General features: G+C 40.0%; 47 protein-coding genes (1 of these 47 only partly in view). 31 read left to right on the forward strand and 16 right to left on the reverse strand.

Going from position 1 to position 57,671, the window contains the following annotated elements; all coding sequences use genetic code 11:
- Positions 1-18: 18 nt before the first annotated feature.
- The 3 genes from H5089_RS07250 (at position 19) to H5089_RS20285 (ending at position 1,290) form a co-directional block, all read left to right on the forward strand.
- Entirely contained in the window at positions 19-438 is a 420-nt protein-coding gene (locus tag H5089_RS07250; RefSeq protein ID WP_182711858.1) for a VOC family protein, read from the forward strand.
- Positions 439-875: 437 nt separating this feature from the next.
- On the forward strand, positions 876-1,073 hold the full coding sequence (locus H5089_RS20280) for a hypothetical protein (protein WP_240915878.1): 198 nt from the start codon (positions 876-878) through the stop codon (positions 1,071-1,073).
- 58 nt (positions 1,074-1,131) lie between these two features.
- Positions 1,132-1,290 carry a hypothetical protein gene (locus tag H5089_RS20285; protein WP_240915877.1) on the forward strand — a complete coding sequence of 53 codons (159 nt, stop codon included), beginning with the start codon at positions 1,132-1,134 and terminating at the stop codon, positions 1,288-1,290.
- 2 nt (positions 1,291-1,292) lie between these two features.
- On the opposite strand, the gene H5089_RS07260 is transcribed toward H5089_RS20285, so the two are convergent.
- Positions 1,293-2,897 (reverse strand): diguanylate cyclase, encoded by a 1,605-nt coding sequence (locus H5089_RS07260; RefSeq protein WP_182711859.1) that lies wholly within the window; start codon positions 2,895-2,897, stop codon positions 1,293-1,295.
- A gap of 75 nt (positions 2,898-2,972) precedes the next feature.
- Positions 2,973-3,869 (reverse strand): AraC family transcriptional regulator, encoded by an 897-nt coding sequence (locus H5089_RS07265; RefSeq protein WP_182711860.1) that lies wholly within the window; start codon positions 3,867-3,869, stop codon positions 2,973-2,975.
- Between the two features lie 185 nt (positions 3,870-4,054).
- Here H5089_RS07265 and H5089_RS07270 point away from each other — a divergent pair, with 185 nt between their 5' ends.
- Positions 4,055-5,200, forward strand: coding sequence for an iron-containing alcohol dehydrogenase (locus H5089_RS07270; protein WP_002962851.1), 1,146 nt, complete (start codon positions 4,055-4,057; stop codon positions 5,198-5,200).
- A gap of 483 nt (positions 5,201-5,683) precedes the next feature.
- On the forward strand, positions 5,684-6,130 hold the full coding sequence (locus H5089_RS07275) for a DoxX family protein (RefSeq protein ID WP_039490309.1): 447 nt from the start codon (positions 5,684-5,686) through the stop codon (positions 6,128-6,130).
- Positions 6,131-6,182: 52 nt separating this feature from the next.
- Here H5089_RS07275 and H5089_RS07280 read toward each other — a convergent pair whose 3' ends face one another.
- Complete coding sequence (locus H5089_RS07280; protein ID WP_182711861.1) at positions 6,183-9,269, reverse strand: beta-galactosidase; 3,087 nt, start codon at positions 9,267-9,269, stop codon at positions 6,183-6,185.
- A gap of 112 nt (positions 9,270-9,381) precedes the next feature.
- Here H5089_RS07280 and H5089_RS07285 point away from each other — a divergent pair, with 112 nt between their 5' ends.
- From H5089_RS07285 to H5089_RS07305, 5 genes are all read left to right on the forward strand, one after another.
- Entirely contained in the window at positions 9,382-10,200 is an 819-nt protein-coding gene (locus H5089_RS07285; RefSeq protein ID WP_024595140.1) for an AraC family transcriptional regulator, read from the forward strand.
- An 81-nt stretch (positions 10,201-10,281) separates the two neighbouring features.
- Positions 10,282-10,590: a DUF2946 family protein gene (locus H5089_RS07290; protein ID WP_182711862.1), complete on the forward strand. Its 309-nt coding sequence runs from the start codon at positions 10,282-10,284 to the stop codon at positions 10,588-10,590.
- Positions 10,591-10,740: 150 nt separating this feature from the next.
- Positions 10,741-12,003, forward strand: coding sequence for a TolC family protein (locus H5089_RS07295; protein ID WP_182711863.1), 1,263 nt, complete (start codon positions 10,741-10,743; stop codon positions 12,001-12,003).
- Positions 12,000-13,247, forward strand: a complete 1,248-nt coding sequence (locus tag H5089_RS07300; protein WP_182711864.1) for an efflux RND transporter periplasmic adaptor subunit — start codon at positions 12,000-12,002, stop codon at positions 13,245-13,247. The genes H5089_RS07295 and H5089_RS07300 overlap by 4 nt, the downstream gene beginning before the upstream one ends.
- A gap of 8 nt (positions 13,248-13,255) precedes the next feature.
- On the forward strand, positions 13,256-16,393 hold the full coding sequence (locus tag H5089_RS07305; protein ID WP_182711865.1) for an efflux RND transporter permease subunit: 3,138 nt from the start codon (positions 13,256-13,258) through the stop codon (positions 16,391-16,393).
- 77 nt (positions 16,394-16,470) lie between these two features.
- Here the strand turns inward: H5089_RS07305 and H5089_RS07310 are convergent, their stop codons facing one another.
- Positions 16,471-17,706, reverse strand: a complete 1,236-nt coding sequence (locus H5089_RS07310) for a TMEM143 family protein (RefSeq protein ID WP_182711866.1) — start codon at positions 17,704-17,706, stop codon at positions 16,471-16,473.
- 552 nt (positions 17,707-18,258) lie between these two features.
- On the opposite strand from H5089_RS07310, the gene H5089_RS07315 reads away from it, so the two are divergent.
- The 4 genes from H5089_RS07315 (at position 18,259) to H5089_RS07330 (ending at position 24,144) form a co-directional block, all read left to right on the forward strand.
- Positions 18,259-18,843, forward strand: a complete 585-nt coding sequence (locus H5089_RS07315) for a YqaA family protein (RefSeq protein WP_182711867.1) — start codon at positions 18,259-18,261, stop codon at positions 18,841-18,843.
- Between the two features lie 98 nt (positions 18,844-18,941).
- The gene (locus H5089_RS07320; RefSeq protein ID WP_182711868.1) at positions 18,942-19,847 is read left to right on the forward strand and encodes a GGDEF domain-containing protein; all 906 of its coding nucleotides are present in this window, start codon (positions 18,942-18,944) and stop codon (positions 19,845-19,847) included.
- Positions 19,848-20,010: 163 nt separating this feature from the next.
- Positions 20,011-21,372, forward strand: a complete 1,362-nt coding sequence (locus H5089_RS07325) for a hypothetical protein (RefSeq protein WP_182711869.1) — start codon at positions 20,011-20,013, stop codon at positions 21,370-21,372.
- Positions 21,373-21,498: 126 nt separating this feature from the next.
- Positions 21,499-24,144, forward strand: coding sequence for a DUF2339 domain-containing protein (locus H5089_RS07330; RefSeq protein WP_182696467.1), 2,646 nt, complete (start codon positions 21,499-21,501; stop codon positions 24,142-24,144).
- A 102-nt stretch (positions 24,145-24,246) separates the two neighbouring features.
- On the opposite strand, the gene H5089_RS07335 is transcribed toward H5089_RS07330, so the two are convergent.
- On the reverse strand, positions 24,247-27,687 hold the full coding sequence (locus tag H5089_RS07335; protein WP_182696468.1) for a PAS-domain containing protein: 3,441 nt from the start codon (positions 27,685-27,687) through the stop codon (positions 24,247-24,249).
- Between the two features lie 413 nt (positions 27,688-28,100).
- Between H5089_RS07335 and H5089_RS07340 the strand changes: the two genes are divergently transcribed.
- The 12 genes from H5089_RS07340 (at position 28,101) to H5089_RS07395 (ending at position 42,203) form a co-directional block, all read left to right on the forward strand.
- On the forward strand, positions 28,101-28,364 hold the full coding sequence (locus tag H5089_RS07340; protein WP_002961535.1) for a DUF4212 domain-containing protein: 264 nt from the start codon (positions 28,101-28,103) through the stop codon (positions 28,362-28,364).
- Between the two features lie 10 nt (positions 28,365-28,374).
- The gene (locus H5089_RS07345; RefSeq protein ID WP_002961534.1) at positions 28,375-30,099 is read left to right on the forward strand and encodes a sodium:solute symporter family protein; all 1,725 of its coding nucleotides are present in this window, start codon (positions 28,375-28,377) and stop codon (positions 30,097-30,099) included.
- Between the two features lie 123 nt (positions 30,100-30,222).
- Positions 30,223-32,061, forward strand: coding sequence for a DUF294 nucleotidyltransferase-like domain-containing protein (locus H5089_RS07350; protein ID WP_039490378.1), 1,839 nt, complete (start codon positions 30,223-30,225; stop codon positions 32,059-32,061).
- Between the two features lie 15 nt (positions 32,062-32,076).
- Complete coding sequence (locus H5089_RS07355) at positions 32,077-32,700, forward strand: 3'-5' exonuclease (RefSeq protein ID WP_182711870.1); 624 nt, start codon at positions 32,077-32,079, stop codon at positions 32,698-32,700.
- A gap of 138 nt (positions 32,701-32,838) precedes the next feature.
- Positions 32,839-33,573 carry an SIMPL domain-containing protein gene (locus tag H5089_RS07360; RefSeq protein ID WP_182711871.1) on the forward strand — a complete coding sequence of 245 codons (735 nt, stop codon included), beginning with the start codon at positions 32,839-32,841 and terminating at the stop codon, positions 33,571-33,573.
- A gap of 79 nt (positions 33,574-33,652) precedes the next feature.
- Entirely contained in the window at positions 33,653-34,315 is a 663-nt protein-coding gene (locus tag H5089_RS07365) for a peroxiredoxin-like family protein (protein ID WP_182711872.1), read from the forward strand.
- 178 nt (positions 34,316-34,493) lie between these two features.
- Positions 34,494-35,510: an erythrose-4-phosphate dehydrogenase gene (gene epd, locus H5089_RS07370; RefSeq protein WP_002961528.1), complete on the forward strand. Its 1,017-nt coding sequence runs from the start codon at positions 34,494-34,496 to the stop codon at positions 35,508-35,510.
- A 64-nt stretch (positions 35,511-35,574) separates the two neighbouring features.
- Complete coding sequence (locus tag H5089_RS07375) at positions 35,575-36,750, forward strand: phosphoglycerate kinase (RefSeq protein ID WP_182711873.1); 1,176 nt, start codon at positions 35,575-35,577, stop codon at positions 36,748-36,750.
- 201 nt (positions 36,751-36,951) lie between these two features.
- Positions 36,952-38,016, forward strand: a complete 1,065-nt coding sequence (fba, locus tag H5089_RS07380) for a class II fructose-bisphosphate aldolase (protein WP_002961523.1) — start codon at positions 36,952-36,954, stop codon at positions 38,014-38,016.
- Positions 38,017-39,056: 1,040 nt separating this feature from the next.
- Entirely contained in the window at positions 39,057-39,746 is a 690-nt protein-coding gene (gene phoB, locus H5089_RS07385; RefSeq protein WP_006791869.1) for a phosphate regulon transcriptional regulator PhoB, read from the forward strand.
- Between the two features lie 65 nt (positions 39,747-39,811).
- On the forward strand, positions 39,812-41,119 hold the full coding sequence (phoR, locus tag H5089_RS07390; RefSeq protein ID WP_182694011.1) for a phosphate regulon sensor histidine kinase PhoR: 1,308 nt from the start codon (positions 39,812-39,814) through the stop codon (positions 41,117-41,119).
- 115 nt (positions 41,120-41,234) lie between these two features.
- Positions 41,235-42,203, forward strand: a complete 969-nt coding sequence (locus H5089_RS07395; RefSeq protein ID WP_002962686.1) for a PstS family phosphate ABC transporter substrate-binding protein — start codon at positions 41,235-41,237, stop codon at positions 42,201-42,203.
- 70 nt (positions 42,204-42,273) lie between these two features.
- On the opposite strand, the gene H5089_RS07400 is transcribed toward H5089_RS07395, so the two are convergent.
- From H5089_RS07400 to sfsA, 8 genes are all read right to left on the reverse strand, one after another.
- Positions 42,274-42,510, reverse strand: a complete 237-nt coding sequence (locus H5089_RS07400) for a hypothetical protein (RefSeq protein ID WP_182711874.1) — start codon at positions 42,508-42,510, stop codon at positions 42,274-42,276.
- A 33-nt stretch (positions 42,511-42,543) separates the two neighbouring features.
- Positions 42,544-43,392, reverse strand: coding sequence for a pantoate--beta-alanine ligase (gene panC, locus H5089_RS07405; RefSeq protein ID WP_024597167.1), 849 nt, complete (start codon positions 43,390-43,392; stop codon positions 42,544-42,546).
- On the reverse strand, positions 43,392-44,186 hold the full coding sequence (gene panB / locus H5089_RS07410) for a 3-methyl-2-oxobutanoate hydroxymethyltransferase (RefSeq protein WP_002962679.1): 795 nt from the start codon (positions 44,184-44,186) through the stop codon (positions 43,392-43,394). Before panB ends, panC begins: the two co-directional genes overlap by 1 nt.
- Before the next feature lie 30 nt (positions 44,187-44,216).
- On the reverse strand, positions 44,217-44,702 hold the full coding sequence (gene folK, locus H5089_RS07415) for a 2-amino-4-hydroxy-6-hydroxymethyldihydropteridine diphosphokinase (RefSeq protein WP_002962677.1): 486 nt from the start codon (positions 44,700-44,702) through the stop codon (positions 44,217-44,219).
- Between the two features lie 4 nt (positions 44,703-44,706).
- Positions 44,707-46,188, reverse strand: a complete 1,482-nt coding sequence (gene pcnB, locus H5089_RS07420; protein ID WP_002962675.1) for a polynucleotide adenylyltransferase PcnB — start codon at positions 46,186-46,188, stop codon at positions 44,707-44,709.
- A 78-nt stretch (positions 46,189-46,266) separates the two neighbouring features.
- Positions 46,267-47,211, reverse strand: a complete 945-nt coding sequence (gene gluQRS, locus H5089_RS07425) for a tRNA glutamyl-Q(34) synthetase GluQRS (RefSeq protein WP_182711875.1) — start codon at positions 47,209-47,211, stop codon at positions 46,267-46,269.
- 20 nt (positions 47,212-47,231) lie between these two features.
- A complete protein-coding gene (gene dksA / locus H5089_RS07430) occupies positions 47,232-47,675 on the reverse strand; it encodes an RNA polymerase-binding protein DksA (protein ID WP_002962671.1) in 444 nt (147 codons plus the stop codon).
- 308 nt (positions 47,676-47,983) lie between these two features.
- The gene (gene sfsA, locus H5089_RS07435) at positions 47,984-48,703 is read right to left on the reverse strand and encodes a DNA/RNA nuclease SfsA (protein ID WP_182696315.1); all 720 of its coding nucleotides are present in this window, start codon (positions 48,701-48,703) and stop codon (positions 47,984-47,986) included.
- A gap of 123 nt (positions 48,704-48,826) precedes the next feature.
- Here sfsA and pepB point away from each other — a divergent pair, with 123 nt between their 5' ends.
- Together pepB and H5089_RS07445 are read left to right on the forward strand one after the other, a co-directional pair.
- Entirely contained in the window at positions 48,827-50,122 is a 1,296-nt protein-coding gene (gene pepB, locus H5089_RS07440; RefSeq protein WP_182711876.1) for an aminopeptidase PepB, read from the forward strand.
- Between the two features lie 183 nt (positions 50,123-50,305).
- A complete protein-coding gene (locus tag H5089_RS07445; protein WP_002962666.1) occupies positions 50,306-50,872 on the forward strand; it encodes a phosphoribosyltransferase in 567 nt (188 codons plus the stop codon).
- A gap of 65 nt (positions 50,873-50,937) precedes the next feature.
- On the opposite strand, the gene H5089_RS07450 is transcribed toward H5089_RS07445, so the two are convergent.
- Positions 50,938-51,594 (reverse strand): Crp/Fnr family transcriptional regulator, encoded by a 657-nt coding sequence (locus tag H5089_RS07450; protein ID WP_002962665.1) that lies wholly within the window; start codon positions 51,592-51,594, stop codon positions 50,938-50,940.
- 287 nt (positions 51,595-51,881) lie between these two features.
- On the opposite strand from H5089_RS07450, the gene H5089_RS07455 reads away from it, so the two are divergent.
- On the forward strand, positions 51,882-52,118 hold the full coding sequence (locus H5089_RS07455) for a YgjV family protein (protein WP_002962663.1): 237 nt from the start codon (positions 51,882-51,884) through the stop codon (positions 52,116-52,118).
- Between the two features lie 356 nt (positions 52,119-52,474).
- On the opposite strand, the gene rdgC is transcribed toward H5089_RS07455, so the two are convergent.
- Both rdgC and H5089_RS07465 read right to left on the reverse strand, forming a co-directional pair.
- On the reverse strand, positions 52,475-53,392 hold the full coding sequence (gene rdgC, locus H5089_RS07460; RefSeq protein WP_002962662.1) for a recombination-associated protein RdgC: 918 nt from the start codon (positions 53,390-53,392) through the stop codon (positions 52,475-52,477).
- Positions 53,393-53,853: 461 nt separating this feature from the next.
- The gene (locus H5089_RS07465; protein ID WP_182711877.1) at positions 53,854-55,623 is read right to left on the reverse strand and encodes a sensor histidine kinase; all 1,770 of its coding nucleotides are present in this window, start codon (positions 55,621-55,623) and stop codon (positions 53,854-53,856) included.
- Positions 55,624-55,978: 355 nt separating this feature from the next.
- On the opposite strand from H5089_RS07465, the gene H5089_RS07470 reads away from it, so the two are divergent.
- Positions 55,979-56,347 (forward strand): response regulator, encoded by a 369-nt coding sequence (locus tag H5089_RS07470; protein WP_024596295.1) that lies wholly within the window; start codon positions 55,979-55,981, stop codon positions 56,345-56,347.
- Positions 56,348-56,575: 228 nt separating this feature from the next.
- Positions 56,576-57,671, forward strand: the beginning of a protein-coding gene (gene thrA / locus H5089_RS07475; protein WP_182711878.1) for a bifunctional aspartate kinase/homoserine dehydrogenase I. Its footprint extends 1,322 nt past the window's final position; the window shows 1,096 of its 2,418 coding nt (coding positions 1-1,096); it begins with the start codon at positions 56,576-56,578; the stop codon falls past the right edge of the window.

The raw sequence follows: 57,671 nt of genomic DNA on the forward strand, positions 1-57,671 counted from the left end.
GTTAACCAAGGGTTATTTATGTCTAACTGTTTGCATCTGGCTATTCCGGCTGGCGATTTAAAAGTGGCTAAAGCGTTTTATTGTGACGTACTAGGCTGTAAAACGGGTAATAGTGAAGAAGGTCGCTGGGTAGATATAGATTTTTGGGGCAATGAACTTACCTTACACCAAAGCGTTGAGCGCCTACCAACAGTTCGCCATGATGTTGATATGGGAGCTGTGGCAGTACCTCACTTTGGGATTCACCTACCTGAAGATGAATTTAACGGGTTAAAAACACGTATTGAAGATGCGGGTATTGAATACCTAGATAAACCATACCGCCGTTTTATTGGTGATGAGTTTGAGCAAGAAACGTTTTTTATTGAAGATCCAAATGGCAATGTGCTTGAAATGAAAACCATGGTAAACCCAGAGGTTTTATTTAAAAAAGTATAAATGCTGTTGCTTAAGTTAAGCTAAAAAACCACTTCAATAAGTGGTTTTTTTATAACTATTAATCAGTGTTTTGATAAATTAGTTAATATTTACAGGTAAAAAAATTACGCTACATACATGATTTTTATTCACTCTACAATATAAGTATAGACACCTAGACTTAATTTCAGCTCTCATATTTTATTGTTATTTATGCTGCTTAAACTCATAATTGCACCTTTGCTTATTTTACTAATAACATTCGCCCAAAAACGCTTTGGTAGTTTTGTTAGCGGCATAATTCCTGGTTTGCCTATTACCTCTGGCCTATTTCTTATTTTATAGCATTAGAACAAGGTAAATTATTTGCAGCTAACTCAGCGGTGGCCTCTCTTTATGGTATGAGCGGTATAGGCTTATTTTGTTTTAGTTACTTGGTTGTTTCACAAAGATTTGGAATGCTTAAATCGCTTTTTACAGCGTTGAGTATTTGGTGTGTATTTAGCGTTATTACTTTATTTTTACCAGTGAATATTATTGTGGCGAGGGTGATTTCGCTTTGTATTTTACTCGGTTTAGCTATTATCTCTACAAGGCTAAATATATCAGTTGATGCAAAACCATTAAATGCCCGCTGGGAGCTTTTGGTAAAATGATATTAGTGACGGGCTTTATCGTACTTGTTACGTTTATATCACAGCATATAGGGTCTGCGTGGAGCGGTTAATCTCTACCTTTCCGGTTATTTTAGCGGTAATGGGTAGTGTTGCCCACTTTATTGGCAAACAAGCCTCAACGTTATTTACTATTATTTTTAGCCACTATATAAACCGTAAGCAGTTTGCTAAGCCAGCTACGGTTTTAAATACTTAAAGCTAGCTATCAACTAAAGTGAGCGGCTTTACTTTACGCTGTAGTTTTTCATGATACATAGCGGTGTCGCCGGCTTTTAAAATTTCGTCAATATTTTTAGGAGGCTCACTAAATACGCTGCTACCAATGCTTGCCTTTATAGCAATAGGCTGGTCGTTATGCGTGATGGCGAGTTTATCTAACTCTATTTTTAGATGGTGTGTTTTTGGGCTTACTTGCGCTTTGCTGTAAAAGTGGGCAAGTACTACAAATTCATCGCCGCCTAAGCGGCCGACTGCATCGCTGGTGCGTACAATACTTTTTAAACTGGCGGCTACTTTACATAAAGCTTCATCGCCTACGGCATGCCCATAATTGTCGTTTATCTGTTTAAAGTCATCTAAATCTATATACATTAAACATAAAACTCCGCCTTTTTTTGCATGCAGCTCAATCAGCTCTGATGATTTTTTACCCCAGCCACGGCGGTTTAAAATGCCACAAAGGTGATCGTAATCGGCTTCGGTTTCGGCGCGTTTTTGTGCGATTCGCATACGGCTAATACGCCTAGAAACAGCTACTGCTAGTAAAAATGACTCCACAGCGAAAGCCATAATAAATCCGTAACGTTGCATAAATGGGCTTTGATTAATAAGTAATACTCTAAATATCATGCTTACGAGCACCAAGCTCAATGCTACAAAAACAAGCGTTGCTTCGCGTATTCCTTTGCGAGCCTGTTGTGCCGCTAAAACAAAAATAACAGTCACAATAATTAATGAGCCGTAAGCCATGATGTTGCCAGCTATTTGCCAAATCAAAGTGTTACTGAACAATATTTTTATTAAAGAAAAGCACATAACAATACCGGCCATAATTTTTAAAATCTTACTTGTTTTTGGCCATCTATTGTTTAATTCAAGTAATGCGCACATAAACCATGTAGCACTGAGTACTGTTAAACCTATGCTGAGTAAGTATAAATCAAATAGGAGTGATGAAACGTGGTCAGTTATAAATAAATAGAGTTGGCCTTCTTGAAGCAAAATAAAGCTGCCAATACAAAAAATATAAGCGCTGTATAGCTTAAATATCTTGTCGTGAAGCCTGTAGCCCATTATAAATACGTAAAAAATGAGTGTGATACACAGCCCATAAAAAGCACCCATAATGAGATTATGTTGCTGTGTTTCTTTAAAAAAAACTTGTGTATTTTGCCACTTAAAGCGTGGTGTATAGTTAAGTTTTGACTCAACTGTAATAATGGCTGTAAAGTTTCCTGAGTCCATTAAAAATGCCACTTGTGCCGATTTTAATGGCTGCTTTATTACACCGTTTTGCTGCCATGTAAAATCATCAAGACCTGGGCGCAAAAACGAAAGTACGCCGCCACGCTGTAACAAGCAGTTAAGCTGAAATTGGTTTGTACCGCGTTTTGCCTGAAGTTCAGAAGTTGTATTAGGTTGTAAAAATGATGGAGGGGACTGACTATTTAAGGGGGTAATATCGCAAAAATCGCCTGCATTGCTATTAAATGCTATTAAGTAAATAAAAAAAAGAAATACGTATTTAGCACCTCCGTGTAAAATATTAGGAACTGTATTTTTATGATATTTTTTGTCAGCCATAAGCACTTCCAAGCTCAACTACATTTTTTTATACTAGCAGAGCCCACCTATTTAGCTATTAGTTAATTAGTTAAATTAACTGTGTAATTGAGTTAATACTTCGCTAGGTGTTTTATTAAAGTGGCGTTTAAATTCGCGGCTAAATTGCGATGGGCTGGTATAGCCAACCTTTAATGCAGCTTCGTTGGCTTTACTTCCACTAGTGGTTATAAGCTCTTTAGCCTTAGCTAAGCGTACTTTTTTTAAATACTGTAGCGGGGATTCAAACGTAACTTGCCTAAAAGCACGATGAAACGACGATACGCTCATGTTTACATCTTCAGCTAACCCTTCAACCGTAATTTGATTGGCATAACTACTATGCATAGTTGAGAGCGTGCGGGCGATACGTGCATAATGCCCATCATGCATAGCAAGCCCTATTAAAGTATGTCCTTGTGGACCACAAAGTACGCGATATACCAATTCTTTTACTATATCCTCGCCAAAAATGTCAGCCTCAATGGGGTTATTTAAAACAGTTAATAACCTATGAGTAACGAGCTCCATTGCTGTATCTAAAGTTGCCGACTGTACTGCGCCAATTTGTGCAGACGACGATGACGCTGAAAGAGGCTTATGCTGCATTATTTGATTAACGAGTTTGTGTAGCATTGCAGGGTTTATATCTATGGCAATGCCCATAACGGGTAAGTCGTTATCAGTAAATGCTTCACACTCTAATGGCACCGGTACGCCAAGGACTAAGTAGTCGCCTGCGCCGTATTTTATTTGATGTTCAGGAAAGTGAATTATTTTATGACCTTGCCCAACAATAATAATACCTGAGTTATATATAAGCGGCTGGCGCGGCGAGCTTTTAGTTGCTCGATGAAAATACACGCCTGGAATAACAGTTTCCATGGTGCCTTCAAAGCTGAGTAATTGGTTATGCTCGGCGTATTGTTGCAACATATTGGCTATGGTGGGCATAAAAGGCATCTTTAATTGAGTGTATTTTGCGTAAAATAACAATGTTGGTAGTTTTAGGCAAGCTTTTGCGAGTTATTGGGCTTTTTTTATGTTTTTTTTGCTACTAATATGCACTCATTGGAATTTAGCTTAGCTAGTAACTAAGCATTCTATTTAGTATTTAACCGTCACCTAGGAGCAAAATAATGAAATTTAGCTACGTAAATCCAACTCTTATCCAATTCGGTCAGCAACAAATTGCGGCACTATCTGATTTGATCGCAAAAGATCAAAAAGTACTTGTAGTGTACGGCGGCGGTTCAATTAAAAAGAACGGCGTGTACGACCAAGTTGCAGCAGCACTTGAAGGCTTTGACTGGGTTGAGTTTTCGGGCGTTGGCGCTAACCCAACAATTGAAGTGCTAGACCAAGCAGTAAAAATTTGTAAAGAACAAGATATTGACTTCGTATTAGGCGTAGGCGGCGGTTCAGTGATCGACGGCGTTAAATACATTGCCGCATCAGCCGTTTATGATGGCGAAGGTTGGGATATTCCTACTGGTAAGCATACTATTACTAGTGCATTACCAATCGGTGCAATATTAACATTGCCTGCAACGGGTTCTGAATCTAACCAAAACTCAGTTGTGAGCAAAGAAGCAACGAAGCAAAAACTACCGTTTGCATCACCAGAAGTACTTCCTAAATTTGCGATTATGGACCCTGATGTAATGAAAACATTACCGCAGCGCCAACTTGTGAATGGCTTAGTAGATGCATGGGTTCACACCTGTGAGCAGTACCTAACATTCCCTGAAACAGCATTAGTTCAAGAAGGTTACGCTGAAGCACTTTTAAGAACGCTTAAAACTTTAGGTGATAACTTTGAAAACCAAGATGACGCATGGCGTGCAAACCTTATGTGGGCTGCTAACCAAGCACTCAATGGTTTAATTGGTTCTGGTGTATCGCAAGATTGGGCAACACACATGATTGGTCACGAGCTTACAGCGGCTTACGGTGTTGATCATGCACGTTCACTTGCTATTGTTCAGCCTTCTTTATTACGTAACCAATTTGCAGTTAAAAAAGCAAAGCTTGAGCAAATGGGTAAAAACGTATTTGGTCTTGAGCAATCTGAAGACTTAGCAGAGAAAACAATTGCAGCAATTGAAGCGTTTTACCACAGCCTCGACGTAGCGACCCAGCTTACTGAACATGGCGATGATAAAGCCGCTGCTATTGACAATATTATTGGCAAACTTGAAGCTCACGGCATGGTTGCTCTTGGTGAAAACCAAGCTATTACGCTTAAAGAAAGCCGCGAAATTTTAGAGCAAGCGGTTGCTTAATTTTCAAAGCTAAGCGCTTACTTAAATATACTAGGGCGTGTTGATCTTTGGTGGGTGAATTTGCAGCAGTATGTTTGGTTTTTAGGCAAGGCGGAGCCTATGTAGTGTGGTTATTCCCCATGAATAGGCGATAACGCAGCATAAATACCAAACATGCGCTGCCCTTTGGGTTCTTTCTAGGGACGATTAACTCTTTGTTGCTCGGTTTTTACTTAGCCCACTAGGTTACAAACCTCGCGCCGCGATTTAATCGCCCCTAGATTGAACAAATTTCAATCCACAAAGATCAACACGCCCTAAGTAATACGTTAATAAAAAACCGTCAACCTTTGGGTTGGCGGTTTTTTTATGGATTATTATAAATACTGCGTTGCTAATTAACCAATGAGTTCCGTATTAATGTTTTTTAATGATGATAGTAAACTGTGTTCAACGGTTAGGAAAAACCTAACGATTAAATAAATTAAAACAGGACTAAAACTCATGAAATTACTAAACACATTACTTAGCTCAAAAGCAGGCGTAGCAGCATTAATTTTACGAGTGCCAGTTGGCCTTATTTTAGCGGCGCATGGTGCACAAAAGCTATTTGCTTGGTTTGGCGGTTACGGGCTTGAAGGTACAGGCCAATGGATGGCGAGTATTGGTTTAGAGCCTGGCTATTGGTTAGCAATGATGGCAGGTAGCGCTGAGTTTTTTGGTGGCATTGCATTAGCAATTGGTTTGTTAACTCGCCCAGCGGCTGTAGTTGCCGGCTTTACTATGCTGATTGCTATTTTTAGCGTACATATTAGTAATGGCTTATTTATGGCAAACAATGGCTATGAATACGCATTAACGTTACTTGTAGTAACTGTAGTTCTAGCAATTCAAGGAGCGGGAAGCTTTTCTCTTGATAACGTATTAGCTAAAAAGCTAGCTAATAAATAGAGTGTGTTAATTAAAAAAATAGCGGCCAATTTGGCCGCTATTTTTGTTTAAATTATTCAGCAGATAATGTTAAAGAATAACTGTACTGCTTTTGCTCAAGTAAATATTCTTTATGGGTACTTGGGCTCCATGAATCATCGCCACCAACCCCCATATGTTGATGATCAATATGTACGTGTACGCAATCATCAGCAATGAGTTCGTTTGTGTGTTTCGCTTGCGTTAACATACTTTGCGAATACTCACTGGCTGCAAATAAAAACGCACCGGTTACGGTTAAATTATTAATACGCAGTAATTGGCAATCACTACGCAGGCCGTTATCGGTTGGGAAAATATACGGGGTATGTAGCTCATTTAAACTTAAGCTGTAATAACCTAAACGTGCTGCGGCTTTGCGATCTGGGTAGTTTTCAAAAGGCCCTAAACCACGCCAGTTTACTTTTGTATCGCTTTGCTTGTTAAGCGTTGTACTTAGTCCTATACGCGGCATTGGCGGAAGTGTATCGTTTAAGTGCACATCAACATTTAAGCTAATATTACCGGTATTATTTAGTGTATATAGCCATTGTGTTTTTGCTTGTAGCACGCCGTTAAATTCATAATTAAATACACAAGTAATACGTATATCAACGCTTGATTGCACTGCGTGAATTGAGCTACATGTGCGCTGCCATTGCCCTATACCTGCACGTAACCAACGTGCCTCCCATGCATTAGGATCTAGGTTATCTACTTCGCTTACGCCTATGTCGTTATCAAGCGGGGCGCGATAAAAGTTATCAACCAGTGGGCTACTAATAACCTGAGTATCGTTTTGTAACCACTGCTCTATAAGCCCTGATTGCTTACTAAAAACAAGTTTAAACTTATCGTTTTCAATACTTAGTTGAGAGTCGGTTTCGTTAACACTTGTAGCGCTTTGCTCTGTAGTTGGTGCAAATGATTCACTGTTTAAATTATTACTATTTATAAGCTTAAACTGCTCGGTGTTTAATACATGCTCGGCACTTGCAAAGCTACAGTCGTTAATTAGTGCTACATCTAAATTAAGGTGATATTGCGCACCTTGCTCAAACGCTATTTTAGTTTTAATTGTTAACGTGTGCGTACTTTGCGGAGCAATATTAAGTACATGCTCGCCTTGTTCAACACAGATGCCATTTTGCATTAACTGCCAAACGAGCTTTTCATTATCTGTGTGTCTAAATACGTAATCGCTAAATATATCAATGGTGTATTGATTTTTAGTTTGCTCGCGCAGCGTAAATTGTAAATGCTGCTGGCTGTATTTTGCTTCAAACAGGCTAGGGTGCGGCGTGCGGTCAGGGAATAATAAGCCGTTAATACAAAATTGGCGGTCATTTAGTTCATCACCAAAATCGCCGCCGTAAGCCCAATAATGCTCACCATTTTCATCAGTTTTAGATAAACCTTGGTCTACCCAATCCCAAATAAAGCCACCTTGCAGGCGTGGGTATTCTCTAAATGCTTGCCAGTAATCGTCAAAGCTACCTAGGCTGTTACCCATTGCATGGGCGTACTCACATAAAATAAGCGGGCGAGTTTCACCCGGTAGGCTTAGCCATTTTTTTATTGAATATTTTGGTACGGCGTCATCGGCAACATGTGTATCTACACGGGCATACATTGGGCAAATAATGTCGGTTGCTGTGGTATTTGAGCCGCCACCTTCGTATTGCACTGGGCGAGAAGGGTCAAAGCTTTTTGACCATCCGTACATAGCATCGTGGTTGGCGCCGTGTCCGCATTCGTTACCCAGTGACCAAATAATAATAGAGGCGTGGTTTTTATCGCGCTCAACCATTTGAGTATAGCGCGACATAAATGCACCAGCCCACTGTGGATCGCTGGCAAGCCTACCCATTGGGAACATGCCATGGGTTTCTATGTTTGCTTCGTCCACTACGTATAAACCTAGCTCGTCGCACAGCTCGTAAAAACGCGGGTGGTTAGGATAGTGAGCAGTACGTACAGCATTAAAGTTATTTTGCTTCATCAGCTTAATATCTTCAATCATGTCGGCGGTGCTTACTGTGTGGCCGTTTTCTGGGTGGTGTTCGTGGCGGTTAACACCGCGAATAAGTAGCGGTTTGCCGTTTAAGCAAAGCTGTCCGTTAAGCATTTCCACTTTTCTAAAACCAATGTTATAGGCTTCAACATCTACTGTGTTGCCTTGCTCATCTAGCAGGCTTACAACGCAGCGGTATAAGTATGGGGTTTCGGCGGTCCACTTTTTAGGGCTTTGTATATCAATTGTTTGAAATACAACATCGCTCCAGCCGCCTTTTTCATCAACGCGTTTATTGTTAGTGCTTTGTATGTGTGGCTCGCAGAGTGCTTGCTCATTATCAAAAACCTGTACTGCTACTTGGTAGTTATTTGGCGCATTTATCGCCGTTTTTATATGTAGCGTTGCATCGCGATAGCAAGCGTCTAAATCGGGGGTTATAAACACATCACGTATTTGGTTTTGTGGTTTTGTAAGTAAGTTAACATCGCGAAAAATACCGCTTAGCCACCACATGTCCTGATCTTCTAAATAACTGCCATCGCTCCAGCGAATAACCATAACCGCAATACGGTTGGTGCCTACTACTAACAGTTCGCTTAAATCAAATTCGCTTGGTAAGCGGCTATCTTGCGAATAACCCACCCATTGACCGTTACACCAAAGGTGAAATGCCGAGTTTACGCCTTCAAAAATAATATGGTTACGCTGCGCTAATTGATCCGCCGTAATAGAAAACTCAGTGCGGTAGCAACCTGTTGGGTTATCGCTTGGTACAAATGGCGGGTTAACTGCAAATGGGTATTTAACATTACAGTAAATTGGTTTATCAAAGCCGTGTAACTGCCAGTTAGAAGGCACTGGAATACTTTGCCAATCTTTGCTTAGTGTTTCACTTAGCAGTGATCCATCAACCGCTTCGGGTTTATCGAATAATTTAAAATCCCATTGGCCGTTTAAACTTTGTTTTTGTGATTGTGTGTTAGTACGGGCATGGTCAACGCTTTTAAATCCATTGAGTGGGCTGTGCGCTTTTACTTGATTAACTTGCACCGAAATTGGGTTTTCCCAATCACGGCGGTTAATTATGTGTTGTAGTGAGTTCATTAGTGTCCTATTGCATGTATGGCAATTATAGTGGCTTAAATATAGCTAAAATAATGCGTTGGGGTTATGCTTAAAGCTCTCTTTTATTTGTCCAAAACTATCATTTTAGATTATGCGCAACACTATTGTAGATGTACTCGATATTGGCCCAGAGTGTACAGAGCGGTTTATTGATTTAACCACGCTTTCGCAAATGCCAAACCTTGAAATAGAGCTGGCAGGTTGCTCTAATTTATTGGGTGACTATTGTGTTGCACGTACTAACCCGCTTGAACACACTCTTTTTTATACTTTGGCTGGTCAGGGCACACTTAAAACAGTTAATAACCAATACTCATTAACTGAAAATAGCTTAGCTATATTGCCTGCAAGGCAAAGTTTTGAGGTTAAAATAGCAAGCGAAAAGTGGGATGTGATTTGGCTAAACCTTGCAAACACTAAACGTTGGCAACATTTAAATTTAGCACAGGCTAAGGTATTAACTAATCAGCAATTAGCGCCATTACATTTAGCTATGGAGCTTTTATATAGCGAAAGTAACGCTACTTTGCGCGAAGGTGTTATGCCTATTTTAAGCCACTATTTAAACACTACGTTGCAAAGCGAGCCGCAAATAGGTGGGCAAAACAGATTAACCAGCTTGTTTTTAGAGGTAGAAGAGCGCTTACAGTTTGATTGGACAATAGAAGTTATGTGCGAGCACGTGCATTACTCAGCACCGCATTTACATAGGTTATGCCAAGCGCAATTTGGTAAAAGCCCTATGCAGCAGCTTATTTATTTACGCATTAAACGAGCTAAAAGCTTACTACTAAATACCCGCTGGCCTGTTGCTCATATTGCTGCTTACGTGGGGTATCCTAATATATTTAATTTTTCTAAACGGTTTAAAAAATCAGTGGGTATATCACCAAGTGAATTTAGAAAATAACGTAAGCGGCTCTCTACATTTGAATAAATTTAAGGTATTGTGCGATTTCTTAAATTGCATTTTAGAGTTTTTAGGTAGGTAATGCGCTCAAACTACTTTTTAGTCGTGATACTTTTAGTGCTTGTGCACAGCTTTATTAGCTGTGATGCGGCGGCGTATCATCTGCAAGAAGAAGTTGTTCATGCTACGCATGTTCATTCTCAAGCAAATGTAAACGATGAAGATGCGCAATCACCTACTGAAATACATGCCCATCAGCATTGCCACTGTGGTTACTACAGTACGCTAAATCACTCTATAAGCCCTGAGCAAAGCCAAGCTACACTGCCTGCGTGCTATAGCGGTTTAAACTATCCACCAGATGTTCCGCCACCAAATTTTTATAGCTAGTTTTTAATTTTAAACACTTTGTAAATAACTGCCTGCGCCTGTGCGCTATAAGGCTAGTTATGTACATATTTAGGTTGCTTAATTGCGCTTGTTTTTAAAATAGGCGTAGTGATTAAGTCAACTCTGTTTGTTAAAAAACGGACATGCTATATGAATAAAAAACCACTTATGCTGGTGGCGCTACTGTGCGCATTACCTGCAATGAGCGTTTTGGCAAAAAATGAGCCTCAAAACGTATTAACGCTAAAGCAAGCGCTTAAAAATACCGAGCAGCAAAATGCTGAACTTAAACGCTACCCGTATCATCAAAAAATATTAACGGCGCTTAAAACCCAAGCTGCGCTTTCACCTAATCCTGAGCTGAGTTTTGAAGCTGAAAACTTTTTAGGAACTCACGGCTCTCATGCGTTTTCGGGGGCGCAGTACACGCTGGCTTTAAGTCAATTAATAGAGCTGGGCGATAAACGGCAAAACCGTATTAATTACGCCACTGCCAATATAAAAGCGCAAACAATTGAGTATAAAAATACTCGGTTAGCACTTTTAGCAACCACCGCTGAGCGCTATTACCAAATACTTAAATTTCAGGCGTTAATTGCTTTAAATAGTGAGCGTAAAAACACCGTTAAGCAGGCACTTAACGCAATTGAAAAACGCGCTAAAGCGAGTGCAGCCTCAAGTGCTGATGTAACCCGCATGCGTTATGCATTAAGCCAAGTAGATTTAAATACGCTGATGCTAAATAGCGAATTTGAGCGTGCGCGCTTAGCTCTAACCGAGCTTTGGCAAGAGCCGCAAGTGAGTGATTACTATGCTGGCGATTTATCACAAATAGCTGCTGTTAAAAGTGAAGCAGTGCTACTTGATGCGGTAAATACAGCACCTGAATTTGCACTGCTGCAGCAGCAATATATGCAGCAAACGGCTAATTTGTCGCTGCAACTCTCAAGCGGGCAAAGCGATTTAACCCTGGGTGGTGGCGTGCGATATAACCAGCAAACTGATGCCAGCTCGTTGGTGTTTTCTTTTTCAATGCCACTGCAATTAAGCAATTCTAATAGCGGTAATATTGAGGCTGCAAAGCATCAACTTACGCTACTTAATGAGCAACAAGGGCAATTACGTGTTCAGCTACGCCAGCAAATACGCACTTTGTATGCGTATTACCAAGGTAAAACTGCGCAGGCACAGCTATTAACACAGCAAGTTATTCCACAAGCACAAACGCTTATAAAACAAAGTTTAAAAAGCTATCAACAAGGGCAAATATCGGTGTTGCAATTACTCGACGCACAGCAAGCTTTATTTGATTCTAAACGCGCACTTATCAACATCCATAGCGAGCTATATCAAGTGCTGCTTACCCTTGAGCGTTTAACTGGCCAACCTTTAATTGAGACTCATCAATCATGAATAACACTCTTATCGCATTATTTATAACGCAATTATTTACACTCCCATTTTTAAGTAGCACGGCTATGGCATCTGATAGCCATCACGAAAAAGGTCACGAAGAAGGCCACAAAGACGAACACACACAAAAAGGCCCACACGGCGGATTTTTACTAACCAATAACGCCCTTGATTTAGAGCTTAAGTTAACCCAGTTTGCAGGTAATACCGAGCTGCGAATATATGGGTTTAATAACGATAAAGCTGTGGATATAAACCAGTTAGACGTAACCATAAACGTGCAACGTTTAAGTGAAGAGCCACAGCTTATTCGCTTCAAAGCTGAAGATGACTATTTAGTAAGTACCGTGAGCGTAAACGAGCCGCATTCTTTTAAGCTTGATGTAATGGCACGCTATAAAGGCGTTGAAATAAATTATCATTATGAGCAAGAAGAAGGGCGTGCAACGCTAAGCTCCCAAGCAATTGAACGCGCAGGAATTAAAACCGAGATAGCAAAAGCAGGTAGCGTTGAACTAACAGATACTCTATTTGGTGTTATAGCACCCACCGCGCACGGCACCGTTGAAGTAATGGCGCCTTATACCGGCTTAGTTAACGATATCTTTGTAAGCATTGGTCAAAACGTTAAAAAAGGCGATAAGCTTGCCAGTATAACCAACCGCGAAACACTGCAAAATTACACCATAAAAAGCCCAATTACAGGCGTTATTACCGAGCAATATTTAAAGCGCGGTGAGCTTGCCAATAGCGCATTAATGCAAATAGTAAACCTTGAAACCGTATGGGTCGAGCTCTCGGCTTTTCCTGAAAATATTGAAAAGCTCGCCATAGGACAAAGCGCAAAAGTGTACGATTTACATCATCATTTAAATGCGCAAGGTGAGGTGTTTTACATAGCCCCGATGATGAGCGGCGGGCATATTGCGCGTGCGCGAATCGAGCTTAAAAACCCTAATGGTCATTGGCGTCCTGGTATGCATGTTAATAGCGACATTAGTACTGCAAAAGTAGATGCTGCAGTGCGAGTAAAGGCTACAGCTGTGCAGGAATTTAACGGCAAACCTAGTGTGTTTATTAAAAGCGGCAATGTATTTGAAGTACGCCCTGTAAAGCTTGGTGCTAAAAACAGCGAGTGGGTAGAGGTACTTGAGGGGCTCTCGCCAAATAGTGAGTACGTAACGCAAAACAGTTATGTAATTAAAGCCGATATTTTAAAAAGCGGCGCAAGCCACTCACACTAGGAGGCAGCATGATTGATTGGATAGTTTCTTTTGCGGTTAAACGCCGAATGATGGTGCTTGCGCTCACGCTTTTATTTGCTGGGTTTGGTGTATACAACACACAAAATTTAGCCGTTGATGCCGTACCCGATATAACTAATGTGCAAGTACAAATAAATACAAAAGCGCCCGGGTTTACCCCGCTTGAAGCAGAGCAGCGCATTACCTATTTAATTGAAACCGCTATGGCGGGCATACCAAAGCTTGATTACACTCGTTCGATTTCGCGTTATGGACTTTCGCAAGTTACCGTTATTTTTAACGAAGGCACCGATATTTACTGGGCGCGCCAGCAAATATCAGAGCGCATTCAAAGTATTCGCTCAGACTTGCCAGCCAATATTGAGCCAAACTTAGGGCCAATTGCCAGCGGGCTAGGGGAGATTTTTACTTACTCTGTGCATGCAAATAAAGGCGCATCAAAAGACGATGGCACGCCATTTAACGCAGAGGATTTACGTACTCTGCAAGATTGGGTTATTCGCCCGCAGCTATTAAAAGTAAAAGGTGTTACCGAAATAAACAGCCAAGGTGGCTTTGAGCGCCAGTACCAAGTAGCCCCCGTGCCTGAAAAACTACTCGCTTATAAGCTCACGCTAAGCGATGTAATTACTGCACTTAAATTAAATAATAGCAACCAAGGCGCAGGGTTTATAGAACGCTTTGATGGGCAATATTTAGTGCGCTCACCAGGGCAATTAAAAACCATTGATGATATAGCCAATACTGTAGTTGCTAAGCGCGATGATGCACCAGTACGGATTAAAGATGTAGCAAATGTGCGTTTAGGTAAAGAGCTTAGAACCGGCGCTGCTACTTATAATGGTAAAGAAACCGTGCTCGGCACCGCCATGATGCTAATTGGCGAAAACAGCCGCGTAGTGGCAAAATCGATGGCAGATAAACTCAAAGCCGTACAGCTAAGCTTGCCTGAAGGTGTTGTGGTAGAAGCAGTTTATGACCGCACAACCCTTGTTGATAAAACCATAGACACTGTAAAAACTAACCTGTTTGAAGGCGCTGTATTAGTGATTGTTATTTTGCTGCTGTTATTAGGTAATGTAACCGGCGCGCTTATTACGGCAATGGTTATTCCGCTTAGCATGTTATTTGCCATTACCGGTATGGTAGGTAATCGTGTATCGGGTAACCTAATGAGCCTAGGCGCAATCGACTTTGGTTTAATAGTTGATGGCGCTGTAATTGTGGTTGAAAACTGTTTAAGGCAACTTGGCCTTGCGCAGCATAAACATGGCCGGCTACTTACATTAAATGAGCGTTTAAGTGTTGTAACCGCCGCTACTAAAGAAGTATTTAGCCCAGCGGTGTTTGGCATTTTAATTATTATGCTGGTGTATTTGCCGCTGTTTGCGCTTAGTGGTGTAGAGGGCAAAATGTTTCAGCCAATGGCATTTACGGTTGTAGCCGCACTAGTTGGCGCACTTATTTTTGCTGTTACCTTTGTACCTGCCGCTATTGCGGTATGTGTACGTGGCAAGGTGAGCGAGAGCGAAAATGCAGTTATGCGCGGTATAAAAAGAGGCTACAAACCACTACTTGGTTTATCGCTTAAGTTGCCATGGGTAATGTTAAGCATTGCCGCTGTGCTTGTAATTGTACTTGGTTTTAAAGTTAAAAATATGGGCGCTGAATTTTTACCGCAGCTTGATGAAGGCGATATAGCGATGCACGCACTGCGCATTACCGGCACCGGTATTGAACAATCGGTAAAAATGCAAAAAGAGCTAGAGCAAGCCATTTTAGACATACCTGAAGTTGAAAAAGTATTTTCAAAAATTGGCACCCCAGATGTAGCAAACGATCCTATGCCACCTAACGTTGCCGATACCTTTTTAATGTTAAAGCCGCGCGAACAATGGCCTGATCCCGCTTTAAGTAAAGAAGAGCTGGTTAAGCAAATTCGCCATTTAGTAAATGAAGTACCAGGTAATAATTATGAGTTTACGCAACCTATAGAAATGCGTTTTAACGAGTTAATAGCAGGCGTGCGCGCCGACGTTGCGGTGCGTATTTATGGCGATGATTTATCAACATTAAAACAGTATGGCGAAAAAGCCACAGCCTTGGTGCAAAACATTACAGGCGCAACTGATGTACGCCTTGAGCAAATGGAAGGTTTGCCTACACTTTCGGTAACGCCGCTTCGCGATCATATGGCGCTGTTAGGTTTAACAGTAACCGATATACAGCAAAGTGTAAGTGCTGCGGTAGGCGGTGTACAAACCGGGCTTATTTATGAAGGCGATAAACGCTTTTCGTTATTAGTGCGTTTAGATGAGCGCTGGTCAAACGATGTATCACAGCTTGCGCGTTTGCCAGTGGCCGTGCCCAAAAGTGCCAACCCAGACCTTGCATTTGTACCGCTAGGGGAAGTTGCAAATATTAGTATTGATAAAGGGCCTAATCAAATAAACCGTGAAAGCGGTAAGCGTAATGTTGTTGTTACTGCAAATGTAGAAGGGCGTGATTTAGCAAGCTTTGTAAGTGATGCACAAGCCGCTTTAAATTCAGATCTTAATTTACCAAGTGGTTATTGGATTGAATACGGCGGCACATTTGAGCAATTAGAATCGGCAAGTAAGCGGTTATCGCTGGTGGTGCCAGTTACTTTATTGCTTATATTTGGCCTGCTTTACAGTGCGTTTAATTCACTTCGTGATTCGTTAATTATATTTAGCGGCGTGCCACTTGCACTGACCGGTGGTGTGCTTGCGTTACTATTACGCGATATGCCGCTTTCAATATCAGCAGGTGTGGGGTTTATAGCGCTAAGTGGTGTAGCGGTATTAAATGGTGTGGTTATGCTGTCGTTTATTAAACAATTAAGAGCTGATGGGCTTAGTTTAATCGATGCAATACAAACCGGTGCACTTTCGCGCCTGCGCCCAGTACTTATGACCGCTTTAGTGGCAAGTTTAGGGTTTATTCCTATGGCGCTAAATACTGGCACCGGCGCTGAGCTACAAAGGCCGCTGGCTACGGTTGTGGTTGGCGGGATTATTTCATCAACCTTACTTACGCTATTAATATTGCCTGCACTTTATAAATTAGTGCATGCAAAGTTTAATAGGCATCAAGCAGCTTAGCCAGTTGAAGCTCAATACATAACGTAAAAAGCAGCTGAAATTTCAGCTGCTTTTTGTTGTTAAGTAAACTTTGCAGGTTAATTATATTGAAACAAGTTATCCCAGCGCTCATCCAAAATAGTTTTTGCGTGTTCCAAATTTATTGCGCTATACACATCATTAGTGCACGTTACTAAGCGCATACGCTCCAACTTTTCAAGCGCATCGCTAATTTCAAAATCAAGATCGCACTGGTATTTGCTTTTAAACCAATGCTCTATTTGTTCATCAAGCGTTTGGGCGGTTAAGCCGCTTTCTGATTTTAGTAAAAACGTATACGCAAGCAGCGCTTCTTTTATATCTTCTTCTTCGGCGGCGTCTATAAGGGTGTGAAAAACACCGGCGTTGTTATCAAGGTTTTTAAAGTAGAGGTTATCGCTAAGTGCTTTCATAAATTTAATTTTACGGTTTTTAAACTTACTCCACTCTTTAAAAATAAAGCTGCCAAATACTCCCATGCCAATAGCAAAGGTAATAAAGTGTTGTTGCGTCATTTCTACAGCTTCACTTCTAAAACCACCCCAAAAAGCAAACAGAGCAAGCAATAATAAAATTGATGCACCAAGCTTAGTTATAAGTACCACCGCACCGCCAATTAAAGCCGATGAGCCAATAATTGCTTTATCAATAGGGCGCATGCGTACTTCACTGTTAGGAAATAGCATTTCGAGATCGGCTTTTGGCACATTTTGAAACAGCTTAACTATGGTCGAACTTGGCTCAAACCCTAAAGGCGTTTTATTTTTAGCTTCAAAATAAGCACTATCTTTAAAGCGAATAAACACGGCTACTCGGTCGTAATTAGTAAAGTGCAGCGGCTTTTTACGAAGGCCCCAAAAGCTGGTAATCGTTTCAGTGAGTTGCGACTCGCCACGGCGATAAAATACGACTTCTTCAAAGTCGTCAAATTCAACTTCAAGGCGCACCTTAAATAGCGACTCTTCATTTAATGCATCTTGTAAGTCTTCATTGGTGATCACTTCAAAATTAGCGGCATTAAGCACCTTGGCAAAATCTTTAGCAAACTCACGTTGGCACTGCGCTTTTTGATCAGCCGATACTGGCGCTAATGATCGCGTATCACTATTGGGATCAAAAGGGGCGTAGTTGTTTTTAAGTGATTCAAGTGTTGCGTGGTAATCGTAATGAATAAGGCTTGCTAGTAAATCGCAAAATTGTTTAAACGATGTTTTTTGTGTACTGCTTTTAAGCTCTTCGCTACACATATCGACAATATCTTGTTTTCTAAAAGGAATAAAACGCGCACTTTGCATAAGTTTTTAACTGCTTTGGTAGGTATTTAACTGCATTGACACATAATAAAATATTCTTATGGATATTACTAATTTGTTAACGCAGTAGGGCGTATTGATCATTGGTTGTTGAATTTGCAGCTGTGTGTTTGGTTTTTAGGCAAGGCAGAGCCTATGTAGTGTGGTTATTCCCCATAAATAAGGCGATAACGCAGCATAAATACCAAATGCGCTGCCCTCTGGGTTTTTTCTAGGGACGATTAACTCTTTGTGCCTACATGTATGTAGGTAAGGGGCGTGAGCAGGACGCGGAAGCTTTGCTCGATTTTTACTTATTCTTACATGGATGTAAGCCAGTAGGGTAACGCAGGAGCAGTTACCGAGCCTACTAGGTTACAAACCTCGCGTCGCGATTTAATCTTCCTTGGATTGAACAAATTTCAATCCACAAAGATCAATACGTCCTAAGACCTGTAGATTTACTACACTGTTTTCAGCGTGTATTAACCTAAATATGTAATTATTAGCTCATTGAATAATCTTGTTCTTACTGATAAGTGAAAAGGATTTACTATGGCAATTCAAAAAAAGCTAAAAGAAAAAACGCGTAATTTTATTGACTCTAAGCATATGCTTAGCGGTATTACAGTGGCGTCGTTTTTAGAGTCAACCATAGTTCCTATTCCACTTGAAGCAGTGCTTGTGCCTCTTATGCAGGCTCGTCGAGAAAAGCTATGGCTTATCGCCTTAATGGCGACTTTAGGTTGCATAGTGGGTGCATTGTTTGGTTATGCGTTGGGTTATTATTTATTTGATGCGGTTGGTGATTGGATTATTAATACGTTTTCGAGCCCTGAGCAATTTGAAAACGTTAAGCAGCAAATGCAAGATCAAGGTTTTTGGTTTGTAATAACACTGGGTATTGTGCCCATTCCGTTTCAAATAGCGATGCTTGCAGCAGGCGCGACTAAGTATTCTATTTGGCTATTTTTATTGGCTTCGGGTATCGCGCGTTCTATTCGTTACTTTGGTCTGGCTATTATTGTTTATTATGCAGGTAATGAAGCTGAGCGAATCATTAGTAAACATAAAACTAAAGCGATGATTGGCATTACTATTTTAGTGTTGGGATTGTGGGGATTTAGTACCGTAGTTTAAGTTTAAATTTGAGGGGGATTACGGTTTTCATCTTCGTGATGGTTTTTATTATTGTGCTATAGTTTTCAAATGAAGTACTGAAAAACCTAGCAATTAATATGATTGAAACAGTAAAACTTACCGTTAAACTTTCTAACTTTTATAAAATGCCTTTGATCAATAAAGTTTTAAGTTTAGCTTTATTGATCTATATTGCTATTTTTTCAGCCTACTCCCTAACTAGCTTTCCTCCCTTACAAGTTCAAAACAATGTGTACGGTTTTACTACCGATTTTATTAATTTAGCTGTCATTATATTTCTGTTTTGGATGGTTCAATGCTCTGATCTATCTAAAAAAGCATATATTTTTTCTAGCTTTGGTTTATTACTATGGAGTATTGGTACCACGGCAGACGTGCTTGATGAGTTAGTTGTACAGCCTTACTGGGTAAGTGTTTATTTTGAAGACTTATGTAGAACCAGCGGCATGCTTTTAACTTCTTATGGTTTATTTAAAACTATGCGCTTTGTACAAAGTATTAATAATAGGTTAGCCGCAGAGTTAATAATAGATGACTTAACTAAAGTGCATAATAGGCGCTATTTTTATCGACATGTTAAAAGTGCAAACATTGTATCTTATGTTATTTTAATTATTGATATAGACCATTTTAAGTCTATTAATGATGAGTTTGGCCATGATGTGGGCGACTCAATTCTTCAGCAGTTAGCAACTACATACAATAATGCATTTGAAGGAAACGCGCAGTTTGCTCGCTTGGGCGGTGAGGAGTTTGGAGGTTATTTACCAACAAGTAATATAGAGCAAGTTAGTGAGTTTTGTCAGCAATTAATAGACCTTGCGCACACTATCAATGTTAAAAATACGCGCCATTTAACAGTAAGTATTGGCGTAGCAAAACAAACCCCTAACGAGCCCCTCGATAAAGTCATGAAGCGTGCCGATCAAGCTCTATACGTAGCTAAAAAAACAGGCCGAGATCGTTTTGAAATTGCCCCATAAGCGTTTTAATTATATAAAAACACGTCCTTATTGTTTGCACATTTACTACACTTTTTAACGTTTTCGTAAGGAAATGTCAGTGAGGGTAATGCTTTGTAAATCATGAAATTAAAATAGAATGTTTGGGTCATAATGGGGATATTAATAATAAGGAATAACCTTAATGACTAACTCCCTTTTAAAAGCTGCATTACCCTTAAGTCTAATTACTATTTTGTCGGGCTGCGGCTCTGACGATAGCTCAAGCTCTACAGGTTACATCCAATTGTATAACGGCTCTTACAATAGCCCATACACACGTTTGTTTGTTGAAGAAACAGAGCGCTCAGGCGCTGATTTTGCTGATGTAACTACTCGCCATAACTACAGCACAGACACTTATGATGTAAGTTTTGAGTACCTAGATGCTAACGACAGCTATATAACAATTAGCGATCAAGAAATTTCTATTAAGGGTGACAAAACACAGTTAATAGTAATGAGTGGTAACTTTGATGAACCTACATTTACAGAGCTTAGCGTACCTATTACAAGCGATACGGGTGAGTTTAACTTAGGGTTTTATAATATTGCAGGAGAGGACACTAACTACGATATTTACTTAGCAACTGATGATGGTGTATTTGAAAGCGCGACACTTTTCTCATCAGCTCAATATTTAAGTGAGTTAGATCTGCAAAGCGTTGATGAAGGTTATTACACTATTTATATAACTCAAGCGGGCAGCAGTGATGTTGTGTACGAGTCGTCATCTGTTTATTTATACGATGAAGCAAGTTATGTAGCAATGATCCGCCCAAGTTATGCAACAGAAGAAGGCGGCATTACGCTTGATGTAGTAACCGATAATAACTACGTTACTGAGCTTAAACACCAATCTGCTCTGGGGCAATTACGTTTTATAAATACCGTTGATGACTACTCGCCAGTAAGCTTTTCTGCTACACGCGGTACAACTGTAAACACAACAAATACAGTCGCTAGTGACTCTTATACCGATTATGTTGAACTTTCGCCTAATAGTTACAGCGTAGCGATGTACGACGAAGAAGGTACAAAACTAGCTGATAACTTTTTAATGACGCTAGAGCGCGAGCAAAGTGCGGTGGGTATTTTTTATAACGACGCAGATAACGGTTTACGTATGATGAGCGTTGAAGAAAATCTAACACCAAGCAGTTACAGCCATACGGTATCGGTTGTAAACCTAATTGAAAGCTACGCAGGGCAGTCGGTTTCAGATGTAGATGTGTACTTTACACTTAACGGCGAAACGGTAGACGACACCAGTAACGTAGTCGATGGCCTAGATAAGTATGACCAAGAAGAGCAGGTTGTAGATAACGAAATTTACACGGTTTATGTTGTTTACGAAGACAACGGCCAGCAAATTGTGCTTATTCAACAAAGCGATATGGACTTTACACAAGAGGGTAACTACATATTGATTTTAGAGCATGATGAAACAACAAGCTCTGGTTATAAGATGACCCTAGAGCGCACTATTACCGATAGTGTTGAATAAACCTAAACATATTAAGTAGCATAAAGCCTAAGCACTTTAAGTACTTAGGCTTTTTTATTGAACAAAATTTACCTACTCATTAATAATTAGGTACACTCAGGGCATAATAATTAATAAGAGTGTGCCATGGATGATTTAGTTGGGTTAGCCGTCATAGTAATACTGGTTGTAGTTGCCGGTGCTATTTGCGGCTTAATAGCGCTAGTGCAGTTAAATGCATTAAAACAAGAAGTTGCTGTTTTAAGGGCCAAAATAACACATCTACAAACACATAAATCGATATCGCAAAGTGAACCTCAAAGTGAAGCATCTACGGCTCAGGCAGCGCTTTCAAGATCAGAGCCAATTGCTCATAAAGCACAGCCAAGCTTAACGTCCCAAAACGCGTCGCCACCTGTAATAAATCAGCTATCAGCGCCTCCTAAAAAAGCCAAACCAGCTGAAGCATCAGCCATAGAATTACTATTTAATAAATTGCGCGCAGGGTTTGAAGAGAACTGGATGACCTGGATAGGCGCAATAGCGCTTGCGTTTGGGGGCATCTTTTTAGCTAAATACAGCCTAGAAGCGGGATTATTATCGCCTGTAATGAGGTTGAGTTTAGGCGGCTTATTTGGGCTTGGCCTAATTGCAGCCGCAGCTTATTTACACCATAAACGCATTGTATTTGAAGGCTTTAATAATTACATACCCGCAGCGCTTGCAAGCGGCGGGTTTATTACCTGTTTTGCTTTAACGCTTTTAGCTTACAGCAGTTACGACATGCTGAGCCCTACCGTGGCATTTTTTGCACTGGCAGTTATTGCAATTAGCGCAAGTGCTATGGCGCTTAGGTTAGGCCCGCTATTGGCCGTGCTTGGTATTATTGGCGCTTACAGCGTACCAATATGGGTTAATACAGGCAGCGGTAACTTGTTTACGTTATTTATGTATGTTGGTTTTGTAAGTTTGTCGGCTGCGTTAGTTGCACATAAAGTGCAGCGAGCTTGGTTGTGGTATTTATTATGGGCAGGGCACATTGGCTGGTATTTAGTTGGTTTTACGCTACTTAAAGTTAATACCGTTTGGTTAATGGGGGCATTTGCTTTACTTAGTATTGTAGGGTTAATTGCTATACCGCGCTTAGGTCTAAAACTGAATGTTATTGAACATCGCCCGCACAGTTTAAAACGTTTACTTAAAGTGCTTCCAGATCATGCATTACTACTCGCTTTTATAGCGCCCTTAATATCTACTATGTTGATCAGTCACTTTGATATGCAGTGGCAAGCAATCGGCGTGTTAAGTATTGTATTGGTGTTATTTTTAGTCCTTAAAAATAGCCGTTGGGATATTTGGCAGGGCGTAGCGTTAGTTATTTCAACGCTATTAGTATTAGGCGCTCAGCGCACGCATCTTTCGCCAAATCTATTTGATGACGCCCTCTTTATATTCAAAAATGAGTATGGTTTGGGTTTATTACTCGGGTTGTTACTTACCGCTTTTGGGCTTTATTACGGTAAAAAACAGATTAAGCGTTTAGCGTTTCATATTACGGGGGCATTTAGTGCATTTGTAATGATAGCGACTTTATATACGCATATTCCTAATTCTGCGTTAAGTACTGCATATCCACTTTGGGCCGTTGCATTGTTTGTAGTGGCGGCTATTTTAATAAAGTGTGCGCAACATAATACAACGCTTTTTCAGCGTTTTACTTATTGGGTAGGGGCTAATGCCAATATTACGTTAGCAATTACCATGCTACTAAGTGACAGCGGCCTAACCATTGCACTTGCTGTACAAGTATTACTTATAAGCGTACTTATTAAACGCTATAACGTGCCTATGCCGCATTGGCCTATAAAAGCCTTGGTTGCTGCGTTATTACTGCGCTTAACGCTCGCACCTTGGACACCAAGTTCCGATGCACTTACGGTATTTGGCTTACATTGGAGTATTGTGGTTTATCCGTTATGTATCGCGTTATTTTTTGCCGCAGCTAAGTGCTTTGACTCATCAAAACTTAAAATATGGCTCGAAGGTGCAGCTCTTCATTGTTTAGCGCTTTTTATTACTACCGAAACAAGTTATCAGTTAGTAGGGCATTATCCGCAATTTGATTCACTTAACTTTTACGAACAAATACTCCTTACCTGTAACTGGCTGGCATTAGGGTGTGTGTATTTACACAGAGCAAAACTTGCCGGTACTTTAGCTAAGTTATATAAAGTGGCGGGTTTTGCACTTGCGGGGTTAGCAGGGTTTTTTGCTATTAAAACACTACTTGACGATAACCCATTATTTGAATCACTTTACATAGGTGAGCTGCCAATATTTAACTGGTTATTACTATTGTGGTTAGTTCCTGCAGGATTAACGCTTTGGCTGGCCAAGCTTGTAAAACCAATAAATGCTAAAGCTACGCCATTTATATTGGCCGTTGCAGGTGGCTTTATATTATTGGCAATAAACAGCTTTATTCGTCAGTACTGGCAAGGTCCTTATATTTACTTATCCAAAGGCGCAAGCAATGCAGAGCTTTATAGTTACTCTGTTATTTGGTTAGTATTGGGGGCGGGTACTGTTATTTTTGGGCATTTAAAAAATCAATTATTAATACAAAAAGTAGGCCTGGGCATACTAGCTGCCGTTATTGTTAAAGTGTTTTTAATTGATATGGCTAACTTGGAGGGCTTACTTAAAGCGCTTTCGTTTATTGGATTAGGGCTTTCATTGGTGGGGTTAAGTTGGTTGTTCCAAAAGCTTAGAAGCCGAGTAAATCCAGTTTAATTTTATGAACACTTTATAAAGCAAAGCCCAGTGAAGATACTGGGCTTTTTGTTTTACGCTATTACTTGATAGCTTTTAACTAGAACACTTTTAACTAGATCACTATGTACTGTGATTAAGCAGTGCCTTTAGTTTGCCCGGTTTAATTGGCTTACTTAAATAATGAATATTAGCGGCTTTGGTTTCTTGCTTAAGCTCGGTGTCGCGCACGGCGGTAATTAAAATAGCAGGGACTTGGCTTTGCCAAATTTCGCGCAGGGTTTTAATTAGCGTTATCCCATCGCAGTCATTGCCTAATTGGTAGTCCATTAAAATAACATCGGGTGCACCGTTTTCTTTAGCATGCGCCAGTACATTATCTACGTTATCAAAAAGGGTGTAATTAGCTTGCCACTTTTTAAGTAAGCTTGCCATTGCTGCTAAATTTTCAGGGTCGTCGTCTACGGCAACAATATTAATTGCTGCACGGTTTTCTATTAGGCTGTTTGTAGTACTTTTTTGTTGTACAAACTGCTCGTCACCATAAGGTACCTCAATGCTAAAGCGGCTACCTTTATTTGGCTCAGAATGCACATCAAGCGGCAAACTTAATAAGTCAGCCATACGTTTTACAACACCTAAGCCTAAGCCTACGCCTTTGTTATCGCCCGACTCCACACGGTAAAAGTCGTTAAATATTTTGGCTTGCTCTACTTCGCTAATACCGGGGCCTGTATCCCATACTTCTATTCGTAAATTGTGCTTCCGGTTCCTGCAGGCAATTAATACACGACCATTATCGGTGTATTTAACTGCATTAGAGACCAAGTTTTGAATAATTCGGCGCAGATAGGTTATATCGCTGTGCACAATTTGCTGGTTTGAACGCACACTAAGTTTAAGACCTTTATCACTTGATAAAATAGCGTATTCACTTTGCAGTGGCGCTAAAATATCTTCAATATAAAAGTGGCGAGGGGTAGGGGTCATAGCGCCTTGCTCAAGCTTAGCTATTTCAAGCAATGCCGACATTAAATGCACGGTTGAATCGAGACTGTCGCCTAACTTTTCAAAGCTGTTTTGGTTAGTGCTGTCGAGTTGCTTTTCGTCAATGGCGGCAAGGTATAAACGTGCTGCATTTAACGGTTGTAAAATATCGTGGCTCGCCAGTGCTAAAAAGCGCGTTTTACTGTCGTTGGCTTGCTCTGCTTCTCGTTTAGCTAAAGTAAGTGCTTGCTCGGTTTGTACACGACTATCTATTTGAGCTTGTAAGTCTTTATTAATAGTTTGCACTTCTTGAGTACGTGCTTCTATGCGATTTTCAAGATCCATGTTTACTTCTTCAAGTGCATTTTGCGTACTTATGTGGTTTGTAATATCCGAAAAGCTGGTAACAAATCCGCCATCGGGCAGCGGATTACCAATCATTTCGTATACTTGGCCATTACGACGGTGGCGAATAAAATGATGCGAGCTGCCATATTTTAAATGCTGTACACGTTTTTCTACTTGGCGTTCTATTTCACCAGGGCCACATTCACCACGGTTAGCGTTGTATCTAATAATGTCTTCTATGGGTTGGCCTACTTCTAAAAAGCCTTCAGGGTAGCCAAACATTTCATTGTAGCGTTTGTTCCATGCAACGAGTTTTAAATCTTTATCAACAACTGAAATACCGTGACTTAAATTTTCGAGTGAGGTAAATAACAGATTTTGATTAAATTGCAACGCTTGTGTGGTTTCGTCAAAAAAGTTTACTACTTCCTCAAACGCCATACGTTTACCCGACGATACCGTATGTATTAACGCTTGTGCCGACGATGCACCAAGCACGCCCGTTAATGCGCGTTCGCAGTAAGCTATAAATTCAGGCTCTGGGTGTGCGTTGTTATCACTTAAATGATGGGCGAGTGCGTAATGGGCCAGTACTTGTTGGCTGCGCTGAATACCTAGAAATGTTTGCAGTAGTATTTTAAAGTCGTAAACGGTGGCTTTTACGTCTTTATTTAAGCGCCTTGATAAAATAGCCTGATCTTTAGGGTTAACAAAAGCAGCGGCCTGAATTTTATCAATTAAGCGCTCCTCAGCCCCAAGTGAAAAACTAATATAACAACCAATATTGGCAAACAAAGCTATCAAGGTTCCACGCGTTATAAGCGTTTGTTGCAGCTCGCTATCAAGGGTTGTGCCGGCATCGAGTATTGGCAGCATTAAAAATAGTATCCAGCAAATAAAGCCTGCTACCAAACCCGCATACACCCCATAAGCATGACCTTTTCGCCAATATAAACCACCCACAATAGAGGGTAGCAATTGGGTAACAAGTGAAAATGCGACCAAGCCCATACTGGCCAGTGCGCTACTATGGCCAAACCATTGCTGATAGAAATAGGCCAAAATTAATATGCCTGCAATAGCAAAGCGCCTTACAAGTAATATACGAGACTTATAACTGCTGGTAATTAAGTTACGTTTAAACTTTCTACGCAGCATTAACGGCAATACCACATCGTTTGAAATCATCGTGCTTAATGTAAGCGTTGCTACCACTATCATTGCGGTGGCGGCAGATAGTCCACCTATAAATACAAAAGTGGTTAAGAATGCATTGTCGTTAATTAGCGGTAGGGCAAGTACAAAGCTGTCGGGTGAATAGCCGCTGCCAATTTCAGGATGAATGGCCGCAGTCGCAATAGGTAAAATCATTGCGGCTGTTAGTAGTAAATACAGCGGAAAAGCCCAGCGAGCGGTAAGTAAGTGGCGTTTGTTTTGGTTGTCGACCACGGTTACATGAAACTGGCGAGGCAAACATATAATAGCCGCTGCAGCCATTAAAGACTGGCCAATAAAGTTAAAGCTAAAAAAGTTAAAATCGCTCCAGTGACCCCAAATAGACTCAGTTACTTTGTTCGTGGTGGCTTCGGGTAAATTAAAAAGTGTAAATACTGCAAGCCCCGCAACGGCAATAAGAGCAATAAGTTTGATCATAGATTCAAATGCAACAGCAAGCATTAAGCCAGAGCGATATTCAGTTACATCAACTTTGCGAGTACCAAAAAATATAGCAAATAAAGCCATAATTAGTGTGGCAGAAAGCGCGAGCATATCGCCGGATATTTTATTACTGTTTTGCAAAAGTAAAAAGCTTGTACTAAGCGCTTTTAATTGCAGTGCAATGTAGGGAATGGTTGCCAGTAATGCGATTACAGTAACCATTATTGCTGTAGTTTGACGTTTGCCGTAACGAGCTGAAATAAAGTCAGCAATAGTAGTTATATTTTGTTTTTTACTTACCAGTACCAGCTTACGTAAAAATCCTTGGCCGAATAAAAACAGCAACGCAGGGCCTAATAATATTGGCAAGTAACTCCAACTGCTGGTGGCGGCTGTTCCTACCGAACCGTAATAAGTCCAAGAGGTACAGTAAATCCCGAGTGAGAGTGAATACACAAATGGGTGATGGCTAATACGCTTTGCTAAAGGGGTTGTTTTATCGCCCCAATTGGCAAGCCAAAACAGCACACCTATATAACTTAAAGCAACAATAATGAGTACGGCAGTCATGTTGTTATTAAACCTTATTATTTTAAATAATCCCTCATCCGTATGAGGGATTAACACAATACCAGAACTGAGGTTAAGTGTGAGGGTTGAATTTAAAATAAAACTTTTATTTTATTTATATCTTACTGAATATTAACAGTAAAAATAAAACACCCTTGACATTAGACTAATGTCGCATTAATGACCAACTTATCAATTTAATCATAAAGCCAGCTTACAAAAACAGCCTAAGTAATTGAAATAATATAAAAATATATAAAACACGCTTGAATGATAAATACAGTTTACGTAAACGTTAACAAGCTGTTACGACTATGGTCTCAATTCAATATGTAACCAGCGTTGCTAAATTGGTAAGCGAAGATAAAAAACCACTCATCGCGATATTGCGGTGCTTAAAGGGGAAAACAAAAATGGCTTTTAAAGATGAAGAACAAGCAAAAGCTTATTGGGCAGAAAACATTTCGCTGTTATTTAAACTGTTAGCAGTGTGGTTTGTCGTGTCTTTTGGCTTTGGCATATTACTGGTTGATGTACTTAATGAAGTACGTTTTTTTGGGTTTAAACTTGGCTTCTGGTTCGCCCAGCAAGGCGCGATTTATACCTTTGTTGCTTTGATTTTTGTGTACGTTTTCAAAATGAATACGTTAGATAAAAAATACGGCGTAGACGAATAGGAGCTAAGCAATGGATGTTCAAACACTCACGTTTTTAATTGTTGGTTTAAGCTTTGCGCTTTATATCGGCATAGCAATATGGGCCCGAGCGGGTTCAACCAAAGAGTTTTATGTAGCGGGCGGCGGCGTACCTCCTCTTGCTAATGGTATGGCAACAGCTGCCGATTGGATGAGCGCCGCGTCGTTTATTTCAATGGCGGGTATTATTTCGTTTGCAGGTTACGATGGCAGTGTTTACTTAATGGGGTGGACAGGTGGTTATGTACTATTAGCCATGTGTTTAGCGCCTTACTTACGTAAATTCGGCAAGTTTACTGTGCCAGACTTTATTGGCGACCGTTACTATTCACGTACCGCGCGTTTAGTTGCTATTTTTTGTGCCATATTCATTTGTTTCACTTATATAGCAGGGCAAATGCGTGGCGTAGGCGTGGTATTTTCACGCTTTTTAGAAGTAGAAATTGAAACCGGTGTTTACATTGGTATGGTGATTGTATTCTTTTATGCGGTACTTGGCGGCATGAAAGGCATTACCTACACACAAGTAGCGCAGTATTGTGTACTTGTATTTGCCTACCTTGTACCAGCCATTTTTATCTCGATGATGATGACGGGTCACTTCTTCCCACAAACCGGTTTTGGTGCCACATTAATTGGCAGCGACGGCGTGTACGTACTTGATAAATTAGATGGCTTAAGCGCTGAACTTGGTTTTGCGCAATATACCGAAGGCTCTAAGAGCATGATTGACGTATTTGCTATTACTGGTGCGTTAATGGTAGGTACTGCTGGTTTACCACATGTAATTGTACGCTTTTTCACTGTACCTCGCGTAAAAGACACACGTATTTCTGCTGCATGGACTCTTGTGTTCATCGCGATTGTTTATACTACAGCACCTGCGGTTGCAGCCTTTGCTCGCGTAAACATGGTTGATACTATTAATGGTAAAGACGGTAGCGGTACAGCTTACGCAGAAGCACCAGGATGGATTAAAAACTGGGAACGCACAGGTTTAATTACATTTGATGATAAAAACGGCGATGGCAAAATGTTCTACACGGCGGGTAAAATCACCGATCCGAACAGTGCTAACGAAGTAAATGTAGACCGCGACATTATGGTATTAGCAAATCCAGAAATTGCTAATTTACCAGCATGGGTAATCGCACTTGTAGCTGCCGGTGGTATTGCCGCTGCACTGTCTACAACAGCAGGTTTACTACTGGTTATTTCGACCTCCGTTTCGCACGATTTACTCAAGCGAACCCTCAAGCCCGATATTACCGACAAGCAAGAGTTACTTGCAGCGAGGTTGGCAGCCATGGTCGCTATTGTTATCTCCGCATACTTTGGTATTAACCCGCCTGGATTTGTGGCATCGGTAGTGGCATTTGCATTCGGCTTGGCGGCAGCGAGTTTCTTCCCAGCAATTATTATGGGTATATTCTCTAAAACAATGAACCGAGAGGGCGCAATTGCAGGCATGGTAACGGGTATTGGCTTTACCGCTGCGTATATCATCTTCTTCAAGTTTGTAAGCCCTGAGCTTAATAATCCTGAACATTGGTTTTTAGGTATTTCGCCTGAAGGTATTGGCTTAATTGGTATGATTATTAACTTTGTAGTAGCTGCAGTTGTTCTTAAATTTACTCAAGCTACACCTATTGAAATTCAAGAAATGGTAGAAGGTATTCGTAACCCTAAAGGGTCAGCTGAAGCGCACGATCACTAGGCAACATTTATAGATATAGTAAAAAAATATAAAGCACCCAAAGCCCGACTTTAGTCGGGCTTTTTATTTGTTTAATAAATAAGTACATTAGATTGGTACATCACCATTTAAAGAGCGAATACAATGAGTGTAGAACAACAAGAAATAGCCCAATACGTTTGTTTGCAAGCGCCTTTTACTATGCTTGATAGCAGCGCATGCGAATACTTTGTAAATCATCTTGATATTATTTACCTTACCCGCGAAAACCAAACTCAGTGGTTACAAAGTGAAAACCCTAAACTATTTTTAATTCGCTCTGGTTTGTACGACCTCGTTGATGGCAAGGGCGATGTTGTTACGCGCTTAGCGCAAGGTGACTATTTTGGTTTTCCGTCGCTATTAACCGGTGAGGCAATTCAAAATAGGTTAGAAGTACAAAAAGAGGGGATAGTGTATATGCTCTCTCAAACGCACTTTGATTTTTTACGCAGAGAATATAAATCGTTTGAGCAATACTTTGTACGCGCTCATGCTAACCGGTTGTTGTCATCGCATTATAAAAGTAAGAACGATAGCTGGTCGGAACGTAAAATATCAGAGCTGATGACGCGCACAGCAATTACGCTTACGCCCGATGCAAGTATTAGGCAAAGCGCTAAAAAAATGAAAGAGCATGGCGTATCGTCAATAATGATAACGCAGCACGCGCACTTAGTAGGGGTTGTGACCGACCGCGATTTACGCAACCGAGTACTTGCCGACGAGGTAGATCCACAAGACGCAGTAAGCAGTATTATGACCGCAAAACCTAAGTTTATATTTGAAAATAACCGGGTGTTTTCGGCGCTGCACTTAATGCTTAAATACAATATTCACCATTTGCCCGTGCTTGACGAAAACCATAACCCGATAGGGATGATAACCAGCACCGATTTACTGCGCCAACAAAAAAGTGACCCCGTACAGCTTATTGGGCGCATATATAAAGCGCACACTGTTACTGATTTAAAACGCTACGCTAAAGAAATTCCCGAACTTTTGCGTAGTTTTTCGTACAACATTGACGACATATCGCTAATTGGTAAATTACTCAGTGGTTTAACCGATGCGCTTACATCGCGCCTGATTCACTTATTTCAAGAAGAGCATGGCGCAGCGCCAACCAGCTTTAGTTTTATTTGCTTTGGCTCGCAAGCACGCGAAGAACAAACCCTGCATTCAGATCAAGATAACGGCTTATTACTCCCTAACGACTTAACCACCGAGCAACACGCTTACTTTAAAAGTATGGGGGAGTTTGTATGCGAGAATTTAGTTGAGTGCGGCATTAGGCGTTGCCCAGGTAATATTATGGCAAGCAGTGATGAGTGCCGTATGAGCGTAAACGACTGGAGCGAGCGCTTTTTTAAATGGATAAAAAGCCCCACACCCAATGCAATGCTTAACTGTAAGATATTTTTTGACCTGCGATTTATTGAAGGTTCAAACGCTTTATACACGGCTTTTTGCGAGCAACTAATTCGTATATCGCGTAACGACTTATTCTATGCCGCAATGGCAACCGACATAAGCAGCAACAGCGTGCCAATTGGTTTATTTAATAAATTTAAAACCGAAAAAACAGATCAAAATAATAAATACATAGATTTAAAAAAACGTGGTGTCGTAATTATAAATGACATAGTGCGGTTATACGCTTTAAAAGCGGGTATTAGGCGCGCCAACACACAAGAGCGGTTGGACGCACTACTAAAACATAAACTGATCAGCAAAGAAGATATATACAACCTAAAAGACTGCTGGCGGTTCTTAACGCAGCTTCGTTTGAGTACACAAATAAACGAAGAGGGCTTACCGAGTAATTGCATTAACCCTAATAAATTAAACTCACTAGAGCGCCATCAACTAAAAGAAGCGTTTTACCTTGTTAAACAAGCGCAGCAAGCCGCCGCGTTTAAGTTTGCTCGCGGCAGTTTATAATGATGGATTACTAACATGGTAAAAAAGCTGCTCACTCGGTATTTAAAGCGCCGTAAATTACTAGGCAAAAATGCCTTACAACAACGTTACTTAGTGATTGATTTAGAGCTCACTGGGCTTGATGCAAAACAGCACGAAATTGTATCGGTAGCGTGGGTGATAATAGATAACCAATGTATAAAAATGAGCGAGTCGCAGCACCTTATAAATAAAAACGTAAAAAGCCTTGAGCAAAGTCCTGTTTTTCATGGGATTAGCGATGATGCTATAGCAAAGGGGCTAAGCCTAAACAGTATATTAATGCAATTAAGTAACCATTTTAGCGACTGTATTTTAGTGTTTCATAATGCCATGCTCGACTGGGGGTTTTTAAAAATAGCGCTTAAAAATGCCAATATAACTATACGGCCTAAACTGATACTCGACACACTGCATATTGAGCAAAAGCGCTTACTCCATCATTCAACTGAAATAAAACAAGATGATTTAACCCTTAATGCTTGCCGCACACGTTATGAGTTACCAAGCTATCATTGCCATCACGCACTGACCGATGCACAAGCCACTGCCGAGTTACTGCTAGCGCAGTGCCATCAAATAAGCCGTGGCAAAGAGTTAAAAGTAGGCGAGTTGATGTAGGTTGGCTGTAGGCGGGGCTTTATGCCGCGCGAGATAAACTCCCGCCAACAATAAAGAGTAGTTTACTTTTATTGTTATCCGTATAACTATAGGTACAGTTACGTAATCATTATCTAACTAATCACTTCAAGGACGATCATGAAACTCATCACTGCCATTTTCTTAACCTTATTCCCACTCATCACTTTTGCTAATTCAAGTTTGCCTGCTAATCGCCATATTGCAGTGCAGGGTACTGCAGAGGTATTAGCAAAGCCCGATATGGCTAAGATTTCTTTTGAAGTAATAAGCTTTAAAGACAAATCACTTGATGCAAAACGTGATGTTGATGACCGAGTAAATTTGTTACTTAAAGGTTTAAGCAAGTATGGTGTTAAGGAGACTGATGTTTCTGCTACAAGCCTGTTAACTCATAATGATGACGATATGTTTAATGTCGAGAGCGGTACAGCAATTAATGCAGGATATGTAGCAACAAGAACACTTAAAGTAACATTAAGAAATATTGAAAAAGTGAATGATTTTATCGATTTTGCACTAAGTGTAAAAATTAATGAACTGACGAATATTGAGCTTATGTCTTCAAAAGCCTCGCAGTTAGAAGCTGAAGCAACACAAGGCGCAATAGATAACGCTATAGTTAAAGGGGGTAAGCTTGCCAAAGCATTTGGCGCAGAGATTGGAAAAGTTTACAGTATTAATTCAAATTCTAACCGTTCAAGTTATGGTTATGGCGTAGATGATTTTGAGAGAATAGTTGTGACCGGCTCTAAAGTTACTAGAAATCCATTCGAGCAAGGCAGGTATTTACAAGAAACTATTACATTTAAATCATCAATAAACGTGGTGTTTGATTTAGAGGTAAATGATTAAGTTAAAATTTTCATTTCAAATACATTTTCACAATGTAAGCTGGCTATAAGTTTTTGATTAATTTGAAGGTAGCGATACTATGAGCGATGAAAGCAACACATTAAAAGCACAAACCGAGGCAAAAGTAGCCGCTGGGCGAAAAGGTAATCCTGATTTTATGAAAGGTGTTGATGAAAGTATTGCTCAAGCAAAATCCTTTCAAGAGGGTGCAAATGCACTTAATTTAGCTCAAAGTGCCCCACGCTTTGAGCTGCCGAATCAAAAAGGTGAGCAAGTTTTATTAGAAGAACTACTTGCACACGGACCTGTGGTTATTACTTTTTATCGTGGTAGTTGGTGTCCGTACTGTAATTTACAACTGAAAGCACTGCAGTCACGTTTACCTGAAATTCATGCTTTAGGCGCACAATTGGTGGCTATTAGCCCGCAAGTACCCGATGGCTCAATGAGCGAAAGCGATATAAGTAACATGGATTTTTTAGTGCTGAGTGATCAAAATGCCGATGTAGCAGCAAGCTACGGCGTAGCATGGCAAGTGCCCACATTTTTACTCGAGCATATGCGAGTAGACCGAGGCCTAGATTTAGAGTCGGTTAACAATGGCAATAGTAGTGTTTTACCGATCCCTGCCACCTTTGTTTTAGATAAACAAGGTAAAGTGACTTGGCGTTATGTTGATGTTGATTATCGTACTCGTTCTGAGCCAGAAGATATAATTAACGCTTTGAAAAATTTAGTATAAAAAACTTAATTTTAAAAGTCAGACCCCTTGAAGAGCTTGCAATGCCTAAGCTCTTCAACGTTAATTTAAAGTTTCTAATGCTTCCCTCTTATAATCAGATGCAAGGTCGATTACAATACAGACATCTAAAAGGCGTATTGCCTTTATCTGCACGCTAAAAGAGTGGATTTTATATTTCATGGCAATCAAACTTGCAATTAATGGTTTTGGTCGTATTGGTCGAAATATTGTCCGCGCGTTATACGAGTCTGGTTTGAGCGACGATATAAAAATTGTTGCGATTAACGAACTTGCTGATCCTGAAGCTATTGCTCATTTATTAAAATACGACACATCCCACGGTCGTTTTTCTTTTCCTGTAAAACTTGGTGAAGACACCATTAGTGTTGCAGGCGATACCATTGCACTTTTTTGTGAAGAAAACCCAATTGAATTACCTTGGCAAACGCTCGATGTAGACGTTGTACTTGAATGTACGGGTGTTTACCACTCGCGTGAACATGCGCAGTTACATATTACCGCAGGTGCTAAAAAGGTGTTGTTTTCGCATCCGGCCGATAACGATGTTGATGCTACGATTGTGTATGGCATTAACGACGATGAGCTTAAAAGCGAGCACACAATTGTTTCTAACGGATCGTGTACAACTAACTGTGTTGTGCCGGTTATTAAAGTATTAGATGATGCATTTGGTATTGAGTCGGGCGCTATTACAACGATTCATGCGTCGATGAACGATCAACAAGTGATTGATGGTTATCATCATGATTTACGCCGTACTCGCGCTGCAAGCCAATCAATTATTCCAGTTGATACAAAGCTCGCTCGTGGTATAGACCGTATTTTACCTAAATTTAAAGGCCGTTTTGAAGCCATCGCCGTACGTGTACCTACTATAAATGTCACGGCAATGGATTTAAGTGTAACGGTTAATACCGATGTAGATTTAAATGCAGTAAATAATGCACTTAAAGCACAAGCAAAAGACCGCTTAGAAGGTATTTTAAGTTATACCGAAGAGCCCCTTGTATCGGTTGATTTTAATCACGACCCACATTCTTGTATTATTGATGGCACACAAACACGTGTTAGTCACAAACGACTGATAAAGTTATTAGTATGGTGTGATAACGAATGGGGTTTTGCTAATCGTATGCTCGACACAGCGCGTGCTATGATGGCAGTGAATAAGTAATTTATTAATATAATAATTTTAAACGTATTTTTCAGGTTCAGTATCGTTAACTAAGGAGATGTTCATGTCGGTCATAAAAATGGCAGATTTAGATTTAAACGGCAAACGCGTATTAATTCGTGAAGATTTAAATGTACCAGTTAAAGCAGGTAAAGTGACGTCAGATGCGCGTATTCGTGCAGCACTACCTACTATTAAACTAGCCCTTGAGAAAGGCGCTAAAGTAATGGTTATGTCACACCTTGGCCGTCCTACGGAAGGGGAATACGATGAAGCGTTTTCGCTTGCACCTGTAGCTGATTACTTAAACGATGCCCTAGAGCAAACTGTACGTTTAGAAAAAGATTACCTAAACGGTGTTGATATTGCTGATAACGAAGTGGTTGTTTTTGAAAATGTGCGCTTTAACAAAGGCGAGAAGAAAAACGACGAAGCGCTATCTAAGCAACTAGCAGCAATGTGTGATGTATATGTAATGGATGCATTTGGTACGGCTCACCGTGCACAAGCGTCTACCCATGGCGTTGGTTTATTTGCTGATGTGGCATGTGCAGGTCCATTGTTATCGGCTGAGCTTGAAGCGTTAGGAAAAGCACTTGATAATCCAGCGCGTCCATTAGTAGCGATTGTTGGTGGTTCTAAAGTATCTACTAAGCTTACCGTTTTAGATTCACTTTCTAAAATTGTTGACCAATTAGTTACCGGCGGCGGTATTGCAAATACCTTTATTGCTGCATCAGGTAGCCCAGTTGGTAAATCGCTTTACGAACCTGATTTAATGGATGAAGCGAACCGTTTATGTGCAGCAGCGATTGCTAATAATGGTGAAATTCCGGTACCGACTGACGTAGTGGTTGGTAATGAGTTTTCTGAATCTGCTGTAGCTACACTTAAAGATGTAAGCGAAGTAACAAGCAATGATATGATTTTTGATATTGGCCCTGATACAGCGAGCAAGCTTGCAAAAATTATTGCAAATGCAGGCACTGTTGTATGGAATGGTCCAGTTGGCGTGTTCGAGTTTGACCAGTTTGGTAATGGTACTCGTGCTATTGCACAAGCAATCGCTAACTCAAATGCGTTTTCAATTGCGGGTGGTGGTGATACCTTAGCCGCAATCGATAAATACGGCATTGCCGATAAAGTATCTTATATTTCTACTGGTGGTGGTGCGTTCTTAGAGTTTTTAGAAGGCAAAAAACTTCCAGCAGTTGAAATGCTAGAGTCGCGCGCTAAGTAATTTTAGTGGCGTAAGGTGAGGGGGTAATAGCCCTCACCGACAATTAATTACTAAATACCTCTCACCCTAATTTAGTCGTTAATTTAGACGGAATATTACTGCAAAGCAGTGGTTTTTCGTGGCGTTGTTATAACGCCAAACTAACACATCCGTTCAAACTAGATGGTAGGGAACTACTGTCGATAAATTGGAGAATACCCAATGGCTTTAATCAGTATGCGACAACTTTTAGATCATGCAGCAGAGCATGGTTACGGCGTACCTGCTTTTAATGTTAACAATCAAGAGCAAATGCGCGCAATAATGGAAGCGGCTGACAAAACAAACAGCCCAGTAATCGTTCAGGGATCAGCTGGTGCACGTGCTTATGCTGGTGCTCCATTTATTCGTCATATGATTTTAGCAGCCGTTGAAGAATGGCCACATATCCCAGTTGTAATGCATCAAGATCACGGCACATCGCCAGGTGTGTGTCAGCGTTCAATTCAGCTTGGTTTTTCATCAGTAATGATGGATGGCTCGTTAATGAGCGACGGAAAAACCCCTTCAAGCTACGAATACAATGTAGAAGTAACGCGCGAAACTGTTGCGATGGCGCATGCCTGTGGCGTATCGGTTGAAGGCGAGCTAGGTGTACTTGGTTCACTTGAAACAGGTGAAGCTGGCGAAGAAGATGGCGTTGGCGCAGAAGGGTTATTAACAACTGATCAAATGCTAACAGACCCTGAAGAAGCGGCTGATTTTGTAAATAAAACACACGTTGATGCACTTGCAATTGCTTGCGGTACTTCACACGGTGCTTATAAATTTACTCGCCCACCAACAGATGACATTTTAGCGATTGATCGCATTAAAGCGATTCATGCCCGTATTCCTAACACGCACTTAGTGATGCATGGCTCATCTTCAGTTCCTCAAGAATGGTTAGAAATTATTAATCAGTACGGTGGCGAAATTCCAGAAACTTATGGTGTGCCAGTTGAGCAGATTGTTGAAGGCATTAAGTTTGGTGTTCGCAAGGTAAATATTGATACCGATTTACGTTTAGCATCTACCGGTGCAATTCGCCGTCATATGGCGCTTAACCCATCTAACTTTGATCCACGTAAATACCTAGCTGAAGCTACAAAAGCAATGACAGAGATTTGCGTTGCACGCTATAACTCGTTTGGTACTTCTGGTCAGGCTAGTAAAATTAAGCCAATTTCACTTGATGAAATGCACCTTAAATACTTAAGCGGCGAACTAGACCCTAAAATTAGATAATAGATCAATTTATAATTGATCATTTTTAGGGCCTGTTTATCTTTCGAGGTTGAATTTGCAGCAGTATGTTTGGTATTTAGGCAAGGCAGAGCCTATGCAGTGTGGTTATTCCCCATAAATAGGCGATAACGTGGAATAAATGCCAAACATGCGCTGCCCGAAGGGTTCTGCTTAGGGGCAATTTACTCTTTGTTGCCTACATGGATGTAGGTAAGGGGCGTGAGCAGGACGCGGAAGCTTTGCTCGGTTTTTACTTAGCCCGCTAGGTTACAAACCTCACGCCGCGATTAAATCGCCCCTAGATTGAACAAATTTTAATCCAGAAAGGTCAACAGGCCCTAAGCCAGTAACTTTGTTGCTGGCTTTTTTAATGTCAGCCCTTTTTATATTACAGATTACGGTTTTTTGATCAGATCACTGCATTACCAACGCGGAATTTTGGGATCACGCATTTACTAACACAGCCTTTTTCGGATCATTACTTTACTAAGCCAAATACACTTTAATGCTATATATGGGTTCTGAGATAATTTGATCGTTATTTATTTGTACAAACAATCAACAACTTATGGCTTTGACTAGGTACAACTCTGATCTGAGGGTTGATCGGCTTGGTAAAAATCTGATCCTTTATTTGGAGCTTAGTAAAATTTAGATCTATTTTTAAACGTATTGTTTGTTACACAGGCGGGTTTGTTGATTTTAAAATGGCTTTAAAGCTACTTTTAAACGATCGATCTGTAAAAATGTCTTGGTTAGTAAAACAATGATCCCAGCTAGTTTGATATTGTTTAGTGGTTTAAATAGCGATACAAAAAAGATAATTTCAAAAAGTTAGCTATTACATAAATTTATCGTAAATCTCTTTTTATTACGTTAAATATTAAAAAGGTTTTAAAAATATGACGTTAATGAGGTTTTTTGTCACTAATTTGTGTTTTTTTTACCACCATTTTAATTTACACGTTACACTTTCATAAAAATGTCATACTTAGTCATAATAATGAAAACTAATTCGATAGCGTAAGAGATAAATTGGAATGTCACGTAAAGTACTAGTCGTAGATGACGAAGCTCCTATCAGGGAGATGTTGGTTTTTGTTTTAGAGCAAAATGGATTTCAAGCAATTGAAGCAGAAGATTACGACTCTGCTATTGCAGCTATGGTTGAACCTTACCCAGATATGGTTTTACTTGATTGGATGTTACCAGGTGGAAGCGGCATTCAAATTGCTAAAAAGTTTAAGCAAAACGAACACACCCGCCAAATCCCAATTATTATGCTTACAGCTCGCGGCGAAGAAGAAGACAAAGTACGCGGCCTTGAAGTAGGTGCAGATGATTACGTCACTAAGCCGTTTTCTCCTAAAGAGCTTATGGCACGTATTAAAGCGGTTATTCGTCGTGTATCGCCAACCTCATTAGAAGAAGCTATTGAAGTACATGGCCTGCGTTTAGACCCTATTTCGCATCGTGTTACCTCAGAAGGTAACGAGCTTGATATGGGGCCAACCGAATTTAGATTACTGCACTTTTTTATGACTCACCCAGAGCGTGTTTATAGCCGTGAACAACTGCTTGATCATGTGTGGGGAACTAACGTTTACGTAGAAGATCGCACTGTTGATGTGCACATTCGTCGCCTGCGTAAAGCAATTGGCCCACTTGGACATGACCGTTTGGTGCAAACAGTACGTGGCGCTGGGTATCGTTTTTCAAGTAAGCTGTGATCAGCTTAAAACTTAGCTAATGTGTAAAATACGCATGTATTACTACTCTAAGGTAAAGTGAGTGTATGTATCGAGTTGTTAATAAACAGGCGTTAGTTAAACGCCTGTTTATCTATTTTTTACCCTTACTATTAATTGGTGTGCTGGTTGGCGCGCCATTTTTGCTTTTATTTTTAGGATCTTTTTCCCTCCTTATTTGGCACTACCATCAACTTTATCGTTTGAGCGATTGGCTACTTAATCAACGCAGCTTTAATCCGCCAGAGGGTGAGGGTGCATGGGAGCAAGTGTTCGAAGGTATTTATCATCTCCAGCACCGTAATCGTAAAAAACGTAATGAGCTTGCAGATTTAATTCGTCGCTTTCGCGATGGTGCTGAAGCGGTACCTGATGCGGTTGTGGTATTACAAAACGATTTAAGTATTGTGTGGTGTAATCAATTAGCCCTTAAAGTGCTTGGTTTGCAGTGGCCTACCGATCATGGTCAGCGCCTTGATAATTTAATTCGCGAACCTAAGTTTGCTAAATACATGCACAAAGGCGAATTTGACGAGGCGCTTGAGCTGGATAACGGTCACAGTATTGAGCAGGTGCTTGAGTTTAGGGTAATGCCATATGCAAGTACGCAACTTATGGTTGTGGTACGTGATGTAACGCGCTTAAAACAGCTTGAACAGATGCGTAAAGACTTTGTAGCCAATGTGTCGCATGAACTACGTACACCGCTTACAGTGGTTACAGGGTATCTTGAGATGATGGATGGCGACATGATGCCGCCGCCAGCAATGTGGAACAAAGCGCAAAATACCATGCTTGAACAATGTAAGCGCATGGATAGCTTAGTCAGCCAATTATTATCGCTTTCGCGTATTGAAGGTGCACGGCGCCAAGACAACGATAAAGCTATAAATGTACCGCAATTACTTGGTTATATTCACACTGAAGCAAACTCAATTAATCAAGACAAAGGCCACGAACTTATTTTTGATATTGATAAAACCCTTGATATTAAAGGCTCTGAGGATGAACTGCGTAGTGCGTTTTCTAATTTAGTATTCAACGCGATTCATTACACAAAACCAGGCGGTAAAGTAGAGGTATGCTGGCAGCGCAAAAACAATAAAGCGTGTTTTAGTGTTACCGATAATGGTGATGGTATTGCGCCTGAGCATATTAACCGATTAACTGAGCGTTTTTATCGTGTAGATAAAGCTCGCAGTAGAACAACAGGTGGCTCAGGCTTGGGGCTCGCTATAACAAAACATGTGTTAACTCGCCATGATAGTAAATTAAATATTCGTAGTGAAGTTAACAAAGGATCGTGTTTTTCTTTTGAGTTTTCAATAGATAAGATAGTTTCGCTGACTAAATAATTAAGCTAATAGGTCAAGTCATAAAAGTGTCATTTAAGAGTAATGTAACTGTCATGTACTCACTTTAGAGTGGGCAGCAGTTAGAAAATGGAACGAACAAACCGGAGAACTCTACATGAAATTTAAAAACTTAGTTGCCGCAATGGGTGTGGCTGTTACAACTTTCGTATCTGCACAAGCAGTTGCTCTAGACCAAAATATTCCTGAGTATCAAAAAATTAGTGGTGTTTCAGGCAACTTTTCATCAGTAGGTTCTGACACTTTAGCCAACATGATGACGTTTTGGGCTGAAGAGTACAAACGTATTTACCCAAATGTAAATATTCAGATTCAAGCAGCAGGTTCTTCTACTGCTCCACCGGCACTTACCGAAGGTACAGCTAACCTAGGTCCAATGAGCCGTAAAATGAAATCTAAAGAAATCGAAGCGTTCGAAAAACGTTACGGTTACAAGCCAACAGAAGTTCGCGTAGCTATTGATGCACTTGCTGTATTTGTACATAAAGATAACCCAATTGAAGGTCTTCGTATTGACCAAGTAGATGCTATCTTTTCATCTACTCGTAAATGTGGCGCACCAGAACAAGTTAACCGTTGGAGCGATGTTGGTCTAACAGGTGATTGGGCAGCTAAAGATGTGCAACTTTACGGACGCAACTCAGTATCAGGTACGTATGGTTACTTTAAAAAGAAAGCACTTTGTAAAGGTGATTTCCGTAATAACGTAAATGAGCAACCGGGTTCTGCATCAGTAGTACAGTCAATTTCATCTTCATTAAATGCAATTGGTTACTCAGGTATTGGTTATAAAACATCGGGCGTACGTACAGTACCGCTAGCTAAAAAAGGCGATAACTTTGTTGATGCAACACTTGATAACGTTGCACAAGGTAAATATCCATTATCTCGCTTTTTATACCTTTATGTGAATAAGCACCCAAACAAGCCGTTGTCTCCAATGGAAGCGCAATTCTTAAAAATGGTACTTTCAAAAGATGGTCAGCAAATTGTAGAAAAAGATGGTTATGTACCACTTTCTGCAAAGCTAGTAGAAACAGAACTTAAGAAGCTTGGTTTAAATTAATAAACTATAAGCAATAAAAAACCGCTCATTGAGCGGTTTTTTTGTGCCTAAAACTAAAAACTTTAAGGAATTAAATATTACCTAATTTTTCGGCTTGTGCTTTACATTGATTATAGCTCTCAATACATTTGCCAGAGCATACTTGTTGCTTTAAGCCCTCAGCAGTTGTTTGCTGTTCACAACTACTTTCACACTGGTAGTTTTGTTGAGCACACTGATTCATTTCAGGGTTTTCAACTTGGTTTTGACAACCTGCCAATAGTGCAAAAGTAAGGGCGACTACGCTTGTTTTTATTAAAGTGTGCATGCTTCTTATCCTTAAAATGGAGTCGCAATAATATTAAATTTCGACTTGGATATTGTCGATCAATCTAACACCACCAAAATAGGCTGCGGCTAAAATAACAAATTGAGTATCTTCGATTGTAGCAGTTTTTAATGTATCTCGTTGAGCAATCTCAAAATAGTCTGGTTTTAGGCCTGCTTTCTCTAAACTTTGTTTAGCTAAGCTTTCAAGTTTTACAAAGTCTTTCTCGCCACTTTTAAGTTGCTCAGCGCACGTATTAAGGGCTTTAAATAATACGGTTGCAGTCGCTTTTTGATCATCAGATAAGTAACCATTACGTGAGCTCATAGCAAGGCCAGAAACTTCTCGCATTGTAGGTACACCAATGACTTCAACCGGAATTGATAAGTCGCGTGCCATAGTTTTGATTACTTGTAGTTGCTGAAAATCTTTTTCACCAAAGCAGGCGTAATCTGGTTGCACTAAGTTAAATAACTTAGTTACGATTGTTGCAACACCTCTAAAGTGACCTGGACGTGAGCCACCGCAATAGCCTAATGAAATGTCAGGTACATCTACAAAGCTTTGTGCACCCAGTCCGTTAGGGTAGATTGTTTCTACACTTGGGGTAAATACAATATCAGTGCCTAGTTCAGCAAGGCCTTGTTTGTCTTCGTTTAGCGTACGAGGATAGTTATCTAAATCTTCGTTAGCACCAAATTGCATTGGGTTTACAAAAATACTTACAACGACTTTGTCGGCCAAGTTTTTTGCTTTTTCTACTAGCGAAAAATGCCCACGGTGCAAGTTGCCCATTGTTGGCACAAGCGCCACGCTAAGACCTGCTTGGCGCCATGCTTTAATTTGACTACGTAACGATCTGATTTCAGTTATTGATTGCATTATTTAAACTCATGTTCAGCGCTTGGAAATGCGCCACTTTTAACATCTGTACAATACTTTTGAACGGCTGCAGGCATATTGCCTGTTTCGAGCAAAAAGTTTTTAGAAAATTTAGGAATGTAACCTGCCGAAATACCAACCAGGTCATGCATTACCAGTATTTGGCCGTCAGTTAAGCTGCCTGCACCAATACCAATAGTTGGGATACTTAAAGCGTCTGTAATGCGTTTTGCCAGGGCACTTGGAATACACTCAAGTACTAATAATTGCGCGCCAGCAGCTTCAAGTGCTTTCGCATCATCAATCATTTTTTGTGCTTTATCTTCTTCGCGACCTTGTATTTTAAAGCCACCAAATACATGAACTGACTGTGGTGTAAGGCCTAAATGCCCGCAAACTGGGATACCTTGTTGAGTGAGTGCTTTAATGCTCTCGTAAAGCCACTCTCCGCCTTCAAGTTTAATCATGTTTGCGCCAGCGCGCATAAGCTCAGCTGCATTTTTACAGGTATCACTAACGCTTGAGTAGGTCATAAAAGGTAAGTCAGCAATTACAAATAATTCGCGACTACCAGCGCGTACACAGCGGGTATGATATGCAATATCTTGATTTGTTACGCCAAGGGTGTCATCGCCGCCTTGTAGTACCATGCCCAATGAGTCGCCCACTAAAATAACTTCAACGCCGTTATCATGAAATAACTTTGCAAAACTAGCGTCGTAGGCTGTTAATGCAGTAATTTTGTTATTTTCTGCTTTCATTTTATTTAAAGTAGAAACGGTTATTTTAGACATAATATCCTCGCAGGCAAAAGCCTAGGTTAATTACAGAGGTAATTGTTGTAAGTCGTTGAGCGGTAAGTTATTTGCAATGGTTTTTAATGCAATGCCGCTAGGTAAAATAAGTTCAGGTGCAAGCTCTAATAGTGGGTAAACCACAAACTCGCGATCACTCAAACCATAATGAGGCACGGTTAAGCGCGCCGTATTTATAATTTGATCATCAAATAATAGGGTATCGATATCAAGTGTGCGTGGACCCCAACGCTCAGCTTTTCTTACTCGACCATGCTCAAGCTCAATGCTTTGTGTTAAATCAAGTAATTGCTCTGGATCAAGGGTCGTTTTAATACAGGCTACGGCATTGATATAGTCTGGTTGATCTTGTGGGCCCATAGGCTTACTTGCATAGTAATGCGATACGTTTACAAATTCACAATTAGGCAGCTTTTTAAGCGCAATTATCGCGTTATCAAGCTGCTCTTTTGGTGAGTTTAGGTTGGCACCTAAACCCAAATAAACACAATGCATGTTATTACTCAGTTGGCTTTTTAGTAGGGCGACGGCGCTTTCGCGGCTTAGGGCCACCTTGATGGCCTAAGCTTTTAACCATCTCTTTTTGGCCGTTTATATCTTTACTTAAGTATTGTGTCCACCACTGAGCAAGCTCTGTATGCTGTGTTTCGCCTGCATCTACGCGTAATAATAAAAAGTCGTAAGCGGCTTTAAAGCGAGGCTGTTGCGTTAGCCTGTATGCACGTTGGCCAGCACGTTTATCTAAGCGGTGCTGAATATGCCAAATATCGCGAGCACCTAAAGTAAAGCGCTTAGGAACAGCTATATGCTGTGAATTATCGCTTAGTACTTTATTCATTGCTTGTGCGAAAGCATCGTATTCAGATAATTGCTCTTGGCTTTGAATTTTTTTAGTGCGCTCAAGCAGTGGGAACCAAAGTAGGGCAGCAAAAATAAACGCCGGTGTTACTTTTTTATCGGCATTAATACGCTTGTCGGTATTTTGAAACATTTGCTGAATAAGCGTGTGCTCTAAGCCACTTGGGTTTTTATCTAAAATTTTATCAAGTTCAGGAAAAAGTGAGCGGAATAAGCCGTATTTACGCAGCATTAAAAAGTTAGCTTCGGCCTTGCCGTTTAAAAACAGTTTAAGAATTTCTTCAAATAAACGAGCTGGCGGAATGTTATCAAGCAAGCTTGCAAGCTCGCTAATTGGCTTTTCACTTTTAGGCGCAATGCTCATATCAAGCTTAGTGGCAAAACGTACTGCACGTAACATACGAACAGGGTCTTCGCGGTAACGCGTTTCAGGATCGCCAATAAGCTCGATTTGTTTAGCTTTAATTGCCGCTAAGCCGTTGGCGTAATCGTGAATACTAAAATCTTTAATTGAGTAATAAAGCGCATTGATTGAAAAGTCGCGGCGCTCTGCATCTTCTTCAATACTGCCAAATACGTTATCACGTAGTAGTTGGCCCTCATTGCTTGATTGGCTTATTTGATTTTTGTCTTCTTGCGCTTCGTGGTGGCCACGCATTGTTGCCACTTCGATAATTTCACGGCCAAATACAATGTGTGCTAGACGAAAGCGACGACCTATCAGGCGACAGTTTCTAAATAGTTTTTTTACCTGATCTGGAGTTGCATTAGTAACTACGTCAAAATCTTTTGGCTGTTGGCCTAACAATATATCGCGAATACAACCACCAACAAGGTAGGCATCGTAGCCACCGTCTTTTAAGCGGTATAATACTTTGATTGCATTTGGGCTAAATTGTTTGCGAGAAATACCATGCTCACCACGAGTGACAACAATAGGTTCACTGCTTACAGAAGCGCTTTCGGCACTGGTATTCGGGCCGATTATTTGTCGGCAAAATTGAAAAAGCTTGGAAATAATAGTCTGTCTCCTAGAAGGTGTGATTGACTCTGCATCGCAATCAAAAGTTACAGCAAATAGGGCGGTTATAACCCAGTACAAGCTGTTTGACGTAATTAGCATATATTTAGGCGGCTATCATATACCAGCAGGGTTTAAAAATTAAGTTGATGTGTTGAAATTAAGCCGTTTTTAGCTATTTTATTTACTTAAATGTGTAAATTGGACTTTCTGGCTATGTGGATGTTGAGAAATTTGTATTTCGGATACTTGGGGGACCTGTTTTAAGCTAAAGTTTTTAATTCCCCAATCGATTAATTGTTCTATATTTAAGTCGCTTAAATCAGCTATAACAGGTAGCCCTAAAAATTCAAAAGCGCTAATTAAAGCAGGCTTTGGATTTTGCTTACAAATGGCGGGGGCATAATTTTGTTTAGATAGTTTAAAACCGGGTTTGGCAACCGCTAAAGGTAAATGAGCAAATTCAGGTACAGGGCTGTCGAGTTGTTTAAACAAACTAATTTGCCGAGCTGTTGGCTCAATTAAATCTGCGCCTCTTACGATTCGATTTATCCTTTGATCGATATCATCGACGACCACAACAAGTTGATATGCAAATAAACCGTCACTGCGTTTAATTAAGTAATCTTCGTGGGATAATGCACTATTTACCGATATATCACCTTGAATTAAATCACTAAATTGAGTCGTTGGATGTTGCTGAACTAAACGAAGTGCGCCGGATTGAGTATGATGATTAAGTGCTTTGCAATGCCCCTGATAAATACCGCCAATGGCTTTTATTTGCTTGCGAGTACAGGTGCAACCATAAACAAGGTTTTGTTCTAAAAGTGAGTGGGTAATATCTTGATATAAAGACAGACGCTGCGTTTGATATACAACAGGTTCATCCCAGTAAAGGGCGTAGGCTTGTAAGGTATTTAGAATATCGGAGTCGGCGTTTTTAACCACGCGCGTAGTGTCAACGTCTTCAATACGAACTAACCATTTTCCTTGATTAGCTTTTGCATCTAGGTAGCTACCCACAGCCGCTACAAGTGAGCCAAAATGTAATGGCCCAGAAGGAGACGGTGCAAAACGACCGCGATATTTACGCATAGGCGCAGTAACGGCTGTAGGAGACATAACTAACTAATAAGTTTTAATTAGCCGCGTCCAGATTGCTTTTCTTTGATTTCTGCAAGTGTTTTACAGTCTACGCATAAATCGGCAGTAGGACGTGCTTCTAAGCGACGTATGCCAATTTCGATGCCACAAGACTCACAAAAGCCAAAATCATCTTCTTTAATCAAATTAATTGTTTTTTCAATTTTTTTGATTAATTTACGTTCGCGGTCACGAGTACGAAGTTCTAAAGAGAATTCTTCTTCTTGTGCAGCGCGGTCAACTGGGTCAGGAAAGTTAGCAGCTTCGTCTTGCATGTGCGATTTAGTACGATCAACTTCGTTACGTAAATCGTTACGCCAAGTCTCTAAAATTGCTCTAAAATGAGCACGTTGTGCATCATTCATGTACTCTTCGCCTGGTTTTTCTTGGTATGGTTCTAAACCGGCTTGAGCCAATAAACCATGTTTCTTTTGGTCTGGCATAACTCTCTCCTAAATCCTTAATTTAATGCCTCAGCATTAGCCGGCGGTATAAATAACAGAATCTTATACCCTAGGCAAATTTATTTTTAATTAATCGAATTAGCTTCAACCATGCTTACTGAGTAAAAAAGTGTATTAATAGTTTATTTACACTTTTAATTAATTCACATATTCGCTTTCTAAAACTTGCCTTGTTATATGGGCAAAAGCTTCAAAAGCAAGTTAATTTTTATAATTCACTTTTTACCACTTTTTATAATTAGAGTGCTTTGTAAATTACGCTTAGTTCAATCTCTTGGTTTATTACACTATTCTATAAATGCTATTCTTTTATGAAGTAAGACTCCATTAGCTGAAATTTTGGCTTTGTATGCTAATACTTCAACACCGGCTATTATTGCTTGGTTTAATAACGTGGCGTATTTTTTATCAATATGCGCAGCTGCACTTACGGTATTTATTCCCTCATGCAAAACAGCGAACAGTAATACTGCTCGGTGGCCTTGTTCGATCATTTCTATTAGTTCGCGAATATGCTTTTGTCCACGCACTGTTTGCGCATCAGGAAAGTAGCCTTGCCCGCTTTGTGGTGTATCTTCGCTTAATAATGTGACTGATTTAACTTCTACATAACAATTGGGCTTATTTTCGTCTGTGAGTAAAAAGTCGATACGACTGTTTTCGCTGCCGTACTTAACTTCGCTTTGCAATTGACTGTAGTCGAGTAGCTCGCTTATCACATTATTGTTTATTGCTTCTTCAACTACTTTATTAGCCACCGCTGTATTTACACAAATAAGCTGCGATAAGTTATTTTGCGTAAGCTCTAATGAATGCGGGTATTTTCGTTTTGCGTTATCGCTCGTTGAATAAAAAGCAGTAAAGCCTGGCTCAGCGCATCCCGTCATTTTACCTGTATTTGCACAGTGGGCGGTAAATTCGCTGCCATCACTTAATTGTAAATCAGCTAAAAAGCGTTTGTAGCGCTTTAATAATATGGCTGGTTGCAGCGCTGGCGTGTACTTCATAATAACTTCCAAAGCGTAAACACTGCTCAGCAGTGTGATTTATGTTATTTATCTCAAGCTGTTGGGAACTTAAGCGCTCTATAGTAAACTCGGTGGCACATTTAAGTGCAAGGGAATTCTAACATGAGTGAAAAATTTGTTGTTCAACTAAGCGAACAAGCAGCAGCGAGTCTTTGGGGCGATAATGCGTCATTGTCTTTTAACGAGCGCGGTGCAACTGTTCATTTATCTGAGCAAGACACATTAAAAAATGTTCAAAAAGCAGGCCGTACTATTGCAAGCCAAGGCGTTAAAAATGTTGAATTAGCAGGTGATACTTGGTGTACAGAAAGCCAGTGGGCTTTTTACCAAGGCTTTGTAACACCAAAATCATTAAACGGTGTTGAGTTTGTTGATAACGCACAATCAGATATTAAAGAACTTGCTCACTTAAAAACGTCAGCAATTTGGGCACGTGAAATGGTTAACGGTACTGCCGATGACATATACCCAGAAAGCCTAGCTGAAAAAGCAGCTGAGTTTATTCAATCATTAGCGCCTGAACATGTAAGTTACCAAATTATTAAAGGTGATGCGTTACTAGAACAACAGTGGATTGGTATTCATGCAGTTGGTCGCGGTAGTGTTCGCCCACCAGTATTGCTTGAGCTTGATTACAACCCAACAGGCGACGAAAATGCACCAGTAAGTGCTGCGCTTGTAGGTAAAGGTATTACGTTTGACTCAGGTGGTTACTCAATTAAATCAAGCGAAGGTATGCTTGGTATGAAGTGCGACATGGGCGGCGCTGCAACAGTAACAGCAGGTTTAGCATTGGCTATTAACCGTGGTATTGAAAAACGTATTAAGCTGTTTTTATGTTGTGCTGAGAACTTAATTTCGGGTCATGCATACAAATTAGGTGACATTCTTACTTACAAAAATGGCACAACAGTTGAAATTGTAAACACGGATGCTGAAGGTCGCTTAGTACTTGCTGATGGCTTAATGGCAGCAGGAGAGACTGGCGCTCCACTTATCATTGATGCAGCAACACTAACTGGAGCAGCGCTTGTTGCTGTTGGCCAAGAGTACAATGCATTATTTGCACTTGATAAAGAACTTGCACGTGAAGTTGAAAGTTTTGCATCTCAAGAAATGGAAGCTGCTTGGCCACTGCCTCTTGAAAAATGGCATCAACAAAACTGCCCATCTCCTTATGCTGATACGGCAAATAGCCGTGCACAAAAGGGTGGCGGTTACGGCGGTGCATCGAATGCTGCAGGCTTTTTATCACGCTTTGTGCCAAACGATGGCAAAGGCTGGGTGCACATAGATTTAGCTGCTGCTTTTAACATGGGCAGTACAAGCCAATGGGCAGCGGGCGCAACAACTCAAGGTATGCGTACGGTTGCTCGTACCCTACAAGAAAAAGCATAATATTTACTAAATTATGCTTTTTACACTGAAAATAGGCACCTTTGGGTGCCTATTTTTTAATTTACAGGCAAGCAATTTTATTTCATTTGCGGTAAAATCCGTCGCCAATACCTGTTTGAGTTTAATTTTTGCTTAACTCTAAGCTGCGCTCAAATCTTATATCCACCACTGGGGTTTCTAATTATGTCAGATAAGTGCTACATCACAGCTCAACAGCTGCTTGAAGATTCGTTCCGCGTAGCGGCACAAGTATACCAAGATGGCTTTCGTCCTGATTTTATTATTGGTATTTGGCGAGGTGGTGCACCGATCGGTATTGCTGTTCAAGAATATTACGATTATAAAGGCATTGAGACTGACCACATTGCAGTACGTACATCGTCTTATTACGGTATTGGTAAACAATCTAAAGAAATTAAAGTCCACGGTTTGCATTACATTGTTGAGAACGCAAATGCAGGCGACTCATTATTAATTGTTGATGATGTATTTGACTCTGGTCGTAGTATTGTTGCATTAAAAGAAAAGCTTTCAGAGCTTATGCGCTTAAACTTGCCACGTGATATTCGTATTGCATGTCCGTACTACAAGCCAAAAAACTCAAAAGTAGACACTGTTCCAGATTATTATATTCATGAGTCTGAAGAGTGGTTAGTGTTCCCGCATGAACTATCGGGTTTAACACCGGATGAAATTATTGCAGGTAAATCTGATCTTGTGAAAATTCATGACATTTTGCTAGAGAAGTAATCAGTAATTTGTATAAATAGAAAAAGGCCGTTAAGGCCTTTTTTTATGGGTAAATTTTAAATAACTTAAAGTTGAGCAAAGCTATCTACGTATTCACTTAGCTTTGGTATATCGACTGCTTGTAAGCCATCGTTACTTCTAAGTACCAAGCCTTTTTCGACAAGTTCTGTAACAACACGTCTGTAAGCTCGCTCAGTGGTAGCAAAGCGTTCGGCTTCAGCATTTACAGTTGGATAGGCTCTAAGTAGCGTAGGGTTGTTGTTCTCGGCTCTTAGTAAGCAATCTTTGGCTATGTTGTAGCTCAATGGTAGTAGTAGCTTATCTAAATTGATTTTTTGGTTTTCCTGAAATTTAGCCGCAATAGTTTGTGCGGTGTATAAACTCAGTTCTGGTTTTTCAAGCAGCAGAGCACGCCAATGTCTTAATTCAATAAGATTATAAGTTACATCGCTAAAGCACGTTACCGTATAAATACACGGATTATTATTTAGCGCTTCTATTTCACCAATAAGGGTGTTGTTACAATCCAATTGTCCTAACAGCAGGCGTCGTCCATTACCTACGTCGTAACTAAACGACACAGTGCCACTGCGTACAAGCACAAGCTTGCTTAAAGGCTGATCTTGATGGATCAGAACTTCTTTTTTTGATTGTTGATAGCTACTACCGGCAAAGGTTAAAAGCTGATCAACAAGGTAACTAGAAAAATGGTATTGAAACATCAATGTGCTCTTCGGACATTTGTCCTATTTATTACATCTTAATGACGTTAGCATTAAGACACTAAGAATTTACGCTAACTTGCTACTAATATTATTAGCTTTGCTAATAGTATTATTTTACCTTCATTTCCCGTGTAATGATTTAAGAATTTGCTGGTATTTTCCGGCAAACTTTTTCAGGTTTTTAAGCAAGTTAGCTTTTTTATTTTGTTGTAACTTTGCAATACTTATAAGTGCCATAAGTTAGCAGTACATGTAATGCTAACCTAAAGGCTAGGAGAGAACAATTGAGTTGGGAATATTTAGGCTATATTGCATCAGCTTTATTGGTTGCATCGTTAACAATGACAGATGTAGTAAAACTGCGTTGGTACAACATGTTTGGTTGTATTGTATTTACTGCATACGGTGTTGCCATTGGCGCAGTACCTGTTATTTTTACCAACGGCTTATTGTCGCTTGTAAATTTATACCACATTATAAAAATATATCGCCAACCTAAAGTTGAAGACGCTAAAAGCTAAAATAAGTTATCTGCACAAATAAGTTAATGATTTCAATTAAAATCAAAACTTCAGTTTTTTGTGCATTCCGGCTTGAAGTGAATACAGATAATCTCATATCACTCTACATAACTTTTCTTTGAACCTTGCTGTAAGCTCTTACTTAAAAGATGATTACCTTAGGTTTTAATACGCCGAACGTTAGCTAAATTCTGTTCGCGGATAACAAACATATAAATAAGTGCTTCTAAAAATTCCATTAAAAAATCCGATAGCAGTAAACTGCTATCGGATTTTTTATCTGTTATACCAACCTGCTTATATATGAATCTATTTAATGCTTCAAAGCGCTTAAATATTTATGTAGGTTGTGGTATTTACGCTTTTTCTAAATCTTCAACGTCACCTAAGCCAGCGGTTAGTTCTTCAAGTAATTGCTTTATTTCCTCAGAAGCTAAAATAAAGTCAGCATCAAGTTTTAAAGCCATATCTTCTTTAGGAATATCTGCGTTCTCTTCTTTTAGAGTTTCAGAGTAACTTAAACGCTTGATAGAGCCATCGTTTTGCAGCATAAACTTAAGGCGTTCTTGCCAATCAAGTGCCAGTTTAGTTACGCGTTTACCACTTTCTAAGTGCGATTTAACCTCATCACATGCCAGATCATGGCCTTTTAGTTTTACTTGTGCACCGCTGTCGTCAGCTTCTTCAAGCTCAGCGTCAGAGCCAATAGCAAAGCCTTCTGGTGTACTAAAGTTAGTTAACCAATCAGTTAAGAATACATCTAGGTCGTAGTTAGCAAACGCAGGTACAACTGGGAGCGTTCCTAACGATTTACGAAGTAGTGCCAGTAGCTCTTCAGCTTTATTAAAGCTGCCACTATTTACAACCACCCAGCCATTTTCTTGGTCAATAAAGGCGAATTGTAAGCTCGACTTTTTAAATGCCTGGGGTAGAAGAGTATGAAGAATGTTTTCTTTTAATTCGTCTTTTTCTTTCTTTTTAACAGGGCGGTTTTCTTCGGCTTCTATCTGATCAATTTTCTCAGCAACTAGTTCGTTGATAACAGAAGCAGGGAGTACTTTTTCTTCACGTTTTGCGCAAACTAAAATACTTTTTTGAGAAAAATGCGATAGTGTTTCGCCATGCTTTCCAAACGCTTTCGTCCAACCAAATGTTGCAAGCTCTTGACCAGTACATGGGCGAAATAAATCTTGCTCTAATGCTTTATCAAAATCTTCTTGGGTGTATGAAACGTCTTGCTTAAAGCGGTAACAAATAAGGTTACTAAACCACATAGGGGAATTGATCCATTTGAAAAATTTGTCCAATCATAGCAATAAAAACAGCATCTCGAAATGACTGATTTGTTACTAGGGCGTGTTGAACTTTATGGATTGAAATTTGTTCAATCCAAGGAAGGTTAAATCGCAGCGCGAGGTTTGTAACCTAGTGGGCTAAGTAACTGCTCCTGCGTTACCCTACTGGCTTACACCCATGTAAGAATAAGTAAAAACCGAGCAAAGCTTCCGCGTCCTGCTCACGCCACTTACCTACATCCATGTAGGCAACAAAGAGTTAATCGTCCCTAGATCGAGCTCAAAGGGCAGCGCATGTTTGGTATTTATGCTGCGTTATCGCCTATTTATGGGGAATAACCACACTACATAGGCTCTGCCTTGCCTAAAAACCAAACATATTGCTGCAAATTCAACCACCAAAGAACAATACGCCCTAATAATTTAATGCATATACTTTTTTATTCATATTTATCAAAAATAGGCATTGGCTTAGCCATGTTCTTTGGAAATTGAATATAGTAACGCAGACCTTTACCAGGTTCACTCGTTGCATCAATAGATCCACTAAGAGTTTGTTTAACTAAATTAAACATTATATGGGTACCTAATCCGCTTCCGCCCTCATCGCGTTTAGTCGTAAAGAATGGGTCAAACAATTTTTTCAATTGCTCACTGGTAACTCCGTTACCGTCATCTTTGTAATCAATCGTTAAGTTAGTGTCATCTGCGCTTATTTTGATATCCATCACACCGTTGTTTTTACCTTCAAAGCCATGAATGAGTGAATTCATAATTAAGTTAGTAAAAATTTGGCTGATGGCGCCTGCCGGTAAATTTAAAACTAAATCATCAGGGCATTCTAATTTTATTGTATGGGATGTCTTTTTTAGTTTTGGATGCAGTGAGCGTATTACTTCGTTAGTGTAATCTTTAAAGTTAATAGTTCTTACAGCTTCACTGGCCTGATCGACCGCTATTTGCTTAAAGCTAGCAATAAGCTCTGAGGCTCTATCTAAGTTAGTGGTTAACAAGCTTGTACTTTGTTTTGCTTCGTTAATAAATTCTTCTAGTGCTTTTGGTGAAAGTGTTTTTTCACTATAAGCACTTTCGAGTTTATTTAAGCGTTCTTGCAAAAACGATATTGCCGTTACACCTATCCCAATAGGGGTGTTAATATCATGCGTAATACCCGCCACAAGCCCGCCTAGTGCGGCCATCTTCTCTGTGCCCAATAAACGTTCCTGTGCAAGGCTTAATTCCTCTATATAACGCTGAGATTCAGTTTGTTTTGTAATTAGCTCTTGCTCTGTGCTGCGGCGTAAGTCTATTTCTTCAGTGAGCACAATTTTTTGCTTCTCAAGTTCGTATTTTTGCTGTTGTAATTCCATCATTGCTTGGCTTAAGTTTGATGTTTTACGGGCTACGTCTTGCTCAAGTTGTATGTTGTGATGATCGAGCTTTTCGTTACTAATAATAAGTTCTTTTTGGGTGTGCTCAAGCTCTTTTCTGTACTGAACCACTTTATCTATTAGTTTGTTAAACGACTGCTCCATTACTTTTAGTTCGTTATGCTCCTCTGTTTCTATTTCTATGTGTTGTCCTTCTAGCTCATCTAATTCTAGGTTTTCTAGTTGCTCAGTAAGCTCAGCTAAGGGATCTGTAAGAAGCTTTCTAAATGCCATTAAAAATAAAATGATTAAAAAGGTAGTTTTAATCATCGCATTACCAATCAAAAAGTAGATTGATACCATAATTCGGCTTAAAACAACTTCTCGGCTAGAGAACAAGGTAACGTCGCCCACTTGGGTAGCACGGCCAGAAAATTCAAAAATAAGTGGAAAGGTGTAACCAAACAGACCGGATTTCGCGTCTTCTAAAATAGCTTCTTCTTGTACTAACTGTTGGTTATATAGCTTATGTATGTCGAGCGAGCGCCCTAACTGTGAAATAATTTCGCCGCTGTCGTCTCGAACAATAATCCCTTCAATCATGGGAATGGCGAGTAAACCTTCTGCTGTTGTAATTGTTTGCTTGGTATTAAGCTCCCAAATTGCACGTGTTAAGCTACGACTAAAGGTTTTTTGTAATGTACTTAATTCATCACGTATATAGTCTTTAGTATTGAGATATTCAGCAAGCACCTGTCCGCAAGTCACTACGAAGGTAAGCAAAAAATAAACGGATAAAACGCTTGTTAGCAGCTTCTTAGAAAGGCTTTTTTGTAACATGAGTGACTTGTTCATCCTTTGTTATTTTTGTAACGTTACTATTGTAATTTAAAAGTTAGTCAATAAACCTCTAAAAATAAATAAAAAAGTTAAAATTTAATAAGATAAATCTAATTAAGTAGGTATGTAGTATTAATGTAATTAAACTCAGCTATGAATTAGTAAATTTGTTAGACGTTAAGTTTTGTAAGTTTGATTAGAATTTAGTTTCGTTAATCATATTTAAATGAGTTAATTCTATATTTATCATTGCATTGAATTATTAATGCGCTAAGTATTTAGATGCGTGTTAAAGTGTCCTGAGTGCAAAGAAAGATGGTCTTTTAATAACTTTGATGGTTGTGTAGTAGTAAACATGATGAAATTTTCGATATTAGTCTGTGATGATTCTGCTGTTGCTCGTAAACAAGTCGTGCGGTGTTTAAATGAGTGTATAGACGCAGATATACAACAAGCTATAAATGGAGCAAACGCCCTCGATCTTTTAAGAGCACAAAACTTTGATTTACTGTGCCTAGACCTCACCATGCCAGAGGTTGATGGTATACAAGTACTTGAAACTATAAAAACAGAAAAAATAGAGTGCTTTGTGTTGGTTATTTCTGCTGATATACAGGAAAAAATGAAGCAACGAGTCGCCCAACTTGGCGCAATTGATTTTATTGATAAACCTATTAATAAATCAAGCTTGAATGAAATATTGCATAAATTTGGCATTCATTAGGTTTTTTCATGTTAAAAAAGGCTGTTTTATCTTTTAATTTAGGGTTGACAGCATAGCCTTTGTTAAGGCAGTCTTAACATATGAAAACAATTAATCGCGTACTGACCATTATTATTACAACCATCATTCTTACTGGATAGTGGCATAGGTCGGTGCAACAAATTTAAAGGCCTGTGTTCACTTAGAACACAGGCCTTTTTTCGTTTTATGGGATGAGGAACATAAACAATGCGAGTTTTAAAATTTGGTGGGTCTTCACTTGCCGATTATGCATGCTTACAACAGGTAGCTCAGTTAGTTAAAGCACAATTAAAAGATGAAATGTTATTGGTGCTTTCTGCTCCAGGTGGAATGACCGATTCGCTAGTTGCACTTGCAAGTGCTGCAGAGCAAGGCTTAGATTTTTCGCAGCAATGGCAAGCATTAGCGAGTCGTTGTGAAGGCTTAAAAGCTGACGTTGAAAAAAGTGGCGTAGTCGTTACAAGCTGGCCAGACCTAGGCGAGCTTAAAAATAAATTAGATGGCGTGTCGCTTATACAGTGTTGCCCTGATCAAGTTCGCGCATTTGTAATTAGCTTTGGAGAGCGCGTTAGCGTTTCTTTAATGCAGGCTTTATTGAGCTCACAAGATGCAAGGTACTTAGAAGCAACAAGCTGTATTGCTTCAACTGGTGGCTACATTGATGCAGAAGCTGATTTAGTGGCAAGTAAAGCTCGCTTTCAAGCCGTGCTTAAAGAAAACCCTGCAACTATTTATATTATGCCTGGTTTTACGGCGAGTAATGATAAAGGTGAGCTTACGACGCTTGGCCGTAATGGTTCAGATTACTCAGCAGCTATTGCTGCGGCATGTTTAGAAGCTGAGATTTGCCAAATTTGGACTGACGTTGATGGCGTATATAGCGCTGATCCTCGCTATATTAAAAAAGCCACTAAAGTAGATTTTTTATCTTATAAAGAGGCGATGGAGCTTTCTTACTTTGGTGCAAAAGTACTTCACCCAAAAACAATTTTACCGTGTGCTAAAGCAGGCGTGCCATGTGAAATTAAAAATACGCATAACCCAGACGCACAAGGCTCATTAATTGGTAACGATTATTCATCTGATGAGCCCGTAAAAGCGCTTTCTAGCTTACAAGACCTTGCAATGTTAACTGTTTCAGGCCCAGGCATGAAAGGTAAAGTAGGCATGGCGTCTAAGGTATTTAACGCGCTTGCTCACGATAACGTATCAATTGTATTGATCACGCAATCATCATGTGAATTTAGTATTAGTTTTTGTGTGCACGAAACAGACCTAGCACTTGCACTCGATGCGCTACAAA

The organism is Pseudoalteromonas sp. SR45-1 (assembly GCF_014163655.1).
In the GTDB taxonomy this organism is placed as follows: Bacteria; Pseudomonadota; Gammaproteobacteria; order Enterobacterales; family Alteromonadaceae; genus Pseudoalteromonas; species Pseudoalteromonas distincta.

What these genes read in the sequence shown, in the direction of transcription:
- H5089_RS07250 (WP_182711858.1), top strand. Translation starts at nt 19, where the DNA reads ATGTCTAACTGTTTGCATCTGGCTATTCCGGCTGGCGATTTAAAAGTG.
- H5089_RS20280 (WP_240915878.1), top strand. Translation starts at nt 876, where the DNA reads ATGCTTAAATCGCTTTTTACAGCGTTGAGTATTTGGTGTGTATTTAGC.
- H5089_RS07260 (WP_182711859.1), bottom strand. Translation starts at nt 2,897, where the DNA reads ATGGCTGACAAAAAATATCATAAAAATACAGTTCCTAATATTTTACAC.
- H5089_RS07265 (WP_182711860.1), bottom strand. Translation starts at nt 3,869, where the DNA reads ATGCCCACCATAGCCAATATGTTGCAACAATACGCCGAGCATAACCAA.
- H5089_RS07270 (WP_002962851.1), top strand. Translation starts at nt 4,055, where the DNA reads ATGAAATTTAGCTACGTAAATCCAACTCTTATCCAATTCGGTCAGCAA.
- H5089_RS07275 (WP_039490309.1), top strand. Translation starts at nt 5,684, where the DNA reads ATGAAATTACTAAACACATTACTTAGCTCAAAAGCAGGCGTAGCAGCA.
- H5089_RS07280 (WP_182711861.1), bottom strand. Translation starts at nt 9,269, where the DNA reads ATGAACTCACTACAACACATAATTAACCGCCGTGATTGGGAAAACCCA.
- H5089_RS07285 (WP_024595140.1), top strand. Translation starts at nt 9,382, where the DNA reads ATGCGCAACACTATTGTAGATGTACTCGATATTGGCCCAGAGTGTACA.
- H5089_RS07290 (WP_182711862.1), top strand. Translation starts at nt 10,282, where the DNA reads ATGCGCTCAAACTACTTTTTAGTCGTGATACTTTTAGTGCTTGTGCAC.
- H5089_RS07295 (WP_182711863.1), top strand. Translation starts at nt 10,741, where the DNA reads ATGAATAAAAAACCACTTATGCTGGTGGCGCTACTGTGCGCATTACCT.
- H5089_RS07300 (WP_182711864.1), top strand. Translation starts at nt 12,000, where the DNA reads ATGAATAACACTCTTATCGCATTATTTATAACGCAATTATTTACACTC.
- H5089_RS07305 (WP_182711865.1), top strand. Translation starts at nt 13,256, where the DNA reads ATGATTGATTGGATAGTTTCTTTTGCGGTTAAACGCCGAATGATGGTG.
- H5089_RS07310 (WP_182711866.1), bottom strand. Translation starts at nt 17,706, where the DNA reads ATGCAAAGTGCGCGTTTTATTCCTTTTAGAAAACAAGATATTGTCGAT.
- H5089_RS07315 (WP_182711867.1), top strand. Translation starts at nt 18,259, where the DNA reads ATGGCAATTCAAAAAAAGCTAAAAGAAAAAACGCGTAATTTTATTGAC.
- H5089_RS07320 (WP_182711868.1), top strand. Translation starts at nt 18,942, where the DNA reads ATGATTGAAACAGTAAAACTTACCGTTAAACTTTCTAACTTTTATAAA.
- H5089_RS07325 (WP_182711869.1), top strand. Translation starts at nt 20,011, where the DNA reads ATGACTAACTCCCTTTTAAAAGCTGCATTACCCTTAAGTCTAATTACT.
- H5089_RS07330 (WP_182696467.1), top strand. Translation starts at nt 21,499, where the DNA reads ATGGATGATTTAGTTGGGTTAGCCGTCATAGTAATACTGGTTGTAGTT.
- H5089_RS07335 (WP_182696468.1), bottom strand. Translation starts at nt 27,687, where the DNA reads ATGACTGCCGTACTCATTATTGTTGCTTTAAGTTATATAGGTGTGCTG.
- H5089_RS07340 (WP_002961535.1), top strand. Translation starts at nt 28,101, where the DNA reads ATGGCTTTTAAAGATGAAGAACAAGCAAAAGCTTATTGGGCAGAAAAC.
- H5089_RS07345 (WP_002961534.1), top strand. Translation starts at nt 28,375, where the DNA reads ATGGATGTTCAAACACTCACGTTTTTAATTGTTGGTTTAAGCTTTGCG.
- H5089_RS07350 (WP_039490378.1), top strand. Translation starts at nt 30,223, where the DNA reads ATGAGTGTAGAACAACAAGAAATAGCCCAATACGTTTGTTTGCAAGCG.
- H5089_RS07355 (WP_182711870.1), top strand. Translation starts at nt 32,077, where the DNA reads ATGGTAAAAAAGCTGCTCACTCGGTATTTAAAGCGCCGTAAATTACTA.
- H5089_RS07360 (WP_182711871.1), top strand. Translation starts at nt 32,839, where the DNA reads ATGAAACTCATCACTGCCATTTTCTTAACCTTATTCCCACTCATCACT.
- H5089_RS07365 (WP_182711872.1), top strand. Translation starts at nt 33,653, where the DNA reads ATGAGCGATGAAAGCAACACATTAAAAGCACAAACCGAGGCAAAAGTA.
- epd (WP_002961528.1), top strand. Translation starts at nt 34,494, where the DNA reads ATGGCAATCAAACTTGCAATTAATGGTTTTGGTCGTATTGGTCGAAAT.
- H5089_RS07375 (WP_182711873.1), top strand. Translation starts at nt 35,575, where the DNA reads ATGTCGGTCATAAAAATGGCAGATTTAGATTTAAACGGCAAACGCGTA.
- fba (WP_002961523.1), top strand. Translation starts at nt 36,952, where the DNA reads ATGGCTTTAATCAGTATGCGACAACTTTTAGATCATGCAGCAGAGCAT.
- phoB (WP_006791869.1), top strand. Translation starts at nt 39,057, where the DNA reads ATGTCACGTAAAGTACTAGTCGTAGATGACGAAGCTCCTATCAGGGAG.
- phoR (WP_182694011.1), top strand. Translation starts at nt 39,812, where the DNA reads ATGTATCGAGTTGTTAATAAACAGGCGTTAGTTAAACGCCTGTTTATC.
- H5089_RS07395 (WP_002962686.1), top strand. Translation starts at nt 41,235, where the DNA reads ATGAAATTTAAAAACTTAGTTGCCGCAATGGGTGTGGCTGTTACAACT.
- H5089_RS07400 (WP_182711874.1), bottom strand. Translation starts at nt 42,510, where the DNA reads ATGCACACTTTAATAAAAACAAGCGTAGTCGCCCTTACTTTTGCACTA.
- panC (WP_024597167.1), bottom strand. Translation starts at nt 43,392, where the DNA reads ATGCAATCAATAACTGAAATCAGATCGTTACGTAGTCAAATTAAAGCA.
- panB (WP_002962679.1), bottom strand. Translation starts at nt 44,186, where the DNA reads ATGTCTAAAATAACCGTTTCTACTTTAAATAAAATGAAAGCAGAAAAT.
- folK (WP_002962677.1), bottom strand. Translation starts at nt 44,702, where the DNA reads ATGCATTGTGTTTATTTGGGTTTAGGTGCCAACCTAAACTCACCAAAA.
- pcnB (WP_002962675.1), bottom strand. Translation starts at nt 46,188, where the DNA reads ATGCTAATTACGTCAAACAGCTTGTACTGGGTTATAACCGCCCTATTT.
- gluQRS (WP_182711875.1), bottom strand. Translation starts at nt 47,211, where the DNA reads ATGTCTCCTACAGCCGTTACTGCGCCTATGCGTAAATATCGCGGTCGT.
- dksA (WP_002962671.1), bottom strand. Translation starts at nt 47,675, where the DNA reads ATGCCAGACCAAAAGAAACATGGTTTATTGGCTCAAGCCGGTTTAGAA.
- sfsA (WP_182696315.1), bottom strand. Translation starts at nt 48,703, where the DNA reads ATGAAGTACACGCCAGCGCTGCAACCAGCCATATTATTAAAGCGCTAC.
- pepB (WP_182711876.1), top strand. Translation starts at nt 48,827, where the DNA reads ATGAGTGAAAAATTTGTTGTTCAACTAAGCGAACAAGCAGCAGCGAGT.
- H5089_RS07445 (WP_002962666.1), top strand. Translation starts at nt 50,306, where the DNA reads ATGTCAGATAAGTGCTACATCACAGCTCAACAGCTGCTTGAAGATTCG.
- H5089_RS07450 (WP_002962665.1), bottom strand. Translation starts at nt 51,594, where the DNA reads ATGTTTCAATACCATTTTTCTAGTTACCTTGTTGATCAGCTTTTAACC.
- rdgC (WP_002962662.1), bottom strand. Translation starts at nt 53,392, where the DNA reads ATGTGGTTTAGTAACCTTATTTGTTACCGCTTTAAGCAAGACGTTTCA.
- H5089_RS07465 (WP_182711877.1), bottom strand. Translation starts at nt 55,623, where the DNA reads ATGTTACAAAAAAGCCTTTCTAAGAAGCTGCTAACAAGCGTTTTATCC.
- H5089_RS07470 (WP_024596295.1), top strand. Translation starts at nt 55,979, where the DNA reads ATGATGAAATTTTCGATATTAGTCTGTGATGATTCTGCTGTTGCTCGT.